Origin of the sequence: Ectothiorhodospira shaposhnikovii (assembly GCF_016584105.1) — a bacterium.
Taxonomy (GTDB): domain Bacteria; phylum Pseudomonadota; class Gammaproteobacteria; order Ectothiorhodospirales; family Ectothiorhodospiraceae; genus Ectothiorhodospira; species Ectothiorhodospira shaposhnikovii.
The window spans coordinates 1-55,567 of the sequence record NZ_NRSM01000017.1; the positions used below are offsets into that span (position 1 = coordinate 1).

Sequence of the window (55,567 nt, forward strand, 5' to 3'; positions counted from 1 at the left end):
CGGTGAGACCCGTAACTGGACGCCGGTGGGTCCGGTGTGGCTCAACCCTGAAATTCAAAATGATCCTCGTGCTTCATTAGAGGCTGCATGACCCGGGTTCCAACCACCTTGACAGCCGCCGAAACACCCTTGCCAAGGACCCCCCAGCATGGCTCCACAGTGGCCGAAGGAACCTGCACAGGTAATCCACACCTGCCAAAGGGCCGCTCATTGCCTGCCTGGCACGCCGCCAAAAATACAATCCCCATTATAAAGACGTGCGGTACATGGCTTCGTCCAACAGACGTTTATCCGCCATGCTGCTCACAGCGGATAAACGCTTATGTGTTAGTTTTATAGGGAAGATATGAGTAACGATTTGACCATAAAAGGTATTCTTTTAGAAAAACTTAATCGATTTTTAAATCCTAATTTCGATACTAAGTTTATATGGTTGTTGTTGACGTCAGGAATAGCCCTTGTAGGTTACCAGAGGGTCATACAGTTAGGCTCAAGTTTAGAGATCATCAAAGAAGATGTGTATATAAAGCTTTCGCTCAATTCGGGCGTCGATAGCATATTTGTAGTTATTGGTTCTTTTATGATCTTGTCTTCAGTTGCTTTTTTTACATTAAAGCAGTTGAGTAATAAGACAAGCCCTTCCAAAATATAAAAAACGCTATCTAAAGCAGCTCCTGATATTCGACCATTGATGGATGATAATCGAAGAATATTTACGGCGTTTGGACCTAATACAAGTGCTGGTAGCACAGATGAACTTCGTCACGATTACGAGGTTTGGGAACAATTAAAGCTTGATCAAATTGTTCCAAATAATGACAGTATATTGAGTATATTAAATAGAGTTAAAAAGCTCGATAAACGTGAAGAGTTAGTTGTTTCTGCAATGAAGTCTCATGTTCAAGCATTTAAGAAGCACTGCGAAGATCCAAACTTCGATTATTCACAAAATCAATTTCCCATCGCTTTTTCAGATTTGATATTGAGCTATTGTTCTCCAGGGAAAAATAACTTAGAAAAGTATAAAGCTTGGATTGTTGAAAAATCCAAGATAAAAAAAGCAAACATAGAGGCTGCTTATATATTTGGTAGCGCCTTATATGGTGCGGAAACTACCGATGTAGATTTACTGATAAAAACAAAAGCAACAAAAATAGAAGATATCAAAGTTGATGCTGACTTCTATGAAGAATTAAAGGAAATGTTTTATCTAGAGCTGGGGCTGAAATTGCATCTAAAAGTGTATTCTGAATTGGAAAAACGCTCGTATGATGCCTTTAAGGCCAAATTAGCTAAGACAGAAAGGATTATTTGAGGTGGGAAGAAATTTATACTACACAATACCCAAGTATCTGGAAAATGCTCTAGATAGGCACACTAAAGTTCGATCTTGGCAACGGATCGATCATCCTAAAAATGATGATGATTTCATTTATCTAATCAAGAGAAATGATGGACTTTCTGATATCACTCTTCATGCATCGGATGAATATTCGTACTCCCTGACAGACTACTTTCAGAAGCCAGCCCAAATTAGTGACGGGGCATTTATTTTGATAGCTAGGCCAGAGGCTGGATATGATGATGTTATCGTTGAAATTGCTCAAAGTGATCAAATAAGCATTGGGAAGTTCAGTGCATTAATGGGAGCTCTTTATATAGAGGAACATTGGAATTATGTGCCGAAAGAGAGAAGAGAAGAAAACTAACCAACCGATCAAGCCGACGCTTGAAAGCGCTTCGATCCTTGCAGGCTGCCTCAGGGGCGCGGCTTATCGGCGGCGTTGTGCTGGGCAATGAACTGCAGAAAGGCATTGAGGACTATTCGATGAGATGGGCATTTGAGGTCGAGCGAACTGGATTGGAACGTCGCAACCTGATCGATCTGGTCGAAAGTCTAGGCTACAAAGCTGTGGAAGTGCCCGGACATCAGATCGTCTTCCGTTCAGACTCGATGGAAGCCTACTCGACCCCAGGGGAAGTCTGGGAGCAAGCCAAGTGCCTTCGCGAGTTGATGGTGAGCGTCACAGAGATTGACAAGGAATTCGCCATCGGAGCGGTTCTAGATATGTCGTCGGAACCGCCCAAAAGGAACATCTTCCTCGAAGTTGAGCCGATTATCATGAAGGTGACGATGGGGAGTCCGACCTTGACTGTTCTTCCCCCATTGGGATTATCTGAGGATCAGCTTGCCGAATGGACGAAGCACAAAGCTGAACAGGAATACCAGTCCACACTAGAGGCACAGAAGGCTAAGCTGGTCCCAGCGTTTCGAGAGCCTCGAGCTGCAAAGCTGCTTCAGCTGCTTAAGCAGAAATCCCATACAGGCGAGTCCTTGTATAAGATCTATGAACTGGCGGAAGGGCATCCGTCCCAAAGGAAGACCTTTCAGAATCAGTTTGGGATATCCGACGTTGACTTCAAGCGTTTCGCGGACGCAGTCCATAACCCCGTGGTGTCGGGCTCACTTGCACGACATGCGTACGAAGACACGCCTAAGACACCAAACCCCATGTCGATGAGAGAGGCGCAGTCATTCGCGGTCGGGTTGGCGATGCGTTGGCTGGCGTCCGTGAGGGGTTGATCTGCACGGCGGCGATCCGTTGCACGGCAAACTCACGTTATCGCACAACAAAGTGCTGCACGGCGGACTGGCTCCAGCTTCGCTTCCGCCAGCCGGTGAGCACAACGTTATGTGTCCCCGAGCCTATTAGGGAGCTATTGTGTCTATAGATAAGCCTGACTTTGACTCCGTTACTGAGGAAGACCTTCAGGAACTTGTCGACTCGCAAGTGCCCGAAGGTGTTCGTGTGGAGTATAAGCTAAAAAATTACGGAAACTCTGATTCGGATAAAAGAGAGCTGCTAAAAGATGTAAGTGCTTTTGCCAACTCCCATGGTGGGCATCTAATAATTGGTGTGCGGGAGAGCGAAGGGGCGGCAGCTGAGGTAACGGGCGTTGATATTGATGCTGACGCAGAACTCTTGAGGATGGAGCAGATGGTCAGGAATGCGATAGAGCCATCCATATCAGGAATAAGAATGAGAGCTGTGCCTTTATCTAATGGCAACAAGGTTCTTGTGCTCAGAATCCCAAGAAGCTGGAACCCACCACATCGAGTTACTGCACAAGGGAAGAATAAATTTTTTCTCCGTCACTCTGCTGGAGTTCATGAGCCAAGTATTGAGGAGCTGAGAGCATTGTTTAACCAATCCGCGGTGGCTTTGGAGAAAGCGAGGCAATTCCGAGACGATAGAATCGAAGCCGCAATTCGAGGAGAAGGACAGAGGCCGCTTGAAGATGGAGGTCGCCTTTTCGTTCATATCGTTTCCACAGCCGCTTTTTCTGGGATGGTCAGCCTTGACGTAGAGGCCATCCACCAGAAACACCAGAATTTTTCGCTACTGGGCGCATCAGGAATGTCACCTCGCTTCAACTTTCATGGATTTATCAATGAGAGAGGCGGAGACAAAAACCATGGATACACTCAGATCTTTAGGGTCGGCGCTCTTGAAGCGACTATGGCTGGTATTGCGCGAGAGCATGAGGGGAGGAAAGTTATAACCGGCCTGGGCGTTGAAGGATATATCTTTAAGAATTTAACCTCCTATATCAACGGTTTGAAGGAACTTGGTGTTCCTACCCCACTAGTTGTCATGTTTACGTTGGAAGGTGTTTCCGGCGCAAAGTACGCCGTCCTTTCCCGGAGATTTTTCGACGAGGATGTGCCGCTCACCGACGACATGTTGCGGTTGCCGGAGTGCATAGTTGAGGAGTATGGGTCAGACCTCGATTACCATAAAGCTGTACGACCAGCATTCGACACTTTGTGGAATGCAATTGGCTTCGCGAAATCCCAATTTTTTGACGAAGAAGGGAGATGGGTGGGAGAAGACAGGTAATACCTTCTGCACATAACGAATAAGGTTAGATCGTGAGAGCGAAGCGAACCACGATCTAACCTTATTCGTTGGGGCAGGAATACGGAATTTTATTAGCATACCGTTTGATGCCATCAAGAGAAAAATTAAGCAGAAAAATTCGGAAAATCATGCTATTCAATGACACAAAAACTTCGCTGGATCAACTCCGTTATCCAGCGAAGTTTTTGTGTCATTGATGAGCCCTCATTTTTCTGCCGTTGCGGATCTTGATGGCGCTACCTCGGCTCCAGGCTGCGCGGGCTTTGAGCCACTTATGATAGCCCCAACAACTCGCAAGAGCAGATCTTGGCTGCGCTGCGCTCCGCCAAGACTGCTCAGCTTTATTCGTTACAACTTCACTTCTTCCGCTTGATATCGCGGTAAAAGTTTTCGTGTAACCCCAGGGCCATCAGCTCAAGAACAAGGGCGCCATCATCAAAGCTGTAGCCTAGCAACGTCAGTTGCTTCTTCATTTTAAACTTGTGGACCCGCAGAAAGGCCAGATCCCCTTTCTTCCGTTCACCAATGTTGGGATTGGCCATCAGATCCTTAACGGCCAAATCAAGGTCCTTTTTCTGGTCTGGATTGAGCTTCTTTACCGCTTTCCGGAATGTAGGGGTCTGTAATACAGTAGTGGCCTTAGCCAAAATCGTAGGCCTCCAGCTTTCCGGCGTCCCGTTCTGCCTGCGCGATGATGGCTTGCCTGACAAACTCGTAGGGTAAATCCGGGTTGTCTTCCATCATCTCGCCGATTTTTGCCCAGTGCTCTATTTGCTTTGGAGGGGTTCTATTGAGCGCTTTGGCTATAATAGTTGCTTTTTCAATAAGGTTTTGGTCTAAGCGAATGCTGTTGGTAGCCATATTTGCCTCCTGTGGTGGGTATTCTGAATTGTAGCAATATGCCACATTTGAAGCGAGTTGCAACAATGCGCTGTTGTCGGGCTGCTTTTCCGCTGGCGCTACAAAGCAGCCGCAAAGCGCGACGTTAGCCCGAAGGTCGGAAAGGGCTAATCGGGTAAGGGCGGGTGTTTAGCCCGCCCTCCCCACACCACCTGGCATGCGGGTCCGTGCCAGGCGGTTCATAAGAAGGGAACACACGACGATTTCAGGCATAACCATGGAGGATGCGGACATATTTAGTCAGCGTCTGGAGCCGGTTTGTCCACAGTGTGGACATCACAGGTACTCCTACAACCGTCGATATTCACGTAAATGGGGCGTTTCTCTGCACCCCCACCAACAGAGGATGTTCCCCGACGTGAGGTTCAGCACAGCTTTAATGATCTTGGGTCTCGTCTGCGCAATCCCCGTGGCGCAGGCGAGTTCGGCCGTGCCCTGGGTGGCTCAGGGGTCGGTACAGAATGTGCTGGATCTGGGAGATGGTCGTCTCGCCCATGTGGGCAATTTCCAGCGGCGCGGCCTGCTAACGGGACCGTTGGTGCAGATCGAGGCAGGTGAGATCACCGCCGCTTTCCCTGAGCTGGTGGGTACGATTCACCACATTCAGCCGGATCCCCGGGGTGGCTTCTATGTGGGGGGCGAATTTGTCGTCGATGCGGAAAGCACTTGGCAAAATCTGGTGCGCGTCGACGCCGGCGGGCGTCTTGATCCGCACTGGAATCCCAACCCGAATGGTGCGGTATACGCAATTGAGGTCAACGAGGCCGGTGTGTTTGTCGGTGGCAGCTTCCAGACCATTGCCGGTGAATCACGCGGCGCGGTGGCCCGGTTTTCACCGGACGGGACCCTGGATGACTAGTCCATCGAACTACGTGGCGTGACCCACCTCCTGACGATGGACGACAGCGTCCTCATCGGCGGGCACTTTCAGTCCGTGGGCCTGACCCGGGGTTCGGGGGGGCTGATCGGCGTCAGTCTGGACCAACCCGCACGGATCACCTGGCGTTCCGGCCTGACCTATTTGCCCGCGCTGGGCAGCGTTGTGCTTACCGAGGATCGTGTGATTCTCTGTGGTGGCTTTGATTCGCTGCTGGGATCCGGGCAGCAGAGTCATACCCGCCAGGGCCTGGCCGCTCTGGACCGCGAATCGCGCGAGGTTCTCGACTTGCGGGTCGGTCTCGGCGATCAGGAATCCATTCACCATGATGCGCGAGAAGCCCCCGGCTTTAGCCGTGGGGAGGGATAGCGCTCGCCGAAGGCGGCTTTTGTTATAGTATTTTTCATTGCGAAGTAGGCCCTGGAGACCTTGAGTTGACTGATGCCGCCAAAACCATCATCAAGACCCTGAGCATGCGGGTGAAAGACCGGCATGCCAAGGTGCTTGATCGCATGGCGTTCGAGGTCAATCAGGTTTGGAATCTGGCCAATGAAATGGCCTATGAAGCTTGGTATGTTCCCGTGCCCGAAGCAGGCTGGATTCAGGGGGTATGGTTGCATCCCTTTGACATCCAGAAAGCATTGGCCGGCATCAACAAGGCCCGTGGATGGCTGATTGGTTCGGCCACGATCCAGGAAGTGATCGCGGTCCGCGGCAAGTCTCGAAAACAGTTCAAAAAAAGCAAACTACGCTGGCGGGTATCCGGAGGCCCTCGTCGCAGTCTGGGCTGGATTCCGTTCAAGTCCCGTGCCGCGCGGTTTGAAGGCGGCAAGGTGCGTTTTGCCGGGGAAAGTTTTGGGGTATGGGACAGCTACGGGCTTGAAAACTTTAAATTCCGTGCGGGGAGTTTTTCCCAGGATGCCCGAGGCCGTTGGTACTTTCATGTGCAGGTGGAGGTTGCTGCTCAGGAAAAATCGGAAGGCTCCAGTGCGGTAGGCATTGATCTTGGACTCAAGGACGTGGCCACCTGCTCGGATGGCGAGCGTTTATCGGCCTCGCAGCCCTATCGAACTTTGGAAGAAAAGCTGGGCATTGCACAACGGGCCGGAAAGAAAAAACGGATCAAGGCCATCCACGCAAAAATCAAACACCGGCGCAAGGACGCCATCCATAAATTCAGCACCATGCTGGTGGAACGTCATGGTGCCATCTTCGTCGGTAACGTGAGCAGTTTCAGTCTGGCTAAAACCCGCATGGCAAAGTCCGTGCTGGATGCCGGATGGGGAATGCTCAAGGTCCGGCTACCTGAAGAGACTGAGCAGCGCCAGTCCCTGTCCCTGTTGCGAAAGGAAGGGGAAAGCATCCATCTGGAATTGACCGACGACCAGCTTCACTGGCAGGGAGCCTTGCTTCTGGAGAACGTCAATCTCGCCCAGATGCTGGGGGTGCCTGGGCGCGAGACTATGTGCTGGCTCTACGGCAGCGGTCGCGCGCAGCCGGACGTGCCGGAAAAAGCCAATATTGACCCCGCCTGGCGGAATTTGGACCATGCCACCTCCTGGCAACACTTCGTCCAGCGCACCCACAACGGCCTGATGAGCAAGGAAGTCTGGTCCCTCTCGGCGGAACAGGGCCTGTTCCGACTGAAACTCAATGACACGGAAGTGGCCCGTTACGACAGCGAAACCGGGCAGTGCTACAGCCTGTACCTGAAAGAGCGCAGCGCGGGGGTGGAACCGTTGCCCGGAATGCAGGATTAACCTTGCCGCACCCGGTTCAGAGGGAACCGACCGGGAACCTGGAGTCTATTCGTGAGGGAATGGACTCCCCCGTGGACGGCTTACACTACGCTTCGCTCCGTTGTAGCCGCTGGTTATTGATGAGTTACGTTCCCGGCAGCGCTGAGACCAGGCCGAGATAATCAACAAAAGGAATGAAATCGCGGTCAGTGAAAAGCAAGGGCAACTTCTGCTCAATGCAGTAGGTCGCAATAATCACGTCCGTAGTTTTTCGGATAGTTATTCCTTTTTTGCGCAGTGCCCGGTAATTCTCTGCGCACTTCTCGGGCATGTCTTTTCCAAACATTTCAAGCTGGTCCAGCGTCATTAGGCTTTGTTTGGTCGTGCGGTATTCCCGGTCGTCCCGGATTCCCTGAAGAATTTCCAGAAATATCAAATCCCCCATGGCAACGACGCCCTCAACAATAGCAGCGTCAAGAGCATCGGTGTGCCGGCTCTGAGTGCCGTTAAGGTAGTCGATCCAGACACTGGTATCGACCAATATCATTTGCCGCCTCGCATTTCGTCAAGGTCGCCTTCCCACTTGATTCGACCTCGGAGCTTGCGAATTTCCTGCTGCTGGCTACGTCGCACCAGAAGCTTAAGCCCTTGTTCTAAAACTTCTCTTTTAGTGCTCAGGCCAGAGGCTTTAAGGGCATCCATCATTAGCTTGTCATCTATAACAATGTTGGTTCTCATAAATCACCTATGTGTATTAATATCTGCTATATACACACCCTATCATAGGCAAAGAAACATAACAATCGGATCCACAGCGAGTTCGAACGCCGCTATCCTGCGCAGCATCAATCCTTCCTGCACTGGATCGGTTTTTCGGGTGATGAAATCCGGGCGCGAGAGTGACAGCGATAGCACGCCGCGCAAAGCGCGGCGTACGGGCCAGTTGGAAGTCCTGGCATGGCATTGGCCGAGGATCAGGAAGATGGGGCGGTATTCGAGGAACGGGTTTACCGGCCGATAAACCCGTGCAATTTCACGCCCGGTTCACCACCGGATTGAGCCGCTGCAGCATGCCCTTGAATACCTTGGGGCCGGCGGCCACCACGTTGCCGGTGGCCAGATAGTCGGGGCCGCCCTTGAGGTCGCTCACCAGGCCGCCGGCTTCCTGTACCATCAGTACGCCGGCCGCCATGTCCCATTCACGCAGGCCGATTTCCCAGAAACCATCCAGTCGGCCGGCGGCCACATAGGCCAGATCCAGTGAAGCCGCCCCGGCGCGACGCACGCCGGCGGTGCCAGGCAGCAGGACGCTCAGGGTGCGCAGGTAGTAGTCCAGGTTCTGGTCTTCCCGGAAGGGGATGCCGGTGCCCAGCAGGACGCCGGTCATGTCCCGGGGCTGGGTCACGCGAATGCGCCGGTTGTTGAGGGTGGCGCCGGCGCCGCGGCTGGCGGCGAACAGTTCTTCCTTGACCGGGTCGTAAACCACCCCGTGTTCCAGGCGTCCCTTCTGCTTGAGGGCGATGGAGACCGCGTACTGGGGGATGCCGTGGAGGTAGTTGGTGGTGCCGTCCAGGGGGTCGATCACCCACTGGAACTCCTCGTGGCTGCCCTGGGTGCCGCTTTCTTCCGCCAGAATGGCGTGACCGGGGTAGGCCCGGTGGATCACGCGTATAATCTCCCGTTCCGCCATGCGATCCACTTCGGTCACGAAGTCGTTGGGCTGCTTGTCCTGAATGGTGACGGTATCGAGCCGGTCCGCATGGCGTACGATGACCTGTCCCGCGGCGCGGGCCGCCTTGACGGCGATATTGAGCAAGGGATGCATGGAAGACTTCCGGGATGAGCTGGGAAACAGGACCGCGACCGTGCAGGCCGCGGGGAGATCAAAGAAGATACATAGCCATAGATGATAACTGAACCCATGAAATTACTGAATCCGGTCCGGATCGTGCTCGTCAATACCTCCCACCCGGGCAATGTGGGCGGGGTGGCCCGGGCGATGAAGAACATGGGCCTGTCGGATCTCCGTCTGGTGGCCCCCCAGGACTATCCCAGCGCCGAGGCCACGGCCCGGGCTTCCGGAGCCGATGACCTGCTGGCCCAGGCCCAGGTGCTGGATGATCTGGACGAGGCCCTGGCGGGCAGTCGACTGGTGCTGGGCACCAGTGCCCGCCAGCGCACCTTGCGCTGGCCCGAGCTAGATCCCAGGCAGGCGGCGGCCAGGCTGCTGGATGCCGCCAGGACCGGGCCGGTGGCCGTGCTGTTCGGGCGCGAGCGGACCGGCCTGACCAATGAGGAACTGGATCGCTGTCAGGCCCTGATCCATATCCCTTCCAATCCCGAATACAGCTCTCTAAATCTGGCGGCCGCCGTGCAGGTGCTCAGCTATGAGTTGCGCATGGCCGCCTTGGAGCATGCGCCCGCGGCGGTCCCGACGCCCACCGGCGGGGAGCTGCCCGCCAGTCACGAGGAACTGGAGCGGCTGTATGCCCATCTGGAGGAGACGCTGCTGTTGCTGGAGTTTCTGGATCCGGACAATCCCAGGCACCTGATGCGGCGCCTGCGGCGCCTGTTTGCCAAGGCCGATCCCACCATCAACGAGGTGAACATCCTGCGGGGCATCCTGACCCAGGCGGCAAAAGGCCCACCGGAATACTCTGGCAAGCCCTGAAGATCGGGGTACAATGACCCCAAAAAGACCCATGCCGGCCTCCAGCCCACGGGCCGGCCATCAGGACCATCCATGTTCCAACGCCTGCGCGACGATATTCGCTGTGTCTTCGACCGGGACCCGGCTGCCCGGCATACCTTCGAAGTACTCACCACCTATCCGGGGCTGCATGCCCTGCTGCTGCACCGCCTGAGCCATGGGCTCTGGCGCCTGCGCCTGTGCTGGCTGGCCCGCTATCTGGCCTTCCTCGGGCGCTGGCTGACCGGGATCGAGATTCATCCGGGGGCCACCATCGGCCACCGTTTCTTTATCGACCACGGCATGGGGGTGGTGATCGGCGAGACCGCCGAGATCGGTGACGACTGCACCCTCTACCACGGTGTAACCCTGGGTGGAACCTCATGGGGGAAGGGCAAGCGCCACCCCACCCTGGAGAACAACGTGGTGGTGGGGGCGGGGGCCAAGATCCTGGGTCCCATCCGTATTGGTGAAGGGGCCCGGGTCGGCTCCAACGCCGTGGTGCTGCGGGACGTACCCCCCGGTGCCACGGTGGTTGGTATTCCCGGGCGCATCATCACGCCCAGAAGTGATGAGGACAGACGTCGGGAGGACATGGCGCTGAAAATGGGCTTTGATGCCTACGGCACCACCCAGGACATGCCGGACCCGGTGGCCACCGCCATCACCCGCATCCTCGATCATCTGCACACCCTGGATCAGCGTATGGATGAAAACTGCCATGCCCTGAAGGCACTGGGGGCGCACGTGGATGATTCGCAGATCCAGGAAATCCAGGCGGATGAACTGGGGGATCTGGCCGGCCCGTCCACTCCGGCCCAGGAGGCCGACGAGTCACGGCGGGGCGTTAATACTTGACCAAAAAGATAAGGTATTGTTAGCATACCCGGACGGATCATACGGGAGAGAGGCAATGAGACTGACTACGAAGGGGCGCTATGCCGTGACGGCAATGCTGGATCTGGCGATCCACAATGACCAGGGGCCGATTTCCCTGGCGGATATCTCAGGGCGACAGGGTATCTCACTATCCTATCTGGAACAACTTTTTGCGCGCCTGAGAAAGCGCGGCCTCGTGGTCAGTACCCGCGGTCCCGGTGGGGGTTACACCCTGAGCAGGCCGGCGGATGAGCTGGCCATTGCCGATGTCATCTCGGCAGTGGACGAGAAAGTGGATACCACCCGTTGCGGCGGCACCGTGGACTGCCAGGACAGCCATCGCTGTCTCACCCATGATCTGTGGTCCGATCTCAGTGCCCAGATCCATAATTTTCTCGCCAACATCACCCTGGCCGACGTCATGCGGCGTAACGGCGTTCAGGAAGTGGCCGCCCGCCAGGACGGCATCATGTCCCGCCAGTCCCCCGCCCTCCGCAGTGGCGCCGGTGCCGGGCTTGCGCCCCAGTCGGTGGAATGAACAGGTCCAGGAGTGAAACCGTGAGCGAAAACAATCGACCCATCTACCTGGACTATGCCGCCACCACGCCGGTGGATGAGCGGGTGGCGGAAAAGATGGCCCGCCATCTCACCATCGACGGTCTGTTCGGCAATCCCGCGTCCCGTTCCCATCCCTTCGGCTGGGAAGCGGAAAAGGCCGTGGAGGAAGCCCGTGAACAGGTGGCCGCCCTGGTGGGTGCCGACCCCCGGGAGATCGTCTGGACCAGCGGCGCCACCGAGGCGGACAACCTGGCCATCAAGGGCGCGGCTCATTTCTATCAGAAGAAGGGACGCCATATCGTCACCATGAAGACGGAGCACAAGGCCGTCCTGGATACCTGTCGCCAGCTGGAGCGGGAAGGCTTTGAGGTGACCTACCTGGACCCGGAGCCCAACGGCCTGCTCGACCTGGGCCGGCTTGAGGCCGCCCTGCGGGATGACACCGTGCTGGTGTCCGTGATGCACGTGAACAACGAGATCGGCGTGATCCAGGACATCGAGGCCATCGGCGATCTCACCCGTGCCCGCGGCATCCTCTATCACGTGGATGCGGCCCAGTCCACCGGCAAGGTGGACATTGATCTGGCAACACTCCCCGTTGATCTCATGAGTTTTTCCGCCCACAAGAGCTACGGCCCCAAGGGCGTGGGTGCCCTCTATGTGCGCCGCAAGCCCCGGGTGCGGATTGAAGCCCAGATGCACGGCGGTGGCCATGAGCGGGGCATGCGCTCCGGCACCCTCGCTCCCCATCAGATCGTCGGCATGGGCGAGGCTTTTCGCATCGCCCGCGAGGAGATGGCCCAGGAAAACCAGCGTCTGCGCATGCTGCGAGACCGTCTCTGGGCGGGCCTGTCGGATATGGAAGAGGTCTATCTCAACGGCGATGCCGAGCGCCGGGTGGCGGGCAGCCTCAATGTCTCCTTCAATTTCGTCGAGGGCGAGAGCCTGATCATGGCGCTCAAGGATATCGCCGTGTCTTCCGGCTCCGCCTGCACCAGTGCCAGCCTGGAGCCTTCCTATGTGTTGCGCGCCCTGGGGCGGGATGATGAGCTGGCCCACAGTTCCATCCGGTTTTCCGTTGGCCGCTATACCACCACGGAAGACATCGATCGCACCATTGTTCTGGTACGCGGGGCGGTACAGAAGCTGCGCGAACTCTCCCCGCTCTGGGAGATGTATCAGGAAGGCGTGGATCTGAAATCGGTAGCCTGGGTCGCCCATTGATCCATGCAGGTCCTGCTCCGCGGCGGGGACGTGAAGCTTTTTTATTCTGAAGTTGGAGAGGTAACCGTAAATGGCCTACAGCGACAAAGTCATCGATCACTATGAAAATCCCCGCAACGTGGGTTCCCTGGACAAGGCGGATCCCCATGTGGGGACCGGCATGGTGGGGGCACCGGCCTGCGGGGATGTGATGAAGCTGCAGATCCGCGTCAACGACGCCGGCGTCATCGAGGAGGCCATGTTCAAGACCTATGGCTGCGGTTCCGCCATTGCCAGTTCCAGCCTGCTGACCGAGTGGGTCAAGGGCAAGACCCTGGAAGAGGCCGCGGCCATCAAGAACACCGAGATTGCCGAGGAACTGGCCCTGCCGCCGGTGAAGATCCATTGTTCGGTGCTGGCCGAGGATGCCATCAAGGCCGCCATTGCCGACTATCGCAAGAAATCCGGCGCGATCGACGCTGAAACCGCCTAGAGAAGGAGAGCAAGAGTCATGGCCGTCACATTGAGCGACACCGCCGCCGACCGGGTGCGCAACTTTCTGGAAAAACGGGGCAAGGGCATCGGTCTGCGCCTGGGCGTGAAGACCACCGGCTGCTCCGGCATGGCCTATGTCATGGAGTTTGTGGATGAACTGGACGAGGGCGACACCGTCTTTGAAGACAAGGGTGTGAAGGTGGTGATCAACCCCCGCAGCCTGGTCTATCTGGACGGCACCGAGCTGGACTACACCCGTGAAGGCCTCAACGAGGGTTTCCGGTTCAAGAACCCCAACGAAAACTCCCGCTGCGGTTGCGGAGAGAGCTTCAATGTCTGAGCAGGGGGCGCCCCCCGGTCCGTTGCTGGATTTCGGGCGTGACTACTTTGCCCTGCTGGGCCTGCCGAGGCAGTTTCGCATCGATCGGGAGGCCCTGTCCCGGGCCTATCGCACCTTGCAGACCGAGCTGCACCCTGACCGCTTTGCCAAGGCACCGGAGGCCCAGCGCCGTCTGGCGGTGCAGGGGGCGTCCCATGTGAACGAGGCCTATGCCACCCTCAGGGACGACACCCGACGGGCGCGCTATCTGCTCGGTCTGCGGGGTGTGGATGTGGATGATGACCGGGCCACCGCCACCGATCCTGACTTTCTCATGGACCAGATGGCGCTCCGCGAGGCCCTTGAGGCCGTGCCGGACGCCGCCGATCCCTTTGCCGCCTTGGATCAGGCGGCGACGGACATCGATGATCGTCACGATGCCCTGATCAGGGCCTTCGAGGCGGCCTGGGCCGCCGATGATCTGGAGCAGGCGCGGGAGCAGGTCCTCAAGCTGCGGTTCTTCAATCGTCTGCGTGATGAGCTGGAGCGTATCCGCGAGCGTCTGGAAGACGACCTGCCCTGAACCGGGGTATTCCCCAGAAACCATCAAGACGGATTCAACTTGCCATGGCGCTATTGCAGATCTCCGAACCCGGCATGTCGCCGGACCCCCATCAGCGACGTCTCGCGGTGGGGATCGACCTGGGGACCACCAATTCCCTGGTGGCGACCGTGCGCAACGGGGTGGCCGAAACCCTGCCGGACGAGGCCGGCCTTCACCTGCTGCCTTCGGTGGTGCATTACGGCACCGGGGGGCGGGTGCTGGTGGGACACGAGGCCCGGCGTCTGGCTACCCTGGACCCCCTCAACACCCTGTCTTCGGTCAAGCGCCTGATGGGGCGCGGCGTGGGCGATCTCAAGACCCTGGCCGGCCATATTCCCTACGATTTCGCGCCGGGCGAGGGTGGTGTGCCCCGTATCCGTACCCAGGCCGGGGAGGTGACCCCGGTGGAGGTCTCCGCCGAGATCCTCAAGGCCCTGCGCGGGCGGGCAGAAGCCTCCCTGGGCGGGGATCTGGACGGGGCCGTGATCACCGTGCCCGCCTATTTCGACGATGCCCAGCGCCAGGCCACCAAGGATGCCGCCCGCCTGGCCGGCCTGAACGTGTATCGCCTGTTGAATGAGCCTACCGCCGCCGCCATCGCCTACGGTCTGGACCAGGGCCATGAAGGCCTGATCGCCGTGTTCGATCTGGGCGGGGGGACTTTCGACATCTCCATCCTGCGCCTGCACAAGGGGGTGTTCGAGGTCCTGGCCACCGGCGGTGACAGTGCCCTGGGAGGGGACGATTTTGACCGCGCCATCGCCGCCTGGATGATGCAGGAGGCGGGCATAGAGGGTGATACGGGGCATCACCGCATGCGCCAGCTCATCCTGGATGCCTGCGCCGTCAAGGAAGCCCTCACTGATCGTGACGAGGCGCAGCTGCGGGTGGCCCGCTCGGATTCCGAATACTGGACCGGCTGCATGACCTGCCACCAGATGAACTGTCTCATCGACCCCCTGATCAGCAAGGCCCTGTCCGCCTGTCGGCGGGCGATGCGGGATGCCGGGGTGAGCCGCGAGGAGATCACCGATGTGGTCATGGTGGGCGGTTCCACCCGGGTGCCGAGGGTACGGGAGCGGGTAGGGGAGTTCTTCGGCCGCGAACCCCGGGTGGACATCGATCCGGACAGGGTGGTGGCCGTGGGGGCGGCCCTGCAGGCGGATATTCTGGCCGGTAACAAGCCCGGGGACGAGATGCTGCTGCTGGATGTGATTCCCCTGTCCCTGGGCATCGAGACCATGGGCGGTCTGGTGGAACATCTGATCCCCCGCAATACCACCATCCCCGTGGCCCGTGCCCAGGAATTCACCACCTTCAAGGATGGCCAGACGGCCATGGCCCTGCATGTGGTCCAGGGCGAGCGGGATCTGGTGGACCACAACCGTTCCCTGGCCCGTTTCACCCTGTCCGGGATTCCGCCCATGGTGGCGGGGGCCGCCCGGGTGCGGGTGACCTACCAGGTGGATGCGGATGGCCTGCTCAACGTGACGGCCCGGGAAGTGGTCAGCGGGGTACAGGCCGGCATCGAGGTGAAGCCTTCCTACGGCCTTACCGACGGCGAGATCGAATCCATGCTCACCGACTCCCGCAGCCATGCCGCCGAGGACATGCAGGCCCGTCGCCTGCGGGAACAGCAGGTGGAGGCGGACCGGGTTCTGGAGGCCCTGGAATCGGCCCTGGCCGCCGATGGGCGTCTGCTGGATCAGGACGAACTGGAGGGTATCCGCGCGGCCAGTCGCACATTGCTGGAGGCGCGCCGGGGAGAGGATCACGAGGCCATCCGCCGCGCCATTGCCGAGGTGGAGAAGGCCGGCGAGTCCTTCGTGGCCCGACGCATGAACGAGAGCGTCCGCAAGGCCATGTCCGGCCATCGTGTCGAGGAATTCGAATAAACCCAGCTGGGAGTGAACGACCACATGCCGCAAATCATTTTTCTTCCCCATGAGGAGATCTGTCCCGAGGGGGCTGCCGTCGAGGTGGAGCCCGGGACCTCCATCTGCGATGCCGCCCTGGCCAACGGCATCGATATCGAGCACGCCTGCGAGAAGTCCTGTGCCTGCACCACCTGCCATGTCTATGTGCGGGAGGGGCTGGACAGCCTTGATGAGGCCACCGAGGATGAGGAAGACCTGCTGGACCGGGCCTGGGGCCTGGAGCCGGACTCGCGCCTCTCCTGCCAGGCCCGCGTGGGGGATCGGGATCTGGTGGTGGAGATTCCCCGTTACACCATCAATCAGGTGTCCGAGCAACACTAGAGGAGGCTGCCCCATGAGCTTGAAATGGACCGACACCCTGGACATCGCCCTGGCCCTGCAGGAGGCGCATCCGGATGTGAACCCGACCCAGGTGAATTTCGTCGATCTGCGCAACTGGATCATGGCCCTGCCGGATTTCGGCGATGATCCGGACCGTTGCGGCGAGCGCATCCTGGAGGCCGTGCAACTGGCCTGGATGGAGGAGTACGACGGCTGAGGCGCTGTAGTTCCACGGCGCGTTTTTTGCCTTCCGGATCAGGGTTCATCCGGGCCGCCTTCGTTGTCGGGTCATTGTCTGTCACCCGTCCCGCAAGGTAACATTCCCCCCTCTGCATCACGATGCAATCTTCTTCCCCTGACGCAGGTCATGACGGCCTGCGTTGCAATCTTGTACTTCATATCCCAATCGGAGTTCCATTCCATGGCTGTTGAACGCACCATCTCCATCATCAAGCCCGACGCCGTCGCCAAGAACGTGATCGGCGAGATCTACAGCCGCTTCGAGAAGGCCGGCCTGCGCATCGTTGCCGCCCGCATGATCCAGCTCAGCCGCGAACAGGCGGAAGGCTTCTATGCCGTGCACAAGGAGCGCCCCTTCTTCAACGATCTGGTGAGCTTCATGATCAGCGGCCCGGTGATGGTGCAGGTCCTGGAAGGCGAGGACGCCGTTGCCAAGAACCGTGAACTGATGGGTGCCACCAATCCCAAGGATGCCGCGCCCGGCACCATCCGCGCCGACTTCGCCGACAGCATCGACGAAAACGCCGTGCACGGCTCCGACGGCGCCGACACCGCCGCCCAGGAAATCGCTTTCTTCTTCAAGCCCGAAGAACTCTGCCAGCGCACCCGCTGACGGACGGCGTTACGCCGAACCGGGGGCGGGGTTGCCCGCCCCCGGCAGGGGCTTGCCCCATATGCTTTTCCGGCCACCGCCGGTGGACAGATCCATGAATGAAAGTACCAAGACCAATCTGATGGGCATGACGCGGGAGGAACTGGCCGGGTTCTTCGTTGCTCACGGCGAAAAGCCCTTCCGTGCCGTGCAGGTGCTCAAGTGGATCCACCAGCGGGGCATCACCGATTTCTCCGCCATGACGGACCTGACCAAGGGTCTGCGGATCTGGCTGTCCGAACATGCCGAGGTCCGTGCCCCCGAGATCGTCATGACCCAGGCCGCTCGCGACGGTACCCACAAGTGGCTGCTGCGCCTGGACGACGGCAATTGCATCGAAACCGTATTCATTCCCGAGGAAGGTCGCGGCACCCTGTGCGTGTCCTCTCAGGTGGGCTGCGCCCTGGACTGCAGCTTCTGTTCCACCGCCCGTCAGGGTTTCAACCGCAACCTGACCGCCGCCGAGATCATCGGCCAGCTCCATGCCGCCCGCGGCCATCTGCAACCGGAAGAAGGGCAGAGCCGGGTGGTGAGCAACGTGGTGCTCATGGGCATGGGCGAACCCCTGCTCAATTTCGAGCCCGTGGTGGCGGCCATGTCCCTGATGCTGGAGGACAACGCCTACGGCCTGAGCAAGCGCCGGGTCACCCTCAGCACCGCCGGCGTGGTGCCGGCCCTGGACCGGCTGCGCGAGACCGGCCTGCAGGTGGCCCTGGCCCTGAGCCTGCATGCGCCCAATGACGCCTTGCGCGATCAATTGGTGCCCCTGAACCGCAAGTATCCCATTGCCGACGTGCTGGCGGCCTGCCGTCGTTATGTGGGCAACGGGGGGCATCACAGCCGGGTCACGGTGGAATACGTCCTGCTCGACGGGATCAACGACAGTCAGGCTCAGGCCCGGGAACTGGCTGCCCTGTTGCGGGATGTGCCCTGCAAGATCAATCTGATTCCTTTCAATCCCTTTCCCGAAAGCCGTTACCGCCGCTCCACCGGAGCCGCCATCGACAGGTTCCGGGACATCCTGGTGCAGGCCGGTTACACCACCATTACGCGCCGTCCCCGTGGGGATGACATTGACGCGGCCTGCGGCCAGCTGGTGGGACGGGTTGAAGACCGCAGCCGCCGGGAGTTGCGTTTTGCCAGGCTGCAGGGACCCCCGGGAGCAGCGCTGTCATGAATTCAGCCTCCGTTTTGCCCAGCCTGCTGTTCTGCGCCGGTCTTGCACTTGCCGGCTGTGCGGTCAATCCGCAGGTCCAGGAGCGGGAACAGCGCGCGGCCCAGGTCAATATGGAACTTGGCCTGCATTACATGCGCAATAATCAGCTGGAGCAGGCCAAGGGCAATCTGGAACGGGCCCTGGGGCAGAATCCGGGTTCTGCCCAGGTGCATGCCGCCTATGCCTTGCTCCAGGAGCGGCTGCGTGAACCCCGGCTGGCGGATCGGCACTTTCGCAGGGCCCTGGAACTGGACCCTGGCAATGCGCTGATCAAGAACAATTACGGAACCTTCCTGTGTCGCCATGACCGCCTGGAGGAGGCCGACAAGGCATTTCGTTCCGCCGCTGAAGATCCCTTGTACCGGACCCCCGAAGTGGCATGGACCAACGCGGGAATCTGCATCCTCAAGAAACCGGACGAGCAGCAGGCCGAACGGTATTTCCGGCGGGCGCTGGAAACCAATCCGCGCCATGTCCCTGCCTTGTATGAGATGATGCGTCTTTCCTTTGATGGCGGGCGCTACCTGCAGACCCGGGCCTATCTGCAGCGTCTGACGGAGCAGGTGCCCCATACGCCCGAAACCCTCTGGATCTGCTACCTGGCCGAAACCGAACTCGGCAACCGGGACGCCTCGGGAGTCTGCGCCCTGCGTTTGAAAAACGACTTCCCTGACTCTGAACAGACCACACGATTGCTGGAAACCGAATCCCGTGGCAGAAGATAGAATGGAACAAGAAAACCGGGGCGCCCCTGTGTCGGCGACATCGTCGCCGGGTACATTGCTTCAGGCCGCCCGTGAGCAGGCCCGCATGAGTCGGGATGATCTGGCGGCACGGCTTCACCTGCCGTTGCGGGCCATTGAAGCCCTGGAGAACGATCGCTTCGATCTGTTGCCGGAGCCTCCTTATGTGCGTGGGTATCTGCGCAGTTGCGCCAAGGTCCTGGAGGTGGATGCCGAACCCATGATCCGTGCCCTGGAGCTGGCGACCGGTTCTCTCAGGGAAAGTCTGGACATCACGCCTGTGGCTGCCGGCAATTCGGGCAAGCCGGGCAAGCCGTCGCCCCGCGCGGATGCCCCCATCCCGACGGCTTCTTCATCCTCGTCCTCCAGGCCCTGGGTGATGGTTGCCGTGCTGGTGCTGCTGGCGGGGCTGGTGGTCGGTTTGTTCCTGTATGCCGGTGGCCTGTTTCAGGAATCCGTGGAGCCCGCTGATGGGGTGGAAGATACGTCTCTGGTGCGCCCCCAACCTGCCCCTTCCGTGACATCGGAAATCCAGCTTGTTATCACCGGGGATGTCAGCGACTCCCCGGTCGCAGCCGTCGCCGCCGTGCCCCCTCCGGAGGAAGATGCAGCGCCCTCCGCCGAGGCAATCACGGCCACGTTGCCTGAGGCGCCTTCCGGGGGAAGGGCGGCGGCCCCTGTCGACACCGAACCGGCCCCTCCCGCGGGGCGAGGCCGGCTGGTGCTGCGTTTTGAAGAGGACTCCTGGGTGGAGATCATTGATGCCGGAGGGGAGCGTCTGCTTGTCGGCCTGATGCGCAAGGGTTCGGAGCGGCGCATTGAGGGTGCCACTCCCGTGAGGGTGTTTCTTGGGAATGCTCCAGGGGTTCGTGTGACCTTCAATGGTCAGCCCATGGACATGTCCGGCGATACCCGGGCCGACAATACCGCCCGTTTCACCGTGGGGCGGCGCTGAAGCGCTGTTCGCCATCCGGCGGCGCTTCTGCCGCCTTTCCGACCGCGATATTTTTAAGATCCGAGATTGATGAGCAGGCAGATTAGATCCATCCGGGGGATGCATGACATCCTGCCCGAGAACACAGGCGCCTGGCAGTGGCTGGAATCCAGCATCCGGGATACCCTGGCCGGTTACGGCTATCACGAGATCCGCCTTCCCATAGTGGAGAGCACGGACCTGTTCGCCCGTTCCATCGGCGAGGTGACCGATATCGTCTCCAAGGAGATGTACACCTTCGAGGACCGCAACGGTGACAGCCTGACCCTGCGTCCCGAGGGGACGGCCGGCTGTGTCCGGGCCGGGGTGGAGCATGGTCTGTTGCACAACCAGCAGCAGCGGCTCTGGTACATGGGGCCCATGTTCCGTCACGAGCGACCCCAGAAGGGACGCTATCGCCAGTTCCATCAGATCGGAGTCGAGGCCTTCGGCATGGAGGGTCCGGACATCGACGCCGAACTGATCCTCATGACCGCACGCATGTGGCAGCGCCTTGGGCTCGGACAGGTGCGTCTTGAGTTGAACAGCCTGGGTTCCGCCGAGGCCCGTGCCGCCTATCGCGATCACCTGGTGGCGTATTTCCAGGCCAGTCAGGATCAGCTGGACGAGGAGTCCCTGCAGCGGTTGCACACCAACCCCCTGCGCATCCTGGACAGCAAGAACCCGGACATGCGATCACTCATCCAGGCGGCCCCCAGCCTGCTGGATCATCTGGATGAGGCCTCCCGGGATCATTTCGAGGCCCTGCAGGACATCCTCACCCGGGCCGGCGTGGAATTCACCATCAATCCCCGTCTGGTTCGCGGCCTGGACTACTATGGCCGCACCGTGTTCGAATGGATCACCGATGCCCTGGGTGCCCAGGGTACGGTCTGTGCGGGCGGCCGCTATGACGGTCTGGTGGCACAGCTCGGGGGGCGGCCCACGCCGGCGGCCGGTTTTGCCATGGGCGTGGAACGCCTGCTCAGTCTGCTGGAAGAGGGGGGCGGCTTGCCCCGGGCCTCGACGCCCCAGGCCTATCTGATACTGGCAGGGGAAGGCACCATGGCGGCGGGCATGGCCCTGGCCGAGACCTTGCGATCGGCCATCCCGGAACTTCGGCTCCTGGTCAATTGTGGTGGCGGGAGCATCAAGGCCCAGCTCAAGCGCGCCGATCGCAGCGGCGCGGCAGCGGCGCTGATCCTGGGGGAGGCGGAACTGGCCGCGGGACAGGTATCCGTCAAGCCGTTGCGCGACCCGGATCGTCCCCAGGCAACGGTAGCCATGGCCGATTTGCATGAATATCTTCCCGAGCTGCTGGGGCTGTCGGGTCACATCGATTTCTGAATCCGGATAACTTTAAGGAGAACGATCCATGTCCTACGCGACCGATGAGGAACGCGTCGAGGCCATCAAACGCTGGTGGAGGGAGAACGGCACCGCCGTGATCCTGGGGCTGGTGGTGGGGCTTGGCGGCATCGTGGGCTGGCGCCTGTGGACCGGACACGTGGAGTCCCGTGCCGTGGACGCCTCGGAGATCTACATGGCCATGGTGTCCGCCGCCCGGCAGGGCAACGAGATCGCCCATGACCATGGCGCGACCCTGATGGAAGGTTATCGCAAGACACCCTACGCCGCCCTGGCGTCCCTGGAACTGGCACGGCTGGCGGTGGAGCGGGATGACCTGGTACTGGCGGAGGGACGTCTGCGCTGGGCCATGGAGCATGCCCGCAATCCGGAAACGGTCCAGGTGGCCCGCACCCGTCTGGCCCGGATCCTGATTGCCGACGGCCGGGCCCAGGATGCCCTCAAACTGCTGGAGGATCCGGTGCCCGAAGGCTTCTTGGCGGTGGTGGAAGAGCTGCGGGGAGATGCCCATCGCACCCTTGGGGATCATGCCCGTGCCCGTGCCGCCTATGACCGTGCCATGCTGATCTCGGGTGGGCTGTCCGACTATCTGCAGATGAAGCGGGATGCGCTCAACACCCCCATCGAGGTGAGTGGTTCATGATGCCGCGACTGCTGGCCGTATTGCTCGTCACCATCCTGGTCAGCGGTTGCGGGCTGTGGAGCCGGGATACCGCGGAACCGCCCGCACCGCTGCCCCGTATCGATGCGGAGGTCTCTCCCCGTGTGCTGTGGAGCCGCAATACCGGCTTGGGCGCGGGCAAGTCCTATCTTCAGATTTCCCCCTATCTGGGACGGGATCGCATCATCGTCGCCGATGCCGACGGGCGGGTCTCCGCCTGGGGCCTGGAGGATGGCGCAAGTCTGTGGCAGACCCACCTGCGGGTGCCCGTCACCGGCGGGGTCAACGGTGGTGGTCAGGCGGTGTTGCTGGGCACCGGGCATGGAGAGGTCATTGCCCTGAGTCCGGAAGATGGACAGGAACTGTGGCGGCGGATGCTCTCCAGCGAAGTCATGGCGGTGTCCGGGGTGGAGCAGGGGTTGGTGATCGCGCGGACCAACGACGGACGTCTCCATGCCCTGGATGTCCTGACCGGCGAACCGCGCTGGCTGGCGGGGCGCAGCACGCCGGCCCTGAGTCTGCGGGGAGCCGGTACGCCCCTGATGCTGTCCGGGCGCGTGCTGTCCGGATTCGATAACGGGCGACTCGCGATGTTTGGTCTGGTCCGCGGCAACGTGATCTGGGAAACGGCACTGGCCATCCCGAGCGGACGTTCCGAACTGGAGCGCATGGTGGATGTGGACGGGGAACTGGATCTGGCCGGTGGGGTGGTTTACGGCGCGGCCTATCAGGGGCGGGTGGCCGCCTTCGGCGTGGCCGATGGGCGTACCCTCTGGCAGCGGGACCTGTCTTCCTATCGCGGTGTCACGGTGGCGGGCGACCTGTTGCTGCTCACCGACGCCTTCGGTCATGTCTGGGCCCTGGACCGCCACAACGGCGCCACCCTCTGGCAGCAGGATCTTCTGCGCCTGCGGGGGGGGACTCTGCCTGTGGCGGTGGACAGTCATGTGGTGGTGGGTGATTACGAGGGCTATCTGCACTGGCTTGCCCCCGAGGACGGCGCCCTGGTGGGGCGTGTCCGTACCGACCGCAACGGCATCATGGGGGTACCCCAGGTGCGTGCCGGTGTCGTCTACGTCCTGGGGCGGGGTGGCAATCTGAGTGCCGTCACCCTGCGTTCCCGGGATGATGCTTAATTTTCATAACATCGGAATGCCCCAATGAAGCCCGTCATTGCCCTGGTAGGGCGCCCCAATGTGGGCAAATCCACCCTGTTCAATCAGCTCACCCGTTCCCGCGATGCCCTGGTGGCGGACCTGCCCGGACTCACCCGGGACCGTCAGTACGGCACCGGGCGCGTCGGTGGGTACGGCTACATGGTGGTGGATACCGGCGGGCTCAGCGGCGAGACTGACACCCTGGATGCGCTGATGGCTCAGCAGACCCGTCAGGCCATCCGTGAAGCGGACCTGGTGATGTTTCTGGTGGACGGCCGTGCCGGCCTGTGCGGTGCCGACGAGACCATTGCCCAGGAACTGAGAGGTTTCAACAAGCCGATCGTGCTGGTGGTCAACAAGACCGACGGCGTGGACCCCCAGGCGGTCACCGTGGAATTCCACCGCCTGGGCCTGGGGGAGCCGCGTTCCATTGCCGCCGCCCATGGGCGCGGCATCCAGGGCCTGATGGCCTCGGTGCGCTCCCTGTTGCCCGAGGCGGTGGACGAGGAGGATGAAGGGGAGCGCTGGCCGGGCATCCGCATTGCCTTTGTCGGGCGGCCCAACGCGGGCAAGTCCACCCTCATCAACCGCATCCTCGGTGAGGAGCGGGTGGTGGCCACGGACATCCCCGGTACCACCCGTGACAGCGTCTTCGTGCCCTTTGAGCGGGATGGCCAGGTCTATACCCTGATCGATACCGCCGGCGTGCGGCGTCGTTCCAGGGTCAAGGAGACAGTGGAAAAGTTCAGCGTGGTGAAGACCATCCAGGCCATCGACGCCGCCCATGTGGTGATCTTCCTGCTGGACGCCCGGGAGGGCATTGCCGAACAGGATGCCCATCTACTGGGGATGGTGATGGATGCCGGCCGGGCGCTGGTGGTGGCCATCAACAAGTGGGATGGTCTGACCCCGGATCAGCGCGAACGGGTGAAGACCGATCTGCTGCTCAAGCTGCCCTTCCTGGATTTTGCCGAACGGCGGTTCATTTCCGCCCTTCACGGCACCGGGGTCGGCGACCTGTTCGGTGCCGTGCAGCGGGCCCATGAGTCTGCCTTCCGGGACATGGGTACCAGTGTCCTGACCCGTCTGCTGGAAAGCGCCGTGGTGGCGCACCAGCCGCCCCTGGTGCGGGGGCGGCGGATCAAGCTGCGCTATGCCCATCAGGGGGGGCGAAATCCGCCGGTGATCGTCATCCACGGCAACCAGACCGAGGAACTGCCGGGGGCCTACAAACGCTATCTCACCAACCATTTCCGGGAGCATCTGCAACTGGTGGGTACGCCGATCCGTCTTGAATTCAAGAGCGGCGAGAATCCCTACGAGGGCAAGCGCAATACCCTCACGCCCCGCCAGATCCACAAGCGCAAGCGCATGATGCGGCACATCAAGAAGAAGGGGCGCTAAAGGCCCGGCCGGATCAGACCAGTCGCAGATAGCCGGCCACGAACAATACCCCCATGATTCCGGCGCTGATGTAAAGGGCGTTGGACAACTTTCTGTGAGCGGGGCGGCTGTAGAAGGCCGCCCATAGCATGAGCAGGATCAGGACGAACAGGAAGAACAGAAAACGCACGGTGATGGCTCCCGGAAAGCAATCAGTCCATCAGGAGGCTGCCGCCAGGTCGAAGGCATAGGGGAGGGGGGCCACCTGGACGAGCGCGCCTTCCGCTCCCCCCAGGCGAGGCTCCCCGGCTTCCGCGCTGACGACCTGCATCACTGCCAGGGCGGTTGCTCCCCCATCGGGGTGGAGCTGGGCATCGACGATGATGCCGGCGGGCTGATCGGATGGCTGAGCCGGATCGAAGAGGGTGTCTCCCGGTTGCGGCAGGGTCTCCACCGGCAGGTGGATCAGATACATCCGGCGTTTGAGCTTGCCCAGGTACTGCATCCTCGCCACCACTTCCTGCCCCGGATAACAGCCCTTCCTGAAACTTACGCCGTTCAGCAGATGCAGATTGGTCATCTGCGGCACGAAGGCCTCGGCTGTGGCGGGATAGAGGTTGGGTATCCCCGCCAGGATATCCATCAGGGCCCACTGCGCCGCGCCCACCGGGGCACAATGAACATTGAGCGCCTGCCAGAGTTTCTGCATGGACTCCAGGTCACCGTACAGCTCGAAGCGGGGATGGTGGCCGGGGATGCGAATGATCGTGATGCCGCCATGGCGGGTGCAGGTGTTCACCTCGGTGGGGATGTCGCCGCCCAGGGCGTCTCCGAGCAGGCTTTCGGCATGGGGGCCGGACAGTCCCATGGGGGTGAAGGCGCCACTGGCGTCCTCCAGGGTGACCTTGGCCCGCAATACATACATGGAAAGGCGCTTGAGCACCGCTTCCACTTGCTCCCTGGGCAGGCGCAGGTAGAAGGAATCACCGCGATTGAACAGGCGGAAGGTGCAGACCATGCGTCCCTTGGCGGTGCACCAGGCGCCCGGACGGCTGTGTCCGGAATTGACCTCGCCAACGTCACAGGTGAACTGCCCCTGCAGGAAGGCGGCGGCCTCTTCGCCGTGGGCACTGATCAACCCCTGGTGAGACAGGTCGCAGATGACATCGCCGGTGACGGCCACACTGCGCTCACGTTCCGGGTTGCCGTAATGGGATACCCGGTCGTTGTCCATCTCGGCACCCGCATCAAGCAGGAAGGCTTTCCACTCGGGTTTCATGATTCGCACCTTTGGGGGATGTCTCGATATCCGAACGCCATCTTAGACCAAAGTTCGATGCAAGGGGAGAAAGCGGGGCAGCCCATAAACACACATCCCGGCACGGGGCCGGGATGTGTATGCGGGACTTGCCTGTCCCTCGGAGGGAGAACCCCGATTCTGTTCCCGCATCTGAAGCACTTACTTCTTGGCGGTTTCCAGATCCTTGGCGGCCAGACGGATGCGATCAGGCTGGCCAGGGGCCTTGACGGAAGTGGCGCCGGGCATGGTCTTGGCAGGTTCGCCGGCCTTGGGCTTGATGTCGCGCTTCAGCGCCGTGGCGCCACGGGGATCGGGGCGGTTCTGGGGCTTGGGCTGAGGCGCGGCAGCGGCAGGCTTCTGCGGAGCTGGAGCGGCCTTGGGTGCCGGGGCGGCAGCCTTGGGTGCGGCAGCCGGGGCAGGGGCGGCCTTGGGTGCTTCAGGCTTGGCGGCAGCCTGAGCCGGCTTGGCGGCGGCGGGGATGGCCCGTCTCTGCTCGTCCTTGGACAGTTCCAGCAGCGCGGAGGCGCGGCGGGGCAGGAAGCGGTTGGAGGAGCCGGTACCCAGGCGGTCATAGCTTTCTACCAGGTGGTCATACAGCTCCCGATAGGAGTGGGCCATGCCCGTGAACAGGGTGGCGGTCTTTTCGAAGTGGCGGTTGACCTGGGAACGGTAGTTGTCGATCTTGCGTTGCTGGTTGTCCAGTTCCTTTTCCAGATCCCGGACCCGACCGGCATCCCCTTGCTGCCGACCGAACCAGAAGCCCAGCAAACCTGCGCCCACAAAGCCCAGGACCGTGAGCATGCTGTCCCCAACCATCAAGAACTCCCGCATATTCGCGGCTATTTCTGTCGATGACATACTTATCTCCTGCAAGTTTGCCGCCGTTGGCCCCCGCGACCAGACGGGTCTCCGTGGCGGCGGTTAGCCCGCGGCGTCTTGGCGACCACCGCATGTTGTTGACTCCAGCGAGTCGAAAAACCTGTAGATGCTATCCACCCCGGACATTATGCACAATAACAACAGGGCACGCTGCCATGAATTCGGGATTAAGTAATTGTTTTCCCACTGTAATGCTGGGTTATGGCCCGAGCGTCCTCAAGTGCGTCCGGGCATGTTCACTCGATGCTGAATGATGGTTTTGAAGGCTTAAGGATGACAGGGATATTTTGCAGGGAGCGTTGACCGTGGTCATGGTGACGAACAGTAGTGGGTATTTTGTTGGCTTGAGATCGTCGGAAAGGGTCCTTGGGGGCCTTTTTCTGCTTCATATGATGGCGCTGACATGCCTCTGGCTCAGCGGAATCCCGCTCTGGGCACAGATGACGGCCAGTCTGGGTGGCCTGTGCAGTCTGGTGCTGATGGTGCGCCGGGTGGGAGTGGGGCCATTCCCCGGACAGTGGCGCGCCATGGGTTGGGATGCCGATGGGGCATGCTGGCTGGAGTCACGGGACGGTCGGCGGGTGATGGTGGAGGTACTGCCCGACTCGGTGGTGTTGCCGGGGCTGATCCTGCTGTTGTTGCGGGATGAGACGGGGCGCCATCAGCGGTTGCTGCTGACCCGGGATGCGGTGGCGGGAGGGGATCTGCGGCCGTTGCGTCTGCGCTTGCGCCGGGCGGTCAGGGACAGGCAGACTGCGGGGCCGGAGCCGTGATCACGGGCAGGAGCGTGACCGTCATGACCCAAGCAAGACCCGACCTGGACTCGTTGCTGAGTCCTGATGCCCACCATGTCTATTCCGAGGCAGAACTGGATGCCATCGAGGCCGTGGATCCCGAGCTGGCATTGAGGCTGGATCGTGCCCAGACCCTGGCCGCCCGCGCTCGGGAGGCCGAGCCGGCCCGGGGCGCCATCGACGAGACGGCCGTGCGGGCTGCGGTGGAGGAAGCGCGCCGGGTGCTGATGCAGGATGGCGGCGATATCGAGTATCTGCACCTGGAGGGACGGACGGTGATCGTCCGTCTCAAGGGGGCCTGCGTGGGGTGTCCCCGCTCGGCGCTGGATCTGCGCAACATCGTCGAGCGCCTGGTGAAGGCCCGTTGCCCCGGGGTGGAGGCGGTGGTCAACCGTTTTTGATGTTCCGCACCCAAGGTGGGCTCAGCGCTCGATGAAGTGACGCCTGACGCGGTCGATCATCGTGGCCAGTTCAGCCTTTTCCACCGGCTCGCCGTAGAGGAGCCAGCGCTGGAGGTCGTCATCTTCCTGCTTGAGGACCTGTTCGAAGGTCTGCAGTTCCGCGGCATCCAAGTGTTCACCCTGGGCGAGCAGGAACCCCTCCAGCATGAGATCCAGCTCCTTGGTGCCGCGTCGGCAGTGCCAGCGTAATCGGGCGATATCGCTCATTATTCAGGACTCATGGGCAGGCAGGAACGAAGTCCGCGGGACAGGTCCGCCGGCGAACGGCGGCGCGGAAATCCCCGGCCGGATGCCATCGCGGCCGGGGGTATTTCCTGGGACGGGGATATCCGGCGGACTCAGCGCCGGATCACCATCAGCTGCTTGATCTCCGCAATCGCCTTGGCCGGGTTCAGGCCCTTGGGACAGGTGCGGGTGCAGTTCATGATGGTGTGGCAGCGGTACAGCTTGAACGGGTCCTCCAGGGCGTCCAGACGCTCACCGGTGGCCTCGTCACGGCTGTCCGCGATCCAGCGGTAGGCCTGCAGCAGGATGGCCGGACCCAGATAGCGGTCGCCGTTCCACCAGTAGCTCGGGCAGCTGGTGGAGCAGCAGGCGCAGAGGATGCACTCGTACAGGCCGTCCAGCCTGGCGCGCTCTTCCTTGGACTGCAACCGCTCGGAATCCGGCGGCGGCGGGGTCTGGGTCTGGATCCAGGGCTTGATGGACGCATACTGGGCATAGAAGTGGGTCATTTCCGGAATCAGGTCCTTGACCACCTTCATGTGCGGCAGCGGGTAGATGTTCACATCCCCCTTGATCTCGTCAATGGCCTTGGTGCACGCCAGGGTGTTGGTGCCGTCGATATTCATGGCGCAGGACCCGCAGATCCCCTCCCGGCAGGAGCGCCGGAAGGAGAGGGTGGAGTCCATCTCGTCCTTGATCTTGATGACGGCGTCCAGCACCATCGGCCCGCAGGTGTCCAGGTCCACCTCATAGGTGTCGATGCGCGGGTTTTCACCGCTGTCCGGGTCCCAGCGATAGATATTGAAGCGCTTGACGTTGGTGGCACCCTCGGCCTTGAAGGTCTTGCCCTTCTTGATCCGGGAATTGATTGGCAATACAAACTGGGCCATGGTCTTGCGTTCTCCTGAATCTGCGCTCAGTAGACCCGTGCCTTGGGCGGCACGACTTCCACGTCATCGCTGAGGGTGTACATGTGCACCGGGCGGTAGTCGAGCCTGACCTTGCCCTGTGCGTCGACCCAGGACAGGGTGTGCTTCATCCAGGTTTCGTCGTCGCGCTCCGGGAAGTCCTCGCGGGCGTGGGCGCCGCGGCTTTCCTGACGGTTCACCGCCGAGCGGATGGTGGCCACGGCGCTGCCCAGCAGGTTTTCCAGTTCCAGGGTTTCCACCAGGTCCGAGTTCCAGACCAGGGAGCGGTCACTGACCCGCACGTCGCCGAAGGACTGGAACACCTCGTCCATGCGCTCGCAGCCCTTCTGCAGGGTCTCTCCGGTACGGAATACGGCGGCATAGCGCTGCATGCATTCCTGCATGTCGCCGCGGATGGAGGCGGTGGAGCGGCTGCCGTTGGCGTAGCGCAGGCGGTCCAGACGCTCAAGGGCGGCGTCACTGGCGCCGGCCGGCAGGTCGGGCACGGAGGCGCCGATATCCTTGACGATCTCGGCGGCGCGGATGGCGGCGGAACGACCGAACACCACCAGGTCCAGCAGGGAGTTGGAGCCCAGACGGTTGGCGCCATGGACGGACACGCAGGCCGCCTCGCCGATGGCCATCAGGCCCGGCACGATGTGGTCCGGATTGCCGTCCTTGAGGGTGACCACTTCGCCACGGTAGTTGGTGGGGACGCCGCCCATGTTGTAGTGCACCGTGGGCAGCACCGGGATGGGTTCCTTGGTGACATCCACGCCGGCGAAGATCTTGGCGGTTTCGGCGATTCCCGGCAGGCGCTCGTTGATCACTTCCGGACCCAGGTGCTCCAGATGCAGGTGGATATGATCCTGTTTCGGACCCACGCCGCGACCTTCGTTGATCTCGATGGTCATGGAGCGGGACACCACGTCGCGGGAGGCCAGGTCCTTGGCGTTGGGGGCATAGCGTTCCATGAAGCGCTCGCCCTTGGAATTGGTCAGGTAGCCGCCTTCGCCGCGTACCCCTTCGGTGATCAGGCAGCCGGCGCCGTAGATGCCGGTGGGGTGGAACTGGACGAACTCCATGTCCTGCAGGGGCAGGCCGGCGCGCAGCGCCATGCCCATGCCGTCGCCGGTACAGGTGTGGGCGGAGGTGCAGGAGAAGTAGCTGCGGCCGTAGCCGCCGGTGGCCAGCACCACCAGGTGGGCGCGGAAGCGGTGCAGGGTGCCGTCCACCAGGTTCAGGGCCATCACGCCGCGGCAGGTCTCGCCGTCCATGATCAGATCAGTGGCGAAGTATTCGATGAAGAATTCCGCCTGATGCTTGAGGGCCTGCTGGTACAGGGTGTGCAGGATGGCGTGGCCGGTACGGTCGGCGGCGGCGCAGGTGCGCTGGGCGCGGCCTTCACCGAAACGGGTGGTCATGCCGCCGAAGGGGCGCTGGTAGATCTTGCCGTCCTCGGTACGGGAGAAGGGCACGCCGTAGTGTTCCAGTTCGATGATGGCAGGAACGGCCTCGCGGCACATGTATTCGATGGCATCCTGGTCGCCGAGCCAGTCGGAGCCCTTGACGGTGTCGTACATGTGCCAGCGCCAGTCATCTTCACCCATGTTGCCCAGCGCCGCGGAAATGCCGCCCTGGGCTGCCACGGTGTGGCTGCGGGTGGGGAATACCTTGGTCACGCAGGCCGTCTTGAGACCCTTTTCCGCCATGCCGAAGGTGGCTCTCAGGCCGGCGCCACCGGCGCCCACCACCACCACGTCATAGGCATGGTCGACAATCTTGTAGTCGCCCTTCATCAATCAGCTCCCGAAAGCAATGCGCAAAATGGCGACGATCCCGATGATCGCCAGCAGCCACGCGAGAAACGTCATGGCAATGAGCACGGTGAATTTCTTGCCTTCACTGTGCACGTAATCTTCGATCACGGTCTGCAGGCCCATCTGGATGTGGTGGAACATCACCCCGACGCCGAGGATCAGCAGGACCGTGTTCAGGGGCTCGGCGGCCCAGGCCAGGGTGGCCTCGTAGCCGGCGCCGGCCAGGGTGGCCAGGCTGAAGATCAGCCAGAGCATCAGGGGTACCAGGGCGATGGAGGACAGACGCATCACCCACCAGTGGTGGGTGCCGTCCTTGGCGGAACCGAGGCCGCGGGCCCGGCCGAGTGGTGTACGAAGGCTCATGTGGATATCCCCGTCAGATCACGACGACCCAGAAGATCAGGGTCAGAAGCAGTGTGGTGGCCAGGGCGATCCAGCCGGTGACGTAGACGCCCTTGATGGTCAGTGCGATGCCCGCATCCCAGACGAGATGGCGAATGCCGGTGCACAGGTGGTAGAACAGCGCCAGAGTGACGGGGATCAGGATTGCGATCCCGATCCAGCCATGCAGCAGGGACTCGACCCGGGCGAAGGCCTCGGGGCCGGCGGCCAGGGCGGCCAGCCAGTAGACCAGGATCAGGCTGGCGATGCTCAGTATCACGCCGGTGATCCGGTGCAGGATCGAGAGTACCGAGGTCATCTGCGGCCGGTAGACCTGCAGATGGGGTGACAGCGGCCGGTTGTCGTTTGGCATGGCTTGGAAGGCTCCGCTTGAAGAATCCGCAGTGTGCGGGTGTTGACGGTCTGCGGCCCCGAACCCGTGATACGCGTGTCGCTCCGGGGCGGGGCAGGTCGTTCAGTCGTGCAATGTTCGGGGATAGCGGGTACAAGTTGCCCGGTGGTCCGGGCCGCTTTCAGAAGTCGGTGCAACGCCCGCGCTGTTCCCAGTCACCATAGCGGGTGGGCTCGGGGCCCTGGTAGCCCCCGATCTCGCGGGTAGACTCGGGTGTGACGGACGAAGGGGTGTCTGTATCGTCCGCCTTCGACGCCTGAGGATCATCGGGCGTCGATGTGTGATCTTTCTCGCTCATGGATGTTCTCTTTATTCGCCGCGACATGGGCGTCCGGGTGCTTGCGGCGACCGATGGCGATGAATTCAAGACACCGGCTGCGCCCCCCGTGATTTGGCCGCCGCGCATGACGCGACGCGTCAAATCCGGCTATAAATAGCAGTTCTGCGCCGGGCCCGCAAGGGCAGGGCCTCGCTTCAGCGTCGCGCCAGGGCCTGACCCATGCGCACCGCCTGTCCCGGCACCAGTTCCGGCAGCCAGCCGGAAACCTGTTCGGGGAGCAGCAGGATGACGGTGGAGCCGAGGTTGAAGCGCCCCATTTCCTCCCCCCGCGCCAGGGTCGTCGGGTCGTCCCGGTGGTCCCACCGGCACGGTGCCCGGGGCGTACGCGGCGTGACCTCGCCGGCCCAGACCGTCTCGATGGAGGCCACATTGATGGCCCCCACCAGCACCATGGCCATGGGGCCGAAATCCGTCTCGAACAGGCAGGCCAGGCGCTCGTTGCGGGCGAACAGGCCGGGTACGGTCTTGACCGTGAAGGGTGCCACCGAGAACAGGCGGCCGGGCACGTATACCGATTCCCGCAGGGAGCCGTTCCAGGGCATGTGGATGCGGTGATAGTCCCGGGGGGGCAGGTAGAGGGTGATGAAGTGTCCGTTGGCAAAGGGCGCCGCCAGGTCTGCGTCCCCGCCCAGCAGGGCAGTGGCCGAGTAGGTGTGTCCCTTGGCCTGGATCAGCTGCCCGTCGCGGATGCGGCCGAGCTGGCTGACGCGGCTGTCCGCCGGGCTGATCAGGGTGTCCGGGGCGGGGTCCAGCGGCCGGGCGCCGGGCTTGAGGGCGCGGGTGAACAGGTCGTTGAAGCTGGCATAGCGGCCCGGGTCCGATTCGACGGCCTCGGACATGTCCAGGCCGTAGCGGCGAATGAACCACCGTGCCACCGGGTCCTTGTGCCGGGTTTCCCAGCGCGACAGCCGGTAGACCAGCCGCGAGATCCCGTGATGGGGCAGCAGATACAGGGGCAGGGCCTTGAGCCAGTCCCGCCAGTTGGCCACTTGATCGTTCATGGGCGTATTATTCCACACCCTGAACCGCACTGGCTGATTTCCATGACCGATTCCACCGCTACCGACGGGCTGCTGACCGTCCGTGACTTCATTCGCTACGGCATGAGTCGTTTCACCGCCGCGGGCCTGAGTTTCGGCCATGGCACCGACAATGCCCTGGACGAGGCCGCCTGGCTGGTGCTTCACACCCTGCACATGCCCCATGACATGACCGGTCCCTGGCTGGAATGCCGTCTCACCCGGGACGAACGGGAGCGGGTGACGGACCTGCTGGAACAGCGGGTACAGACCCGCAAGCCCGCCGCCTACCTGACCGGTCAGGCCTGGTTCATGGGGCTGGAATTCTTCGTGGACGAGCGGGTGCTGGTGCCCCGCTCCCCCCTGGCGGAACTGATCCAGCAGGGTTTTGCGCCCTGGATCGAGGCCGCGGCGGTGCATCGGGTGCTGGACCTGTGCACCGGCAGCGGCTGCATCGGCATTGCCTGCGCCCATGTGTTTGACGAGGCGAAGGTGGATCTGGGCGACATTTCCCCCGATGCCCTGGTGGTGGCCCGGGAGAATATCCGTCGTCACGGGCTGGAAGGGCGGGTGGAAGCGGTGCGGTCCGATCTTTTCAAGGACCTGGGCGAGCGCCGCTATGACATCATCGTCAGCAATCCTCCCTATGTGGACGCCCGGGACATGGCGGCCCTGACCCCGGAGTTTCGTCATGAGCCGGAACTGGGACTGGCCTCGGGTCCGGACGGCCTGGATGCGGCCCTGGAGATCCTGCGGGCGGCGGCGGATCACCTCAACCCCGGCGGCATCCTGGTGGTGGAAGTGGGCAACAGCGCACCGGCCCTGGAGGCGCGTCTGCCCGACGTGCCGTTCACCTGGCTGGAATTCGAGTCGGGCGGGGAGGGGGTCTTCCTGCTGACCGCCGAGCAATTGCAGGCGCTGGATCTGTAGGGGCGAACCGGAAAAACCGTCCCGGGATGGACGTCGACTTGGCACAAGTCACCAAAATCCCCCAATACGTTCGGCACATCCGTCCCGAGCGGTTACAATAGACAGTTACATTCCTAGACCGGGTACCCATGCCGTCATGAGCTTGTCGCAGACCATCGATTTCGATCTGGACCTGATCAACCGTTACAACACGGCGGGTCCCCGCTACACCTCCTATCCCACCGCCGTGCAGTTCCACGAAGGTCTGGATGCCGATCGCTACGCGGAGATTGCCCGGGGCACCAACGCCAGCGGCCGTCCCCTGTCCCTGTATTTCCACATCCCCTTCTGCGACACCGTCTGTTTCTACTGTGCCTGCAACAAGGTGGTGACCAAGGACCGCGCCAAGGCCCGCCCCTACCTGGACCGGCTCTACAAGGAAATGGCCCTGCAGGGTGAACTGTTCGACCGCAGCCGTCCGGTGACCCAGCTGCACTGGGGTGGCGGCACCCCCACCTTCATCTCCCATGACGAGATGATCGAGCTGATGGACAAGACCCGGGAGCACTTCAGGCTGCTGGATGACGACACCGGCGAGTATTCCATTGAGATCGACCCCCGCGAGGTGAGCGACGATACCCTCTCCCTGTTGCGCAAGCTGGGTTTCAACCGCATCAGCCTGGGGGTTCAGGACTTTGACGAGACCGTGCAGAAGGCCGTCAACCGGGTTCAGACCGAGTCCCAGGTGATGAACGTGCTGGACGAGGCACGGCGTCTGGGCTTCCGCTCCACCAGTGTGGACCTGATCTACGGTCTGCCGCACCAGACCCCGGACACCTTCGGCGACACCGTGCGTAGGATCATCGAAGTGAACCCGGCCCGGGTCTCCGTGTTCAACTACGCCCACCTGCCGGATCGCTTCAAGCCCCAGCGTCGCATTGACGAGGACGCACTGCCCAATCCCGCCGACAAGCTCACCATTTTGCAGCAGACCATCCAGCAGCTCACCGAGGCCGGATATGTCTACATCGGCATGGACCACTTCGCCCGTCCCGACGACGAACTGGCCGTGGCCCAGCGGGATCACACCCTGTATCGCAACTTCCAGGGCTATTCCACACACTCCAACTGCGACCTGATCGGCCTGGGTTCCACCAGTGTGGGCGTGGTGGGTAACAGCTACAGCCAGAACCACCACGACCTGGAGAAGTATTACCAGTGTCTGGATGAAAACCGTCTGGCCGTATTCCGGGGCGTGGAGCTGGATACGGATGACCTGCTGCGGCGTGACGTCATCACCCGTCTGATCTGCCATTTCGAGCTGGCCTTCGAAGACGTGGAGCGGGCCCACGGCATCGTTTTCGGGGACTATTTCGCCCTGGAGCTGGACGGGCTCAAGCCCATGGAGGCCGATGGCCTGCTCAAGGTCACCGGCAATTCCATCACCGTGCAGCCCGCCGGCCGCCTGCTGATTCGCAACATCTGCATGGTGTTCGACCGTTACCTGCGCCAGGCTACCGAGCAGCGCTATTCCAGGGTGATCTGAGCGTGTCGGGCAACACCATCGGCAAGCTGTTCACGGTCACCGGCTTCGGTGAGAGCCACGGGCCGGCCATCGGCTGCATCGTCGATGGCTGTCCGCCCGGACTGGCCCTGTGCGAGGCCGACCTGCAGCAGGACCTGGAGCGGCGGCGGCCGGGCAAGACCCGGCACACCACCCAGCGTCGGGAACCGGATCAGGTGAAGATCCTTTCCGGGGTGTTCGAGGGGCGCACCACCGGCACCCCCATCGCCCTGATGATCGAGAATACCGATCAGCGCTCCAGGGACTACGCCGACATTGCCCGGCAGTTCCGGCCGGGCCATGCGGACTATACCTATCATAAGAAATACGGCCTGCGGGATTACCGGGGCGGCGGCCGCAGCTCCGCCCGGGAGACCGCCATGCGGGTGGCTGCCGGGGCCATTGCCAAGAAATACCTCCGGGAGCGCTTTGGCGTCCAGGTGCGGGGCTATCTGGCCCAGCTTGGCCCCATTCGTGCCCAACGGGTGGACTGGTCCGTGGTGGAGACCAATCCCTTCTTCTGTCCGGACCCGGACCGGGTACCGGAGATGGAGGCCTACATGGACGAGCTGCGCAAGTCCGGCGATTCCATCGGCGCCCGCATCAATGTGGTGGCCACCGGGCTACCCCCCGGCTGGGGCGAGCCCATCTTCGATCGCCTTGATGCGGACATTGCCCATGCCATGATGGGCATCAACGCGGTCAAGGCGGTGGAGATCGGTGACGGTTTTGCCTGCGTGGAGCAGAAAGGCACCGAACACCGGGACGAGATGCTGCCCGAGGGCTTTGCCTCCAACCATGCCGGAGGCGTGCTGGGAGGCATCTCCAGCGGCCAGGACATTCGCGTCAGCATTGCCCTGAAACCGACTTCCAGCCTGCGCATCCCGGGGCGCTCCCTGGACGTGGACGGCCAGCCGATCGAGGTGATCACCACCGGACGTCATGACCCCTGCGTGGGCATTCGCGCCACTCCCATCGCCGAGGCCATGCTGGCCATCGTCCTGATGGACCATGCCCTGCGGCATCGGGGACAGAACGGCGATGTGTCGGTGACCATGGCGGACATACCCGCGGGACAGCCCTGAGCGGTTGTCCCGCCGCTCCATCACGTAAAACCCCATGCCTGCCGCCTACTGGAAACTCTCCAGCTTCTATTTTTTCTATTTCGCCAGTATCGGCGCCTTCATGCCCTACTGGGGGCTGTATCTGAACGAGCAGGGGTTCTCCGCCGGACAGATCGGTGAACTGATGGCCATCGTGCTGGCCACCAAGATCATCGCCCCCAATGTCTGGGGCTGGGTGGCGGATCATACGGGGCGCCGCACCCTGGTCATTCGCATCGCCGCCGCCCTGGCCATGCTGTGCTTTTCCGGATTACTGTTCTACAGCGGCTACTGGTGGATCGCCGTGGTGATGGCCCTTTTCAGTTTCTTCTGGAACGCGGCCCTGCCTCAATTCGAGGCCACCACCATGAACCACCTGGGCAAGAGCACCCATGCCTACAGCCGCATCCGGCTCTGGGGGTCCATCGGTTTCGTGCTTTCCGTGGGTTCCCTGGGGGCAGTGTTTGAGCGGGTGGATGTGGCCGTCCTGCCCTGGATCGTGTTGGCGCTGCTGGGCTTCATGTGGCTGAGCACCCTGCAGGTCCGTGACGGTCAGGCGCCGGTGCATGAGTCCACCCCCGTCTCCCTCTGGTCCACCCTGTCCAGTCCCGCAGTGGTCCTGCTGCTGCTTGCCTGTTTCATGATGCAGGCCAGTCATGGCCCCTATTACGCCTTCTTCACCCTGTATCTGGAACTCCACGGCTACACCCGGACCATGGCCGGTTATCTCTGGGCCCTGGGGGTGCTGGCGGAGGTGGGCGTGTTCCTCATGATGCACCGGTGGCTGCCCCGTTTCGGCGCCTGGCCGTTGCTGGCGGTGGCCATGTTCGTCACCATGGTGCGCTGGGCCCTGCTACCGCTGTTCGTGGACAGTCTGCCCATCATCATCCTGGTACAGCTCATGCACGCGGCCAGTTACGGGCTCTATCACGCGGCCGCCATCTCCCTGGTGCACCAGTTTTTCGTGGGGCGCCAGCAGGGCAGGGGGCAGGCCCTGTATTCCTCCCTGAGCTTCGGCATGGGCGGGGCCATCGGTGCCCTGATCAGCGGCTATGTCTGGGACGGTTTGGGGCCGGCCTGGGTCTATGTGATGGCCTCGATGATGGCCGGTCTGGGCTGGCTGGCCGCCATGGCCGGCAGCCGGGCCTGGAAGGCTGGCTGGGGGCGTGCTCCATCTTCCCGAAGCAGCCATTAGTACTACAGCCGCGACTGAATAAAACCGTGGTGTCTGTGGTTGATGTATAGGCAATCACAGGCCGAATGATGCAAGGGCTGGAACTTTCCCTCTCGGCATGGACGGCGGTTTACTGGCGTTGCGACTGATCTTCTCAACCCTGGACGCCTCGAAACAGCGTGGGGCCCGCAAAGAGCGCCGCCCCGATAAGAAGGGTCAGCACCAGCAGCGACACGCCCGCGGTGGGCCAGTCGCACAGGCGGCGTTCCACGCGTTCGATCACGTTTGCGATGACGCGGCCGGCGCGTGCGGTTATGCCCCCGAGCACCAGGATATCGCCTTCCGGCACGCGCGGCAGGGCCGCGCCGAAACGGCGTAGGGCGAGTACAAGGACGCTACCAAGCAATACCGGCCAGGCGGCGGCCCAGAGCACCTTGGGGGCGAGGCTCTGCGCGACGGTAACACCCACGAGTGTGGGGGCCAGCGCCCAGGGCAGGGCCACGGCCAGGAAAGCCATCAGTAGCCAGGGAACCAGCAGACCGGCCTTGGCCCGGGCCGCCGGGGACTCGGCACGGGTATCGGCGAGCCGGAACAGGAAATGCAGCATCAACAGGGTACTGCCCGCCGCCGCCACGGTGACGAGGGTCGCAACGAGCCCGTCCCCCAGCGGCGTCTTGGCGGCGAGCTTGGCCAGGGCCCCTCCCGTGAGCGGCAGACCGCCCAGCGCGAGCGCCAATAGCCCCGCGGGAAGTACCAGTGTCCAGTCGCGTCGCCCCCCCGAATGGGCGGCGACGCCGACGGAAAGGAACAGCGCCCCCTTGACCAGCACGTGATGCGCGGCGAGGAAGGCGGCCGCCATGGTGGCCGAGGCATTGCCCGTCTCCAGACCCATGCCGAGCACCGTCGCCACGCCGCCCATCTGGCTCACGCTGGAGTAAGCCAGCACCGTCTTCGGGTTCTGTTGGGTGATGCCGACGAGCACGGCGTAGAAGGCGGTCAGCAGCCCGATCACGGTCAGCGCTGTGCCCCAGCCGGTCAGGCCCGGGTCGAGAGGCAGGAACAGAATCAACCCGATCACGCCCGCCTTGATGATCGCACCACTGAGAACCGCCGAGGCCGGCATGGGGGCCGCGGGGTGTGCGATCGGCAACCAGACGTGCAGAGGCAGCAGGCCTGCCTTCAAACCGAAGCCCGTGATCAGCAGCCCGATGATGTAATGCCGGGCGGGATTTTCGGGCAGCGCCGCGACGACGTCCTGGATCGCGATGCTGGAACCCGGCGCATACGCGGCGAGCAGCGCGAAGGCAAGCAACAGGCAGACTTCCCCGAATACCGCGAGGCCGATATAGAGCACGCCGGCCTTGCGCGCCGAGGGGGTATCGTCGTGGGCGACCAGGCCCCAGGCAGCCAGGCTCACGATGGCAAAGGCGATGTAGAAGGTCAGCAGATCGCCCGCAACGAATACCCCGAGGCTACCGCACAGCGTCAGCAGCCACCACTGGGCAAAACGCGCGGCGTTTGGACCCTTGCCCATGTAGCTTCGTGTATAGATCCCCGCGATCATCCAGAGCAGCGAGGCCGCGCCGAGCAGCACGGCTGCAACGGGATCGAGTGAAAAGGTCAGATTGAGGCGGGAATCGTCCAGCACCAGTGGCTTAGCGTCGTGGGCCAGCAGGGCCGCGGCCAGGCCGGGCAGCGGAGCCAGTCCGAGCAGCGCCGGCATGCGGGCGCGAACCCGCGGGGACAGGCAGGCCGCCAGCATCGCGAGCGGGACGGCCCAGGCGGCGATCAGCAGCAGGCTATTCACAGGGCGCGTCCGATGTGGACGATGTAGAGAGAGGCCAGCGGCACCAGGCCGACGCCGATCGAGAGCAGCGCGAGGCCGAGCACCAGAAGTTCCCCGCGCCGGTCCACCGTGGAGCGCAGGGGCAGCGCCCTATCCGACCGGGCCAGGGCACGGGAAAGTACGCGGAACAGGTAACCACCGGTCAGCAGCCCCCCCGAGACGATGATCAGGATCCACCACCACTGCGCACCCTCGATGGCGGCACGCAGCAGCAGCCACTTGGCCATGAAGCCGCCGCTTGGCGGCAGGCCCATCAGCGAAAGGCCGGCCAGCCCGAACGCAAACAGGGGTACGGGCAGTACGCGTCCGATGCCCTCCATGTCCAGGATGCGGTCGTGTCCGATCGACTTCGCGATCAGACCTGCCGCCAGGCACATCGAGGCCTTGGCCAGCGCATGCGACACCGCTTGCAGGATCCCGCCCGTCCAGGCCGCGGTGCCGAGTTGGGTGGCGCTTGCCAGCGGGAAGGCCAGAAACAGGTAGCCGATTTGCGCCACCGTCGAATAGGCGATCAGCATCTTCAGGCGCGCCTGTCGCAGGGCAAGCACACTTCCCACCAGGATCGCGGCCGCTCCCAGGGCCCCGAGCAGTTGGGCCGCCATCGGCGTCGCCACGCCGGGTAGCGCATCCACCCACACCCGGATGATGAGCACGAAGGAACCCTTCACCACCAGTCCCGAGATCAACGCGCTGGCGGCCGCCGGGGCAGCGGCATGGGCGGCGGGGAGCCAGATGTGCAGGGGGAACAGGGCGGTCTTCGTGAGTAGCCCCACCGTCATCAGTGCGGCTGCCAGCTGGGTCGTGGGTTCGACACGGACGCGCTCGGCGAGCAGGGCGATATCGAGCGTGCCGTAGGACCCGTAGAGCAGCGCCACGCCCAGCAGGAACAGGGCGGAGCCCAGCAGCGAGAAGAGGAGATAACGCAGGGCGGCGGTCAGGGCCTCCGGGCGTCCGCTCAGACCGACCAGCGGGACGGCACCGAGGGTGAGCAGTTCCAGTGCCACGAACAGGGTGAACAAATCCGAAGCGAGAAAGACCGCGTTGAGTGCGGCCCAGATCGTCAGCAACAGAGTCCAGAACACCTGCGGTGCCCGGGTCTCGGGTATTCCACGTGGCATGCCGAAATCGGAACGGGCATAGAGTCCGGCCGCGCCGATCACGACCGCGGTGGTGGCCAGCATCACGATGGAGAGCCCGTCGGCACGTAGCAGCACACCCAGGGGGGGCGCCCAGCCGCCCAGCACATATTCCAGTGCATCGCCGCGACGGATCACGGTGGCGGCGATGGCGACGACAATGCCGAGTTCGAGCGCCAGCAGCACGAGCCCGATCCGTCCCGCATGCCGCCCCCCCAGTATCAACAGCAACGGGATGCCGAGCACCGGCCCGAAGATCGCAAGGACCAGCAGGAAACCCTCGGGTGCCGCGGTCGCGGGACTCATGAATCAGCGTCCTTGCCGTCGCCTGGGGCAGGTGGCTCAGGCCGTAGTGTCACCCGGCCGGTCTCGGCGAACAGCCGAAGCATGATCGCCACGGCGAGTGCGGTGCCGGCAAGTGCCACGACGATGGCGATGATCACGAAGGCTTGGGCCACCGGGTCCGCGGGGAACCCGGCTGTCGCCCCTTGGCGGAGGACCACGCCGAAGACGAGAAACAGGCCACCGCCCAGAACGTTGAATGCGAGAATCTTGCGCAGTGGATGGGGCTGCGTCAGAAGCCCGTAGAGGCCCAGGCCCACCAGCGCGGCGGCGAGCAACCCATACAGCGTGGTGATGGTCGGTGTCACCGTTCGGCACGCTTCGCGTCTTGCGCCGCGGACATGCCGGCCGGGAGCGGGGAGGGCGGCTGCCTCGGCGGACTTTCCAGCAGCATGACGAGCGCGACCGCCACCGAAACCACGATGCAAAGCACCGCGATCAGACTGCGCATGGCCGGGCCGGGACGCTCCGGGATCGCGGCTTCCTCGCTGGCACGCATGCGCGCGGCGGCAGATAGCAGCAGCACGCCGGTCACTATGGCCACCGCTGCCTGGGTCAAGGCCACTTCCACTGTGCCCAGGCGCACCCAGACCAGCCCCAGCAACAGGCCGAAGGCAATAAAGCCCACCGCCGCCGCAAAAGTGGCCCGCGCGACATGGATCCAGATGGCGGCAACCAGCACCCACATGATCAGTCCGAGCTCGATGAACCCCGGGCCGGTCATGCGGCGCAGGACCACTGCCGTGCGAAGCGTGCCGGCAAGCGGTTCCCCATGGTGCCCGCCAACTGCACCAGGAGCCGGATCACAGGCTTCTGGTGCACGGACAGTCCGCGAAGCATGTGCATCTCACCTGCGTCATTGGCTCAACATCCCGGTGCGATAGGGGCTGATCACCATGCCGGCCTGTAGTCGGTCCACACCCGCGGAGACGATCTTCTGGCCACCGTGCAGCCCCTCCAGCACGACCACCATGCCGTGACCGGCCTCGCCCAGGGTCACCGCCTGGCGCGCGATCGCGTAGGTCTCCGGGTCGACTGCCCAGACGAAAGCATCACCCGCCTCGGTTTTGCCTACCGCGCTAAGGGGAATATGCAATACGGACCGAAGGTAGACGTTGGGGCGTGCGTAGACGGTTGCGGTCATGCCGGGCAGCAGATTGATGTCCTCGGGCCGGTCGATTGCCAGGGTCACCCGGAAGCTCTGCGTGACGGCGTCTGCCCGGGTGGCGATCTCGGTGACCCTGGCGGGGAATGCCCGGTCGGGGGCCGCGGCGAAGACGGCCTCGGCGACAGGCCTGTCCCGCGGCAGTTCTCTCAAACGCCCCAGTACCCGTTCAGGGAGATCGACGACCACCTCCAGCGCCTCGGACGCCTCCAGCAGCAGTACTGGTTGATCGGCCCGAACCCTCTGGTGGTTTTCGATCAGTGTGGCGGCGACGATGCCGTCGAAGGGGGCCGTGAGCGTTGCGTCCTCAAGGACCTTGCGCGCCTGCGCGGTGCGTAGCGTCGCGATCTCGAATTCGGCCCGCTTCCGGTCCACTTCGGCCGGGGTCACCGGCGACACGGGCGAGCCGGCCAGTCTGGAGAAGCGCAGGAAGTCCGCTTCCGCAAGCGCCAGCCGGGCCTCCTCCAGGGCAACACGGTTTTTCAGGTCGCGCGGATCGAGCTGGGCCAGCAGTTCGCCGGTTGCAACCCGCTGCCCGGCGACCACCGGCCGTTCGCTCAGCAGCCCGGCCACGGGGAAGGCCAGCTCCGAACGCCGGGTCGCCTGTACCCGTCCCGGCAGTTCCAGGATTTCCTCGTCAACCCCCACCACAAGCGTCTGTACCAGGGGCGCCCGCCCGGTCTCATCCAGGATGGTACGGGCGGCGGTCTGCGCCTGGGCCGTACCGGCGTGCAGCAATACCAACACCAGCAGGATCATTTTCATGTTCCTCTCCTCAGGATGCCGGCACCGCGGGACCGGGGTCCACGGGCTCGTCCCTGGATCGCGACGGCACCCGGTACAGGGTTGCGTACAGTACCGGCACCACGACCAGCGTGAGTACCGTGGCAAAGCTGAGTCCGCCGATGATGGTCACGGCCATGCCGACGAAGAAGGGATCCTGGAACAGGGGCAGCATGCCCAGCACCGTGGTGCCCGCGGCCATCACCACCGGTCGGATGCGGCTGACACCGGCGTTGAGCACCGCATCCAGGGGCATCCTTCCTTCGCGCAGTTCCAGGTTGATCTCGTCCATCAGCACGATGGCATTCTTGATCAACATGCCGGACAGTGCGAGGAAGCCCAGCAGCGCCATGAAGCCGAAGGGCTCGTTGGCCAGGAGAAGCCCGACGGTGACACCGATCACGGCGAGCGGCACCGTGAGCATGATCGCCAGCGGCTGGCGCAGGTTATTGAACAGCAGCACTAGGATCAGGACCATCAGCAGCAGCGGCACCGGTATGCCGGCGGCTATGTAACGCTGGGCACGGGCCGAGTCCTCGAACTCGCCCCCCCACTCCAGACGGTAGTCCGGCGGGAGTTCCAGCGCATCGATCTGGGGCTTGACCGCGGCCAGCAGGGTACTGGCTAGCTCGCCGGGAAAGGCGTCGGCCCGCACTTCAATGGTGCGCACGCGATCACGCCGCATGATGATCGGGTTGTCCCACTCCACCTCGAAACCGCTGACAACCTGCCGTAGCGGGATTGCCTGTTCGGCCGCTGGGCTCCAGACTTGCACGTCGCCGAGACTGGCGACGTCCCGCCGTTCGTCCTCCGGCGCCCGGGAGATGATGGGAATCAGGTCGTCGCCCTCGCGATAGAGACCGACCATGTTGCCCTCGGTCGCCCGCTGCAGGGCGCGCGCCAGCTGGGGCCGGTCGATGCCGGTGAGCCGTGCCTGCGCCTCGGAGAACTGCGGCGCCAGCACCATCGTCTGCTGACGCCAGTCCGTGGTTGCGATCTGTGCCAGTCCGGAATCGGCGATGATCCGTTCGGCCTGAGCCGCCAGGTCGCGCAGGACCTCCGGGTCCGGACCGCTGAACCGTGCCCGGACCTTGAATGCGCCGCCGGGTCCCAGCTGGAACAGGTTCACGACCGGCTCGCCGTTCGGAAGCGTGTCCCGGATGAAGTCGTAGACATCGAGCGTGAGGTCACCGATCCTGCGCCGGTCATCCACCTCGACAATCAGCTGACCGTAGCTGCGGTTGGGGTCTTCCGGCGTGTAGGTCAGCTGGAAGCGCTGCGCGCCGCTGCCGACGAAGCTGGAGACGGCGACCACCTCTTCCCGGGAGAGCAGGTAGTCCTCGATGACCTTCATGTCCGCCGAGGTGGCGTGGATGTCGGCCCCCTGCGGCAGGTAGTAGTTGACCATGAACTGGGGCTGGGTCGATGGCGGGAAGAATCCTTCCCGAAGCATGCCGAAGCCGATGATGGCCAGGACGAGGAGGCCGACCGTCGCGGCCAGGGTCAGGTAGCGGACCCGGATGCAGAGCACCAGGAAGCTGCGATAGGTTCGGTAGAACCGGCTCTCACCGCCGGAGGACGCCTTTTCCGGCTTCAGGAACAGGTGGCAGAGCAGTGGGGTCAGGGTCAGGGCCGTGATCCAGCTCAGCAGCAGCGAAACCAGCATCACCACGAACAGGGAACGGGTGTACTCACCGGTGTTGTCGGCGGAGAAGCCGATGGGGACGAAGGCGAGCACCGCGATGCCGGTTGCGCCGAGCAGGGGCATGGCCGTCTGCGCGATGATCTCCTTTGCGGCCTTGATCCGCTCCATGCCCCGGGTAATACGCACCAGGATCCCGTCCGTGACGACGATGGCATTGTCCACCAGCATGCCCAGCGCGATGATCAGTGCACCCAGCGAGATGCGTTGCAGGGTGATGTCCAGCGCATACATCACGATCAGCGTGCCAAGGATGGTCACCAGGAGCACGACGCCGATGATGAGGCCGGAGCGCAGCCCCATGAACACCAGCAGCACGACGATGACGATGGCCACGGCCTGGGCGAGGCTGACGATGAAGTTGTTGATCGCCTCGGTCACCGCGCGGGCCTGGAAGGCGATCACGTCGATTTCGATGCCGACGGGTGTGAGCGGCGCCAGCTCCGCCAGTCGCCGTTCCACCAGTTCACCCATCACCACCACGTTCCCGCCCGAGACGGTGGAGATGCCCAGTCCGATCGCCGGCTTGCCGTTGAAGCGCATCAGGGCCGTGGGCGGGTCCTGGTAGCCGCGGGTGACGGTCGCCAGGTCACGTACCCGGATCAGCCGCCCCTGGCCGGTGGGATCCGGAATCAGCACATTGGAGATGGCCTCCACGGAATCAAACTCGCCGGTGGGCCGCACGACGATCCGGCTACCCCCGACGCTGACCCGTCCGGCGTCGGTCACCGTGTTCTGCTCGCCGATGGTCCGGTACACGAGTTCCAGCGGGATGCCCAGTTGAGCCATTCGGGCGCGTGAAACCTCAAGGAAGATGTGCTCGCGCTGAACGCCGTTCAGCGCGACGCTCGCGACACCGGGAACTTGCAGGAGTTCGCGGCGCAACAGGTCGGCGTAATCCTTCAGCGCCGAGTACGAGAAGCCCTCTCCGGTGATGGCCAGGTACACACCAAAGACGTCCCCGAAATTGTCGTTCACGACGGAGGGGAGCGCCCCGGGCGGCAGGCGGGACTGGGCGTCGCCGACCTGGCGTCGGAGTTCGTCCCAGATCTGCGGCATTTCCGCGGCCGTATAGGCCTGCTGGATCTCCGGTGTGATGATGGACAGCCCGTCCGTGGACTGGGAGGTGATGCGCCATAGCTGCGGCATCTGCTGGATTGCGGTCTCCAGCACGTCCGTGACCTCGCGCTGGACCTCCTCGGCGCTGGCCCCCGGGTACTGGGTCACCACCTTGGCCACCTTGATCGTGAACTCGGGGTCCTCCAGCCGCCCCATGTTCTCGTAGGCGAAGATGCCGCCGCCGATGGTCAGGAAGGTGATGAACAGGACGATGACCTTCTTGTGAATCGACAGCTCGGCGATGTTCATCATCAGTCCCTCGTCCGGACTTGCTCGCCGTCGGCGAGATAGGCGGCACCCGCGGTGACCACCCGGTCACCCTCCGACAGGCCCTCCAGCACCTGAACGGTACGGCCGCTCAGACCCCCGATCCGCACGAACCGCCGCTGCACCGTGGACTGCTCGGGGTCCAGCACCCAGACGAAGGATGTGCGATCGGAGGTGGCCTGCAGTGCTTCCACCGGGAGAAAGTGCATGGAACGGATGTCCACCACCGCGTAATGGGGGACGAAGCTTGCACTCATGCCTGGGAGGATGTTGGCCCCTTCCGGAGAGGGCAGGCCGAGAACTGCACGGTAGGTATTGGTGCGGGGATCCGCGCGCGTTTCCAGCTCCTTCACCGAGACCGGGAACTGCCTCCCCGGCAGCACTTCGAAGCTGACCGTTCCGACCTCCGTGCCGAGTAGGGACCGGCCGGCGGGCAACCGCACCACGTCGAGTTCGGGTAGCTGGATGCGGACCTCAAGCCGGCTGATGTCCTCGAGCAGAAGGATGGGTTCGCCGGCCTGCACGGTCTGAAAATTTTCGACGAGGCGGCGGGCGACGCGGCCCGGGAACGGGGCCAGCAGCTCGGTATCCTCCAGGCGCTTTTGCGCCAGGGCCAGTTCGGCGTCGGCCACCTGGAAGCGCGCGCGGGCCTGGTCCCGCTCCGCCGCCGTCACCACCCCGGATGCGAAGGCCCTTTCAATGCGGTCCAGCCGGGATCGGGCCTCGTTCCGGTCCGCCCGCCGCCCGTCGCGCTCGTTCAAGAAATCGCGGGGGTCGATCCGGGCCAGCAGCGTTCCCGCCTCCACGAACTGCCCCTCCTGGATGGGAAGATCGATCAGCGGCCCGGAGACGATGAAGGCGAGTTCGGCACGCTGATCAGCGCGCACCTCACCGGGAAACTGTCGGCGCGCCGGCAGTTCGGGGGGAGGCAGCACTACCGCCTCGACCAATCGCGGAGGCAACCCCGTCACATCCTCGGATCGACCTCCGCAGGCGGTAAGCAAGACCAGTGCCGCAAGCGCCGGAACCAGAGCCCATCTGATCCTTGCGGAAGACTCCGGTACCTGACCAAGGGTCGGAGTGAACCTGACGATCCGCCACCATACTGAACGCAAGCGCACAGCACCCTCCCTCGGCCCGCCGAGCGGTTTTCCCCTTTTCGGAATGTCGCACAACCGGTGCCGCAATGGTAGCGTCCTGATCCACAAAATTGCCCGTTCTGCGCCACGGCTAAACGACTTGGAAAGACCAGGGATCTGACCACCGTGAACCCCGATCAGCCCACATGCCGTATGTTTCTTCCGCCCCTGGGCAGGAGTTGCTCCGCAATGCTTCCGTGGTATTAACCGGACGCGAGTGTCGATCCGATCCAGTTTTCTGTATCTGGCGCTGGACACGGTGCCCATGTTGCGGTATTAGCCGAAACTTCGGGGGTCAAGGAGACTTCGGATGAGAAAGGCCGGGAAGAAGGATGTAAGGACGGTGGATCTCGCGTTGCAGGGAGGCGGCGCTCACGGCGCACTGACCTGGGGGGTGCTGGACCGGCTCTTGATGGACGAGCGAATCAGGATCGCCACCATCAGTGGCACCAGCGCGGGCGCCATGAACGCGGTGGTTATGGCCGATAGCCTGGATAAGGGGGGGCGCGAGGGAGCGCGGGAGGCACTGGCCAGATTCTGGAAGGCAGTCAGCGACGCGGCACGGTTCTCCCCGATACAGCGGTCGCTTTGGGACCGGATGACCAACCGCTACAGCCTGGATCACTCGCCCGGTTACCTCTTTTTCGAGCATCTCACCCGGCAGTTCTCGCCCTACGAACTGAATCCCCTGAACATCAATCCGTTGCGCGACCTCGTCGCTTCGCAGGTGGATTTCGAACGGGTCAACCACTGCAAGGATCTCAAGGTCTTCGTGACCGCCACCAATGTGCGCACCGGCCGCGGCCGCACCTTCACCCAGCCGGATCTCACGGTGGACTCGGTGATGGCTTCCGCCTGCCTGCCCTTCATGTATCAGGCCGTGGAGATCGACGGTGAGGCGTATTGGGACGGCGGCTATATCGGGAACCCCGCGCTCTACCCGCTGGTCGAGGATCGCGCCACGCGCGATCTGATCATCGTGCAGATCAATCCACTGGTAAGAGAAGAACTACCGCGCACCGGCCGCGAGATCATCAACCGGCTCAACGAGATTACCTTCAACGCCAGCCTCATCAAGGAACTTCGCTCCATCGAACTCCTGCACCAGTTGATCGAGGCCGAGCAACTCGAATCCGAGCGTTACCGCGACATCTACGTGCATCTGATCCATGCCCACGAAGAGCTCAAGAATCTGGATGCCTCAAGCAAGATGAACGCTGAATGGGACTACCTGACGCATCTCAAGGAACGCGGCCAGGCCTGGGCGGAGGGCTTCCTCGAACGTCATTTCGATGATCTGGGCAAGCGTTCCACCTTCGATCTGAGGAGCCTTTTTTCCGACAGCTTCAAGCCTCCGGTCCTCGATACATCCACCTCATCCGACCAGCCAACGGAGCCGAAGCCATGATGGGGATCCTGGTTATCGTCATCGCACTGGGCCTGCTGATGTATCTGGCCTACCGGGGCGTCAGCCTCCTGATCCTTGCGCCGGCGCTGGCCACCTTCGCGGTGGTGGCAACGATGGATGGTCCGGTGCTTGCGAGTTACACGCAGATTTTCATGGGCTCGGCAGGTGGCTTCATCACACTATATTTCCCCGTATTCCTCCTCGGCGCCGTGTTCGGCAAGTTGATGGAGGACTCCGGTAGCGCCCGGGTGCTCGCCGACGCCATCATCGCCAAACTGGGCAGCGGCCAGGCGATTCTGGCCGTGGTCCTGTCCTGTGCCGTCATGACCTACGGCGGGGTGTCCCTGTTCGTGGTGGCCTTTGCGGTTTACCCGATTGCGGCGGCCCTGTTCCGACAGGCCAATATCCCCAAACGGCTGATTCCCGCAACCATCGCCTTGGGCGCCTTCACCTTCACCATGACGGCGCTGCCGGGTACGCCCGCCATCCAGAACGCCATCCCGATGCCGTTTTTCGGGACCTCTTCCTTCGCGGCTCCGGGGCTTGGCGTCATCACGGCGCTGGTGATGTTCAGCCTCGGCATGCTCTGGCTCAAGTACCGCGCGCGCAAGCTGGCCCCGGAAGGCTACGGCAACCACCCGGACGCGGAATTCGTTCCGAACAAGGCGTTGCGGGAACGCTCGGCGGGTGAGGGTTTCGACCTGATGGAGCTTCCGGTGGAGGAGCGTCCTGTGAGTCGGCCACCGGTATTCGTCGCCGTCCTGCCGCTGGTGCTGGTGATCGCGATCAACCTGTTGTTCACTTTTGTGATCATCCCGAACATGGACACGGACTTCCTGGCCCTGCCGCTGTACGGCGAGACCAGCATTGATGAGGTGCGCGGGATCTGGTCGGTGACCGCGGCCCTGGTGCTTTCCCTGTTGGCGGTGATCGCCCTGAACTGGAAGCGGCTGCCCAAGCTTACCCAGTCCGTCGACAATGGTGCCAACGCCTCGCTCCTGCCGATCTTCAACACCGCCAGTCTGGTGGGCTTTGGGGCCGTGATCGCCTCGCTGGGTGCCTTCGTGCTGATTCGTGATGCGGTCGTCGGCCTTGGGGGCGATAACCCGCTGATCTCGCTCGCGATCGCCGTGAACGTGCTGGCGGGCATGACCGGCTCGGCCTCGGGCGGGATGAGTATCGCGCTCTCGACCCTCGGTGATACCTATCTGGAGATGGCTTACGCCCAAGGGATCAGTCCGGAATTGCTGCACCGCGTTACGGCAGTGGCTACGGGTGGACTGGATACGCTACCGCACAACGGCGCGGTCATCACCCTGCTGGCCATCTGCGGCCTCACACACCGCCAGGCCTATTTCGACCTGGCGATGGCCGCGATGGTGGCGCCCTTCCTCTCGCTGATTGTGCTGATCACCTTGGGGACGTTGTTCGGGAGTTTCTGAACCCCAAAGACCTCTCTACCAGTCTCCGGAGGCCTGTCACAGGCTTCCGGAGACTGTCTTTTAGTCAAACAGTGCGAGCAGGCGTTGCAGTTCGGACTCGCTCCAGCCCTCGGGTTCGGTCAGCGCCAGCCAGGCGTGGATGTAGTCGGTCGGGGCGTACTCGTGCCCGAATCCCTTGGGTGCGGTGCCCACCATCATGTCGGCGGCCAGTTGCAGCATGGTCACGATGGGAAACCAGCGCAGATCCGGGGAGACATCCGGGCCGCGTGGCTCGCGCATCCAATCCGGCTCCTTCCAGGCGGACTCGGGGCTGAAGAAGGTGATCGGATCGCTGGCATACTGCAGAAAGACGATTCGGAATGTTCCCCATTCTTCTTTGCCGTGATTGAGCCTCTGTTCCTGGTTCATGAACCGGACGACTGACCCGCCCCGGAACTCGGGCAGCCAGGCCGGGGAGCCTGGATCGCGCTCAGCCGTTACCCTGCGCCATGTCTCGTTGCGAAACGGTGGTCCGCTCCACAGGGCACCGTGGAAGGGATCATTGATGATGTCGAAGAGGTCGAAGGAGAGATCGGAGTTGAGCGAACCCAGGCTCAGGCCACGCAGGAAGAGCCTGGGCCGGGATTCCGGGGGCAGGGTGCGCCAGTGATGATAGATCTCCGTGAACAGGGCACGGGCATTCTCCGCCCCATAACCCTGGTCGGTCAGTAAGGTGAGCGGGCTGTTCAGATAGGAGTATTGTGCCACGACCGTGGCGATATCCCCTCGGTGCAGGTACTCCACCGTGTTCTGTGATGAGGGATCCACCCAGCCCGTGCCGGTGGGTGTCACCAGTAATAGTATGGAGCGATCGAAGCCACCCGCCCGTTTCAGTTCTTCCAGTGCCAGGCGGGCCCGTTGCTCCGGGGTATCCGCTGAATTGAGGCCCACGTAAACCCGAATCGGGGGCGGTACCGGTGTGTCGAAGAAATCGCTGAGTTCCTCGGCGGTGGGGCCGCCGGCAACAAAACTGCGCCCCTGTCGGCCCAGATCCTTCCAGTTGATCAGCGACTCTTGACTGCCCGTCTGCCAGGCATGCACGGGATGTGGCAGGTCGGCGTCGATCAGTGCATCCAGTTGCTGGAAGGAACGATCCAAGACCCGCAGCGTTGAACTGACCAGCACGCCGTTGATCACCGTCCAGAACAGAAACACGGCGGCGGTGATGCTGAAGATCTGGGATATGCGGCGCGGGACGTACCGGTGGAGCCTGATGGACAGTGTACGAAAGACCCACTTGAACAGACGAGCCAAAGAAAGCATCAGCACGAACACCAGCGCGGCGATGACGCCCAACAGCACCGGCTGAACACCCGCGAGTTCTTCGATTCCCATCAGGGCGCGGAGGGAGTTCTGCCACTCCGATGCCTGCCAAATGAAGCTGAACGTGATCAGCACGCAGAGCAGGCCCGCAACGACCTGGGTGAATCGGACCGTCCGCTTGCTCGGGGTTGGCAATTCCAGATACTTCCAGAGCCATACGCCGGCGACACCCAGACCATAACCCGCGGCGAAAGAAAGTCCGGAGATCACGCCCTGGATCAGGAACGGGCGTGGTAGCAGGGAGGGCGTCAGCGAAAAGGCAAAGAAGACGGTTCCGACGAGTAGACCCACGACGCATAGGTACATTTGCGGTCTCGCTGAATAGACAGGGAAAGGGGGCAAGCTGCTTCGACAGCGGTAGTATGCTGTCGGAACGCAGGCAAGCCAACGCCGACTCCATGGCATTCAACCTACTCAATGGCGGGTCTGGGGGGCGCTGCTTTACAGCATGCTCGACGATGCAAGCAGTAGACGATCAATCGGGCGAAAGTGGCTCATGGCTGGTACAGAAACATGGCGATGCGGGAAGGCTCTCATCCCAAGGGCGGAAAGTCCGACAGTCTGCCGGACATCGCCCGCTGGGCCTCCAGCAGCCGGATCAGGGCGGTGGCGGCATTGGAACGGGTGCGTTCCCGGTGGGTGACCCAGCCCAGTGACCGCTCCATGGTCAGCCCCTCCAGCGCCAGCCGTTGCAGGGATTCCCCCATGGACAGGGGCAATACGCCCCAGCCCAGCCCGATCCCGACCATCATCTGAATGGTCTCCAGATAATTGGTCTCAAGAATCCGGGCGGGGGCAATACCCAGGGGCAGGAAGGCCCGTTCCACCAGGCCTCGGGTGAAGGTGCCCGCCGGCGGCAGGATGGCGGCATGGGCATTGAGCCGTTGCGGGGTGATATCCCCCCGGGTCAGATCATGATCCGGTGCGGCCATGGGCACCAGCGGGTCATCCCAGATCACCCGGCAGCTCAGCAGGGGAGAGGGCCTCTCCGGCAGCGTCACCACCGCCAGATCCACCAGACCCTGTTCCGCAAACCGGCAGGCATCCTCGGAATCCATGAAGCGGATGTCCAGCTCCACGGCGGGATATTGCCGGGCGAAGGCCTTGAGCACCGGCGGCAGACGCCGCAGGCCGATGTGATGGGAAGTTGCCAGCACCAGGGGGCCTTCCACCCGGTCCGACAGACTGTCCAGGAGCCGACGGGTCTCTTCCAGGTCCAGCAGGATGCGCCGGGCCTGGGGCAGCAATACGCGACCCGCCTCGGTCAGGCTGACCTGGCGGCCGATGCGGTCGAACAGCCGGCGTCCCAGTTCTTCCTCCAGGGCGGCCACCCGCTTGCTCACCGCCGGTTGGGTCAGGTGCAGCATTTCCGCGGCCCGGGAAAAGGAGCCGGCGGTGGCAACGGCGGTGAAGGCCTTCAGGTTATCGATCAGCATGGAGAAGCATCATGGCAGAGTGGGTGAGACTGATCTTGATCCTTCTACCCGCCTGGGAGAAGGGGCGGGGATGAAGGGCCTCATGATCGGGATATCCATTCTTTATGGGAATCTTATTCATGAATAACATGAATTTGTGTTATCAAACAGATCGGCCTATCCTCATTCCCAGCGTACACCGAGGTAAGCGTGATGACTGCAAAGACCCTTTACGACAAGCTCTGGGATGCCCACGTGGTCCGTACCGAAGAGGACGGCACCGCGCTCCTGTACATCGACCGGCACTTGGTCCACGAGGTGACCTCGCCCCAGGCCTTTGAGGGCCTGCGACTGACCGGCCGCAAGCCCTGGCGCAGCCACTCCGTGGTGGCGGTCCCTGACCACAACGTGCCCACCCGTGATCGGGACCAGGGCATCGCGGACCCGGTTTCCCGCACCCAGGTGGAGACCCTGCAGCAGAACGTGCGGCATTTCGGGCTCACCTTCTTCCCCATGGGGGACATCCGTCAGGGCATCGTCCATGTGATCGGGCCGGAGCAGGGGGCCACCCTGCCGGGTATGACGGTGGTCTGCGGCGATTCCCATACCTCTACCCACGGGGCCTTCGGTGCTTTGTCCATGGGCATCGGCACCTCCGAGGTGGAGCATGTGCTGGCCACCCAGTGCCTGTTGCAGAAGAAGATGAAGAGCATGCTCATCTCCGTGGACGGCCAGGTGGGTCCCGGCGTCACCGCCAAGGACATCGTGCTGGCCATCATCGGCGAGATCGGTACCGCTGGCGGTACCGGCTACGCCATCGAGTTCGGGGGAGACGCCATCCGCGCCTTGTCCATGGAGGGACGCATGACCGTCTGCAACATGGCCATCGAGGCCGGTGCCCGTGCCGGCATGGTGGCGGTGGACGATACCACCATCGACTACGTCAAGGGCCGCCCCTTTGCACCCAAGGGGGCCTACTGGCACCAGGCGGTGGCGGCCTGGCGCGAACTCCACTCCGATCCCGACGCCCGGTTCGACCGGGTGGTGCATATCGACGCCGCCAGCATCGAACCCCAGGTCACCTGGGGCACCTCCCCCGAGATGGTGCTGCCGGTCTCCGGCAAGGTCCCCAACCCGGACGAGGTGACCGACGAGGTGAAGGCCAACGGCATGCGCCGGGCCCTGGAATACATGGGCTTGACCGCCGGCATGCCGGTGTCCGACATCACCGTGGACAAGATTTTCATCGGTTCCTGCACCAATGCCCGCCTGGAGGATATCCGCGCCGCCGCCGAGGTGGTCAAGGGTCGTCGCGTGGCCGGGAATGTGAAGCTGGCCATGGTGGTACCCGGTTCCGGGCTGGTGAAGCAGCAGGCCGAGGCGGAGGGTCTGGACCGCATCTTCCTGGATGCCGGGTTTGAATGGCGTGAACCTGGCTGTTCCATGTGTCTGGCCATGAATGCGGACCGGCTTGAGCCCGGCGAGCGCTGTGCCTCCACTTCCAACCGCAATTTCGAGAGTCGTCAGGGCTTGGGTGGCCGCACCCATCTGGTGAGTCCGGCCATGGCCGCGGCGGCGGCGGTGACGGGCCGGTTTGCGGACGTGCGTGAGCTCAACTGAAAAAAGGTACCGCAGTGATGGAAAAATTCGAGACACTCAACGCTCTGGTCTGTCCGCTGGACCGCTCCAACGTGGATACGGACGCCATCATCCCCAAGCAGTACCTCAAGTCCGTGAAACGCACCGGTTTCGGCCCCAACCTGTTCGACGACTGGCGCTACCTGGACCCGGGTGAACCGGGCATGGACCACAGCCGGCGCCGGGTGAACCCCGACTTCGTGCTCAACCAGCCCCGCTACGAGGGGGCACGGATCCTGCTGGCGCGCAAGAACTTCGGTTGCGGTTCTTCCCGTGAGCACGCGGTATGGGCCTTGAGCAACTATGGCTTTCGCGTGGTCATCGCGCCGAGCTTTGCGGACATCTTCTTCAACAACAGTTTCAAGAACGGCCTGCTGCCCCTGATCCTGGACGAGGCCATCGTCGACCAGCTGTTCCGAGAGGCCGAGGCCACGCCGGGCTACAGGCTGACCGTGGACCTTCAGGCCCAGACCGTGGTGACCCCGTCCGGGGCGTCCTTCCCGTTCCAGGTGGACCCCTTCCGGCGCCACTGCCTGCTCAATGGTCTGGACGACATCGGGCTGACCCTGCAGCACGGGGAGGATATCCGGGCCTACGAGGCCCGGCGTCGGACCGAGGCGCCCTGGCTGTTCTGAGCCTTTCCCCCATCCCCGCCCGTCTTCCCCAAGGGTCGGGGA

The 55,567-nt window shown here is 62.6% G+C and carries 59 protein-coding genes; 35 read left to right on the top strand and 24 right to left on the bottom strand.

The features are described from left to right. Positions 1–691 precede the first annotated feature (691 nt). From CKO35_RS10720 to CKO35_RS10735, 4 genes are all read left to right on the top strand, one after another. Complete coding sequence (locus tag CKO35_RS10720) at positions 692–1,315, top strand: nucleotidyltransferase domain-containing protein (RefSeq protein WP_200175838.1); 624 nt, start codon at positions 692–694, stop codon at positions 1,313–1,315. Position 1,316: 1 nt separating this feature from the next. Next, positions 1,317–1,709 (top strand): hypothetical protein, encoded by a 393-nt coding sequence (locus CKO35_RS10725; protein WP_200175840.1) that lies wholly within the window; start codon positions 1,317–1,319, stop codon positions 1,707–1,709. A 38-nt stretch (positions 1,710–1,747) separates the two neighbouring features. Then, entirely contained in the window at positions 1,748–2,584 is an 837-nt protein-coding gene (locus tag CKO35_RS10730) for a hypothetical protein (protein ID WP_200175842.1), read from the top strand. Positions 2,585–2,723: 139 nt separating this feature from the next. Beyond that, positions 2,724–3,902: an RNA-binding domain-containing protein gene (locus CKO35_RS10735; protein ID WP_200175844.1), complete on the top strand. Its 1,179-nt coding sequence runs from the start codon at positions 2,724–2,726 to the stop codon at positions 3,900–3,902. A 377-nt stretch (positions 3,903–4,279) separates the two neighbouring features. On the opposite strand, the gene CKO35_RS10740 is transcribed toward CKO35_RS10735, so the two are convergent. Together CKO35_RS10740 and CKO35_RS10745 are read right to left on the bottom strand one after the other, a co-directional pair. Next, positions 4,280–4,570 carry a type II toxin-antitoxin system RelE/ParE family toxin gene (locus CKO35_RS10740; RefSeq protein WP_200175846.1) on the bottom strand — a complete coding sequence of 97 codons (291 nt, stop codon included), beginning with the start codon at positions 4,568–4,570 and terminating at the stop codon, positions 4,280–4,282. Next, the gene (locus CKO35_RS10745) at positions 4,563–4,784 is read right to left on the bottom strand and encodes a TA system antitoxin ParD family protein (RefSeq protein WP_007113097.1); all 222 of its coding nucleotides are present in this window, start codon (positions 4,782–4,784) and stop codon (positions 4,563–4,565) included. The genes CKO35_RS10740 and CKO35_RS10745 overlap by 8 nt, the downstream gene beginning before the upstream one ends. A gap of 418 nt (positions 4,785–5,202) precedes the next feature. Between CKO35_RS10745 and CKO35_RS10750 the strand changes: the two genes are divergently transcribed. The 3 genes from CKO35_RS10750 (at position 5,203) to CKO35_RS17980 (ending at position 7,460) form a co-directional block, all read left to right on the top strand. Then, positions 5,203–5,682, top strand: a complete 480-nt coding sequence (locus tag CKO35_RS10750; protein WP_200175852.1) for a delta-60 repeat domain-containing protein — start codon at positions 5,203–5,205, stop codon at positions 5,680–5,682. 18 nt (positions 5,683–5,700) lie between these two features. Beyond that, positions 5,701–6,069: a hypothetical protein gene (locus CKO35_RS10755; RefSeq protein WP_200175854.1), complete on the top strand. Its 369-nt coding sequence runs from the start codon at positions 5,701–5,703 to the stop codon at positions 6,067–6,069. 65 nt (positions 6,070–6,134) lie between these two features. Further along, positions 6,135–7,460 (top strand): RNA-guided endonuclease InsQ/TnpB family protein, encoded by a 1,326-nt coding sequence (locus CKO35_RS17980; protein ID WP_242467143.1) that lies wholly within the window; start codon positions 6,135–6,137, stop codon positions 7,458–7,460. A gap of 124 nt (positions 7,461–7,584) precedes the next feature. Here CKO35_RS17980 and vapC read toward each other — a convergent pair whose 3' ends face one another. The 3 genes from vapC to CKO35_RS10775 form a co-directional block, all read right to left on the bottom strand. Beyond that, the gene (gene vapC / locus CKO35_RS10765) at positions 7,585–7,986 is read right to left on the bottom strand and encodes a type II toxin-antitoxin system VapC family toxin (RefSeq protein ID WP_200175855.1); all 402 of its coding nucleotides are present in this window, start codon (positions 7,984–7,986) and stop codon (positions 7,585–7,587) included. Continuing rightward, positions 7,983–8,177, bottom strand: coding sequence for a type II toxin-antitoxin system VapB family antitoxin (locus CKO35_RS10770; protein ID WP_200175857.1), 195 nt, complete (start codon positions 8,175–8,177; stop codon positions 7,983–7,985). The genes vapC and CKO35_RS10770 overlap by 4 nt, the downstream gene beginning before the upstream one ends. A 295-nt stretch (positions 8,178–8,472) precedes the next feature. Then, positions 8,473–9,264, bottom strand: a complete 792-nt coding sequence (locus tag CKO35_RS10775) for an inositol monophosphatase family protein (RefSeq protein ID WP_200175859.1) — start codon at positions 9,262–9,264, stop codon at positions 8,473–8,475. Between the two features lie 96 nt (positions 9,265–9,360). Here CKO35_RS10775 and CKO35_RS10780 point away from each other — a divergent pair, with 96 nt between their 5' ends. The 18 genes from CKO35_RS10780 (at position 9,361) to der (ending at position 24,858) form a co-directional block, all read left to right on the top strand. Further along, the gene (locus tag CKO35_RS10780) at positions 9,361–10,110 is read left to right on the top strand and encodes an RNA methyltransferase (protein WP_200175861.1); all 750 of its coding nucleotides are present in this window, start codon (positions 9,361–9,363) and stop codon (positions 10,108–10,110) included. Between the two features lie 72 nt (positions 10,111–10,182). Next, positions 10,183–10,986: a serine O-acetyltransferase gene (gene cysE / locus CKO35_RS10785; RefSeq protein WP_200175862.1), complete on the top strand. Its 804-nt coding sequence runs from the start codon at positions 10,183–10,185 to the stop codon at positions 10,984–10,986. 55 nt (positions 10,987–11,041) lie between these two features. Next, positions 11,042–11,545 (top strand): Fe-S cluster assembly transcriptional regulator IscR, encoded by a 504-nt coding sequence (iscR, locus tag CKO35_RS10790; RefSeq protein WP_200175864.1) that lies wholly within the window; start codon positions 11,042–11,044, stop codon positions 11,543–11,545. Further along, the gene (locus CKO35_RS10795; RefSeq protein WP_200175866.1) at positions 11,542–12,789 is read left to right on the top strand and encodes an IscS subfamily cysteine desulfurase; all 1,248 of its coding nucleotides are present in this window, start codon (positions 11,542–11,544) and stop codon (positions 12,787–12,789) included. Before iscR ends, CKO35_RS10795 begins: the two co-directional genes overlap by 4 nt. Positions 12,790–12,859: 70 nt before the next feature. Beyond that, on the top strand, positions 12,860–13,261 hold the full coding sequence (iscU, locus tag CKO35_RS10800; protein ID WP_200175868.1) for a Fe-S cluster assembly scaffold IscU: 402 nt from the start codon (positions 12,860–12,862) through the stop codon (positions 13,259–13,261). A gap of 18 nt (positions 13,262–13,279) precedes the next feature. Further along, entirely contained in the window at positions 13,280–13,603 is a 324-nt protein-coding gene (gene iscA, locus CKO35_RS10805; protein ID WP_200175873.1) for an iron-sulfur cluster assembly protein IscA, read from the top strand. Next, positions 13,596–14,165, top strand: coding sequence for a Fe-S protein assembly co-chaperone HscB (gene hscB, locus CKO35_RS10810; protein ID WP_200175875.1), 570 nt, complete (start codon positions 13,596–13,598; stop codon positions 14,163–14,165). The genes iscA and hscB overlap by 8 nt, the downstream gene beginning before the upstream one ends. 44 nt (positions 14,166–14,209) lie before the next feature. Continuing rightward, on the top strand, positions 14,210–16,081 hold the full coding sequence (hscA, locus tag CKO35_RS10815; protein WP_200175876.1) for a Fe-S protein assembly chaperone HscA: 1,872 nt from the start codon (positions 14,210–14,212) through the stop codon (positions 16,079–16,081). 24 nt (positions 16,082–16,105) lie between these two features. Next, on the top strand, positions 16,106–16,444 hold the full coding sequence (gene fdx, locus CKO35_RS10820; RefSeq protein ID WP_200175878.1) for an ISC system 2Fe-2S type ferredoxin: 339 nt from the start codon (positions 16,106–16,108) through the stop codon (positions 16,442–16,444). A 19-nt stretch (positions 16,445–16,463) separates the two neighbouring features. After that, on the top strand, positions 16,464–16,661 hold the full coding sequence (gene iscX / locus CKO35_RS10825; protein ID WP_200176040.1) for a Fe-S cluster assembly protein IscX: 198 nt from the start codon (positions 16,464–16,466) through the stop codon (positions 16,659–16,661). Positions 16,662–16,865: 204 nt separating this feature from the next. Continuing rightward, positions 16,866–17,297 (top strand): nucleoside-diphosphate kinase, encoded by a 432-nt coding sequence (ndk, locus tag CKO35_RS10830; protein WP_008933117.1) that lies wholly within the window; start codon positions 16,866–16,868, stop codon positions 17,295–17,297. 94 nt (positions 17,298–17,391) lie between these two features. After that, entirely contained in the window at positions 17,392–18,513 is a 1,122-nt protein-coding gene (gene rlmN / locus CKO35_RS10835; protein ID WP_200175889.1) for a dual-specificity RNA methyltransferase RlmN, read from the top strand. Continuing rightward, positions 18,510–19,277, top strand: coding sequence for a type IV pilus biogenesis/stability protein PilW (gene pilW, locus CKO35_RS10840; protein ID WP_200175894.1), 768 nt, complete (start codon positions 18,510–18,512; stop codon positions 19,275–19,277). Before rlmN ends, pilW begins: the two co-directional genes overlap by 4 nt. Position 19,278: 1 nt before the next feature. Continuing rightward, entirely contained in the window at positions 19,279–20,250 is a 972-nt protein-coding gene (locus tag CKO35_RS10845) for a helix-turn-helix domain-containing protein (protein WP_200175896.1), read from the top strand. A 69-nt stretch (positions 20,251–20,319) separates the two neighbouring features. Further along, positions 20,320–21,615 (top strand): histidine--tRNA ligase, encoded by a 1,296-nt coding sequence (hisS, locus tag CKO35_RS10850; RefSeq protein WP_200175897.1) that lies wholly within the window; start codon positions 20,320–20,322, stop codon positions 21,613–21,615. A gap of 28 nt (positions 21,616–21,643) precedes the next feature. Continuing rightward, positions 21,644–22,279 (top strand): YfgM family protein, encoded by a 636-nt coding sequence (locus CKO35_RS10855; RefSeq protein ID WP_200175904.1) that lies wholly within the window; start codon positions 21,644–21,646, stop codon positions 22,277–22,279. Then, positions 22,276–23,433, top strand: coding sequence for an outer membrane protein assembly factor BamB (gene bamB, locus CKO35_RS10860; RefSeq protein ID WP_200175909.1), 1,158 nt, complete (start codon positions 22,276–22,278; stop codon positions 23,431–23,433). Before CKO35_RS10855 ends, bamB begins: the two co-directional genes overlap by 4 nt. 24 nt (positions 23,434–23,457) lie before the next feature. Beyond that, complete coding sequence (der, locus tag CKO35_RS10865; RefSeq protein ID WP_200175915.1) at positions 23,458–24,858, top strand: ribosome biogenesis GTPase Der; 1,401 nt, start codon at positions 23,458–23,460, stop codon at positions 24,856–24,858. A 13-nt stretch (positions 24,859–24,871) separates the two neighbouring features. On the opposite strand, the gene CKO35_RS10870 is transcribed toward der, so the two are convergent. The 3 genes from CKO35_RS10870 to CKO35_RS10880 form a co-directional block, all read right to left on the bottom strand. After that, positions 24,872–25,027 (bottom strand): hypothetical protein, encoded by a 156-nt coding sequence (locus CKO35_RS10870; protein ID WP_200175917.1) that lies wholly within the window; start codon positions 25,025–25,027, stop codon positions 24,872–24,874. A gap of 30 nt (positions 25,028–25,057) precedes the next feature. Next, on the bottom strand, positions 25,058–26,116 hold the full coding sequence (gene ygfZ / locus CKO35_RS10875) for a CAF17-like 4Fe-4S cluster assembly/insertion protein YgfZ (protein ID WP_200175919.1): 1,059 nt from the start codon (positions 26,114–26,116) through the stop codon (positions 25,058–25,060). A gap of 180 nt (positions 26,117–26,296) precedes the next feature. After that, on the bottom strand, positions 26,297–26,995 hold the full coding sequence (locus tag CKO35_RS10880; RefSeq protein WP_200175921.1) for a Z-ring associated ZapG family protein: 699 nt from the start codon (positions 26,993–26,995) through the stop codon (positions 26,297–26,299). A 413-nt stretch (positions 26,996–27,408) separates the two neighbouring features. On the opposite strand from CKO35_RS10880, the gene CKO35_RS17985 reads away from it, so the two are divergent. Both CKO35_RS17985 and CKO35_RS17990 read left to right on the top strand, forming a co-directional pair. Continuing rightward, positions 27,409–27,789: a protein YgfX gene (locus CKO35_RS17985; protein WP_338031785.1), complete on the top strand. Its 381-nt coding sequence runs from the start codon at positions 27,409–27,411 to the stop codon at positions 27,787–27,789. A 23-nt stretch (positions 27,790–27,812) separates the two neighbouring features. Next, complete coding sequence (locus tag CKO35_RS17990) at positions 27,813–28,211, top strand: NifU family protein (RefSeq protein WP_242467145.1); 399 nt, start codon at positions 27,813–27,815, stop codon at positions 28,209–28,211. A gap of 21 nt (positions 28,212–28,232) precedes the next feature. Here CKO35_RS17990 and CKO35_RS10890 read toward each other — a convergent pair whose 3' ends face one another. The 7 genes from CKO35_RS10890 to asd form a co-directional block, all read right to left on the bottom strand. Then, positions 28,233–28,478: an FAD assembly factor SdhE gene (locus CKO35_RS10890; RefSeq protein WP_200175927.1), complete on the bottom strand. Its 246-nt coding sequence runs from the start codon at positions 28,476–28,478 to the stop codon at positions 28,233–28,235. 131 nt (positions 28,479–28,609) lie between these two features. Beyond that, on the bottom strand, positions 28,610–29,386 hold the full coding sequence (locus tag CKO35_RS10895; RefSeq protein ID WP_200175929.1) for a succinate dehydrogenase iron-sulfur subunit: 777 nt from the start codon (positions 29,384–29,386) through the stop codon (positions 28,610–28,612). Between the two features lie 26 nt (positions 29,387–29,412). Beyond that, positions 29,413–31,203 (bottom strand): succinate dehydrogenase flavoprotein subunit, encoded by a 1,791-nt coding sequence (gene sdhA / locus CKO35_RS10900; RefSeq protein WP_200175930.1) that lies wholly within the window; start codon positions 31,201–31,203, stop codon positions 29,413–29,415. 3 nt (positions 31,204–31,206) lie between these two features. Beyond that, positions 31,207–31,587, bottom strand: coding sequence for a succinate dehydrogenase, hydrophobic membrane anchor protein (sdhD, locus tag CKO35_RS10905; RefSeq protein WP_200175932.1), 381 nt, complete (start codon positions 31,585–31,587; stop codon positions 31,207–31,209). Between the two features lie 13 nt (positions 31,588–31,600). Then, the gene (gene sdhC, locus CKO35_RS10910) at positions 31,601–31,978 is read right to left on the bottom strand and encodes a succinate dehydrogenase, cytochrome b556 subunit (RefSeq protein WP_200175934.1); all 378 of its coding nucleotides are present in this window, start codon (positions 31,976–31,978) and stop codon (positions 31,601–31,603) included. A gap of 160 nt (positions 31,979–32,138) precedes the next feature. Continuing rightward, positions 32,139–32,315, bottom strand: coding sequence for a succinate dehydrogenase assembly factor 4 (locus CKO35_RS10915; protein WP_200175936.1), 177 nt, complete (start codon positions 32,313–32,315; stop codon positions 32,139–32,141). A gap of 176 nt (positions 32,316–32,491) precedes the next feature. Continuing rightward, the gene (asd, locus tag CKO35_RS10920; protein ID WP_200175938.1) at positions 32,492–33,358 is read right to left on the bottom strand and encodes an archaetidylserine decarboxylase; all 867 of its coding nucleotides are present in this window, start codon (positions 33,356–33,358) and stop codon (positions 32,492–32,494) included. A gap of 42 nt (positions 33,359–33,400) precedes the next feature. On the opposite strand from asd, the gene prmB reads away from it, so the two are divergent. The 4 genes from prmB to CKO35_RS10940 all read left to right on the top strand — a co-directional run bounded on the left by prmB (position 33,401) and on the right by CKO35_RS10940 (position 38,147). Then, positions 33,401–34,306, top strand: a complete 906-nt coding sequence (prmB, locus tag CKO35_RS10925) for a 50S ribosomal protein L3 N(5)-glutamine methyltransferase (RefSeq protein ID WP_200175939.1) — start codon at positions 33,401–33,403, stop codon at positions 34,304–34,306. A gap of 136 nt (positions 34,307–34,442) precedes the next feature. Continuing rightward, positions 34,443–35,831 carry an oxygen-independent coproporphyrinogen III oxidase gene (hemN, locus tag CKO35_RS10930; protein ID WP_200175941.1) on the top strand — a complete coding sequence of 463 codons (1,389 nt, stop codon included), beginning with the start codon at positions 34,443–34,445 and terminating at the stop codon, positions 35,829–35,831. 2 nt (positions 35,832–35,833) lie between these two features. After that, complete coding sequence (aroC, locus tag CKO35_RS10935) at positions 35,834–36,934, top strand: chorismate synthase (protein WP_200175948.1); 1,101 nt, start codon at positions 35,834–35,836, stop codon at positions 36,932–36,934. 34 nt (positions 36,935–36,968) lie between these two features. Next, a complete protein-coding gene (locus CKO35_RS10940) occupies positions 36,969–38,147 on the top strand; it encodes an MFS transporter (RefSeq protein ID WP_200175950.1) in 1,179 nt (392 codons plus the stop codon). Between the two features lie 133 nt (positions 38,148–38,280). Here CKO35_RS10940 and CKO35_RS10945 read toward each other — a convergent pair whose 3' ends face one another. The 7 genes from CKO35_RS10945 to CKO35_RS10975 all read right to left on the bottom strand — a co-directional run bounded on the left by CKO35_RS10945 (position 38,281) and on the right by CKO35_RS10975 (position 47,448). Continuing rightward, positions 38,281–39,933 carry a proton-conducting transporter transmembrane domain-containing protein gene (locus CKO35_RS10945; protein ID WP_200175956.1) on the bottom strand — a complete coding sequence of 551 codons (1,653 nt, stop codon included), beginning with the start codon at positions 39,931–39,933 and terminating at the stop codon, positions 38,281–38,283. Continuing rightward, positions 39,930–41,414, bottom strand: a complete 1,485-nt coding sequence (locus tag CKO35_RS10950; protein WP_200175958.1) for a complex I subunit 5 family protein — start codon at positions 41,412–41,414, stop codon at positions 39,930–39,932. The genes CKO35_RS10945 and CKO35_RS10950 overlap by 4 nt, the downstream gene beginning before the upstream one ends. After that, positions 41,411–41,758 (bottom strand): NADH-quinone oxidoreductase subunit K, encoded by a 348-nt coding sequence (locus CKO35_RS10955; RefSeq protein WP_200175959.1) that lies wholly within the window; start codon positions 41,756–41,758, stop codon positions 41,411–41,413. The genes CKO35_RS10950 and CKO35_RS10955 overlap by 4 nt, the downstream gene beginning before the upstream one ends. Then, entirely contained in the window at positions 41,755–42,174 is a 420-nt protein-coding gene (locus CKO35_RS10960; protein ID WP_200175961.1) for a hydrogenase subunit MbhD domain-containing protein, read from the bottom strand. The genes CKO35_RS10955 and CKO35_RS10960 overlap by 4 nt, the downstream gene beginning before the upstream one ends. A 132-nt stretch (positions 42,175–42,306) precedes the next feature. Beyond that, on the bottom strand, positions 42,307–43,380 hold the full coding sequence (locus CKO35_RS10965; RefSeq protein ID WP_200175963.1) for an efflux RND transporter periplasmic adaptor subunit: 1,074 nt from the start codon (positions 43,378–43,380) through the stop codon (positions 42,307–42,309). Between the two features lie 10 nt (positions 43,381–43,390). After that, positions 43,391–46,471 carry an efflux RND transporter permease subunit gene (locus CKO35_RS10970; protein ID WP_200175965.1) on the bottom strand — a complete coding sequence of 1,027 codons (3,081 nt, stop codon included), beginning with the start codon at positions 46,469–46,471 and terminating at the stop codon, positions 43,391–43,393. Beyond that, positions 46,471–47,448 carry an efflux RND transporter periplasmic adaptor subunit gene (locus CKO35_RS10975; RefSeq protein WP_200175967.1) on the bottom strand — a complete coding sequence of 326 codons (978 nt, stop codon included), beginning with the start codon at positions 47,446–47,448 and terminating at the stop codon, positions 46,471–46,473. Before CKO35_RS10975 ends, CKO35_RS10970 begins: the two co-directional genes overlap by 1 nt. Before the next feature lie 487 nt (positions 47,449–47,935). Here CKO35_RS10975 and CKO35_RS10980 point away from each other — a divergent pair, with 487 nt between their 5' ends. Together CKO35_RS10980 and CKO35_RS10985 are read left to right on the top strand one after the other, a co-directional pair. After that, positions 47,936–49,033 (top strand): patatin-like phospholipase family protein, encoded by a 1,098-nt coding sequence (locus CKO35_RS10980; RefSeq protein WP_200175969.1) that lies wholly within the window; start codon positions 47,936–47,938, stop codon positions 49,031–49,033. Further along, complete coding sequence (locus CKO35_RS10985) at positions 49,030–50,475, top strand: GntP family permease (RefSeq protein WP_200175971.1); 1,446 nt, start codon at positions 49,030–49,032, stop codon at positions 50,473–50,475. The genes CKO35_RS10980 and CKO35_RS10985 overlap by 4 nt, the downstream gene beginning before the upstream one ends. Before the next feature lie 60 nt (positions 50,476–50,535). Here CKO35_RS10985 and CKO35_RS10990 read toward each other — a convergent pair whose 3' ends face one another. Beyond that, positions 50,536–52,143: an alpha/beta hydrolase gene (locus CKO35_RS10990; RefSeq protein ID WP_200175972.1), complete on the bottom strand. Its 1,608-nt coding sequence runs from the start codon at positions 52,141–52,143 to the stop codon at positions 50,536–50,538. 227 nt (positions 52,144–52,370) lie between these two features. Next, positions 52,371–53,273 (bottom strand): LysR family transcriptional regulator, encoded by a 903-nt coding sequence (locus CKO35_RS10995; RefSeq protein ID WP_200175974.1) that lies wholly within the window; start codon positions 53,271–53,273, stop codon positions 52,371–52,373. Positions 53,274–53,465: 192 nt separating this feature from the next. Between CKO35_RS10995 and leuC the strand changes: the two genes are divergently transcribed. Together leuC and leuD are read left to right on the top strand one after the other, a co-directional pair. Next, a complete protein-coding gene (gene leuC / locus CKO35_RS11000) occupies positions 53,466–54,872 on the top strand; it encodes a 3-isopropylmalate dehydratase large subunit (protein WP_200175976.1) in 1,407 nt (468 codons plus the stop codon). A 17-nt stretch (positions 54,873–54,889) separates the two neighbouring features. Continuing rightward, entirely contained in the window at positions 54,890–55,525 is a 636-nt protein-coding gene (leuD, locus tag CKO35_RS11005) for a 3-isopropylmalate dehydratase small subunit (protein WP_200175978.1), read from the top strand. Positions 55,526–55,567: the final 42 nt, after the last annotated feature.

Excerpts from the sequence above, each read along its gene's own strand:
- iscA (WP_200175873.1), top strand. The coding sequence starts at position 13,280 with ATGGCCGTCACATTGAGCGACACCGCCGCCGACCGGGTGCGCAACTTT.
- leuC (WP_200175976.1), top strand. The coding sequence starts at position 53,466 with ATGACTGCAAAGACCCTTTACGACAAGCTCTGGGATGCCCACGTGGTC.
- CKO35_RS10750 (WP_200175852.1), top strand. The coding sequence starts at position 5,203 with ATGATCTTGGGTCTCGTCTGCGCAATCCCCGTGGCGCAGGCGAGTTCG.
- hemN (WP_200175941.1), top strand. The coding sequence starts at position 34,443 with ATGAGCTTGTCGCAGACCATCGATTTCGATCTGGACCTGATCAACCGT.
- sdhA (WP_200175930.1), bottom strand. The coding sequence starts at position 31,203 with ATGAAGGGCGACTACAAGATTGTCGACCATGCCTATGACGTGGTGGTG.
- pilW (WP_200175894.1), top strand. The coding sequence starts at position 18,510 with ATGAATTCAGCCTCCGTTTTGCCCAGCCTGCTGTTCTGCGCCGGTCTT.
- CKO35_RS10980 (WP_200175969.1), top strand. The coding sequence starts at position 47,936 with ATGAGAAAGGCCGGGAAGAAGGATGTAAGGACGGTGGATCTCGCGTTG.
- CKO35_RS10775 (WP_200175859.1), bottom strand. The coding sequence starts at position 9,264 with ATGCATCCCTTGCTCAATATCGCCGTCAAGGCGGCCCGCGCCGCGGGA.
- asd (WP_200175938.1), bottom strand. The coding sequence starts at position 33,358 with ATGAACGATCAAGTGGCCAACTGGCGGGACTGGCTCAAGGCCCTGCCC.
- sdhD (WP_200175932.1), bottom strand. The coding sequence starts at position 31,587 with ATGAGCCTTCGTACACCACTCGGCCGGGCCCGCGGCCTCGGTTCCGCC.
- hisS (WP_200175897.1), top strand. The coding sequence starts at position 20,320 with ATGAGCAGGCAGATTAGATCCATCCGGGGGATGCATGACATCCTGCCC.
- CKO35_RS10780 (WP_200175861.1), top strand. The coding sequence starts at position 9,361 with ATGAAATTACTGAATCCGGTCCGGATCGTGCTCGTCAATACCTCCCAC.
- cysE (WP_200175862.1), top strand. The coding sequence starts at position 10,183 with ATGTTCCAACGCCTGCGCGACGATATTCGCTGTGTCTTCGACCGGGAC.
- ygfZ (WP_200175919.1), bottom strand. The coding sequence starts at position 26,116 with ATGAAACCCGAGTGGAAAGCCTTCCTGCTTGATGCGGGTGCCGAGATG.
- hscB (WP_200175875.1), top strand. The coding sequence starts at position 13,596 with ATGTCTGAGCAGGGGGCGCCCCCCGGTCCGTTGCTGGATTTCGGGCGT.
- CKO35_RS10995 (WP_200175974.1), bottom strand. The coding sequence starts at position 53,273 with ATGCTGATCGATAACCTGAAGGCCTTCACCGCCGTTGCCACCGCCGGC.
- leuD (WP_200175978.1), top strand. The coding sequence starts at position 54,890 with ATGGAAAAATTCGAGACACTCAACGCTCTGGTCTGTCCGCTGGACCGC.
- CKO35_RS17990 (WP_242467145.1), top strand. The coding sequence starts at position 27,813 with ATGACCCAAGCAAGACCCGACCTGGACTCGTTGCTGAGTCCTGATGCC.
- CKO35_RS10965 (WP_200175963.1), bottom strand. The coding sequence starts at position 43,380 with ATGAAAATGATCCTGCTGGTGTTGGTATTGCTGCACGCCGGTACGGCC.
- CKO35_RS10770 (WP_200175857.1), bottom strand. The coding sequence starts at position 8,177 with ATGAGAACCAACATTGTTATAGATGACAAGCTAATGATGGATGCCCTT.
- fdx (WP_200175878.1), top strand. The coding sequence starts at position 16,106 with ATGCCGCAAATCATTTTTCTTCCCCATGAGGAGATCTGTCCCGAGGGG.
- CKO35_RS10940 (WP_200175950.1), top strand. The coding sequence starts at position 36,969 with ATGCCTGCCGCCTACTGGAAACTCTCCAGCTTCTATTTTTTCTATTTC.
- sdhC (WP_200175934.1), bottom strand. The coding sequence starts at position 31,978 with ATGCCAAACGACAACCGGCCGCTGTCACCCCATCTGCAGGTCTACCGG.
- CKO35_RS10970 (WP_200175965.1), bottom strand. The coding sequence starts at position 46,471 with ATGATGAACATCGCCGAGCTGTCGATTCACAAGAAGGTCATCGTCCTG.
- iscR (WP_200175864.1), top strand. The coding sequence starts at position 11,042 with ATGAGACTGACTACGAAGGGGCGCTATGCCGTGACGGCAATGCTGGAT.
- CKO35_RS10845 (WP_200175896.1), top strand. The coding sequence starts at position 19,279 with ATGGAACAAGAAAACCGGGGCGCCCCTGTGTCGGCGACATCGTCGCCG.
- der (WP_200175915.1), top strand. The coding sequence starts at position 23,458 with ATGAAGCCCGTCATTGCCCTGGTAGGGCGCCCCAATGTGGGCAAATCC.
- CKO35_RS10985 (WP_200175971.1), top strand. The coding sequence starts at position 49,030 with ATGATGGGGATCCTGGTTATCGTCATCGCACTGGGCCTGCTGATGTAT.
- hscA (WP_200175876.1), top strand. The coding sequence starts at position 14,210 with ATGGCGCTATTGCAGATCTCCGAACCCGGCATGTCGCCGGACCCCCAT.
- CKO35_RS10915 (WP_200175936.1), bottom strand. The coding sequence starts at position 32,315 with ATGAGCGAGAAAGATCACACATCGACGCCCGATGATCCTCAGGCGTCG.
- bamB (WP_200175909.1), top strand. The coding sequence starts at position 22,276 with ATGATGCCGCGACTGCTGGCCGTATTGCTCGTCACCATCCTGGTCAGC.
- CKO35_RS10795 (WP_200175866.1), top strand. The coding sequence starts at position 11,542 with ATGAACAGGTCCAGGAGTGAAACCGTGAGCGAAAACAATCGACCCATC.
- CKO35_RS10950 (WP_200175958.1), bottom strand. The coding sequence starts at position 41,414 with ATGAGTCCCGCGACCGCGGCACCCGAGGGTTTCCTGCTGGTCCTTGCG.
- rlmN (WP_200175889.1), top strand. The coding sequence starts at position 17,392 with ATGAATGAAAGTACCAAGACCAATCTGATGGGCATGACGCGGGAGGAA.
- ndk (WP_008933117.1), top strand. The coding sequence starts at position 16,866 with ATGGCTGTTGAACGCACCATCTCCATCATCAAGCCCGACGCCGTCGCC.
- CKO35_RS10990 (WP_200175972.1), bottom strand. The coding sequence starts at position 52,143 with ATGTACCTATGCGTCGTGGGTCTACTCGTCGGAACCGTCTTCTTTGCC.
- CKO35_RS10745 (WP_007113097.1), bottom strand. The coding sequence starts at position 4,784 with ATGGCTACCAACAGCATTCGCTTAGACCAAAACCTTATTGAAAAAGCA.
- CKO35_RS10880 (WP_200175921.1), bottom strand. The coding sequence starts at position 26,995 with ATGTCATCGACAGAAATAGCCGCGAATATGCGGGAGTTCTTGATGGTT.
- CKO35_RS10895 (WP_200175929.1), bottom strand. The coding sequence starts at position 29,386 with ATGGCCCAGTTTGTATTGCCAATCAATTCCCGGATCAAGAAGGGCAAG.
- CKO35_RS10890 (WP_200175927.1), bottom strand. The coding sequence starts at position 28,478 with ATGAGCGATATCGCCCGATTACGCTGGCACTGCCGACGCGGCACCAAG.
- CKO35_RS10720 (WP_200175838.1), top strand. The coding sequence starts at position 692 with ATGGATGATAATCGAAGAATATTTACGGCGTTTGGACCTAATACAAGT.
- prmB (WP_200175939.1), top strand. The coding sequence starts at position 33,401 with ATGACCGATTCCACCGCTACCGACGGGCTGCTGACCGTCCGTGACTTC.
- CKO35_RS17985 (WP_338031785.1), top strand. The coding sequence starts at position 27,409 with ATGGCGCTGACATGCCTCTGGCTCAGCGGAATCCCGCTCTGGGCACAG.
- vapC (WP_200175855.1), bottom strand. The coding sequence starts at position 7,986 with ATGATATTGGTCGATACCAGTGTCTGGATCGACTACCTTAACGGCACT.
- iscU (WP_200175868.1), top strand. The coding sequence starts at position 12,860 with ATGGCCTACAGCGACAAAGTCATCGATCACTATGAAAATCCCCGCAAC.
- CKO35_RS10960 (WP_200175961.1), bottom strand. The coding sequence starts at position 42,174 with ATGACCGGCCCGGGGTTCATCGAGCTCGGACTGATCATGTGGGTGCTG.
- CKO35_RS10855 (WP_200175904.1), top strand. The coding sequence starts at position 21,644 with ATGTCCTACGCGACCGATGAGGAACGCGTCGAGGCCATCAAACGCTGG.